The following is a 57,671-nucleotide window of genomic DNA, read 5'->3' as shown; positions in this document are numbered from 1 at the left end:
TCTTTTTAATTTTACTAGTAATTTCTTTTCTAGAGTATTCAAATTTTTTTCTATGTTTAATACTTTTTTGATTAACTCTTTTTCTCCACAATCTAAAAGAAACAGGCTTTATAGATCGTCTCATAATCTTGATTACCTCAGCTTCAGTCTTCCCAGTTTTTTGTTCTATTTCTTCAAAAGTAATTCGGTCAGCCCAAGCAGCCCAAATAATCCAATCAGGATCTGATATATGAGGTTCTGGGTTTTTAACTCTAGTTATGGGGGTGTGACCTTTTTTTTTCATAAATCCTCTATTTTCATTATATTTGAAAAAAATGATTAATGCATTTTATTTAGGCTCATGATAATATCATATTTAAGATAGTCCTATTTAGCCATCTTTAGCTCCCGGTTTTATTTAGGACTATCCAAACCTTTAAAATGCTTCCTTTAAATTATTTCCTTTTTTTACAGATTATTTTATTTATGTTTATCACTCCTGGTACTCCCAGAATTGTGATCATTTCTTACTCGATGAATTATGGAGTTCAAAAATGTATCTGGACTGCATTAGGGGATGTTACCGCAAATACAATTCAAGCAATTTTAGTGATTTTTTTTCTTGGATCTTTTTTTGTTGATAACCCAAATTTTCTAATTACCTTTAAATGGATAGGAATTGCATACTTACTCTATCTTGCTTATGATATTTATAACTCAAGACCTAAAGAGATAAATTCAAATAATAATTCTTCAAAAAGTATCTTTTCATTTTTTAAAGATGGATTTTTAGTTGCAGGATTAAGTCCTAAAGCTTGGATGTTTTTTCCTTTAATCTTTCCACAGTTTATAGATTTTAATTCAAATTATATTATCCAGTTTATAATTTTAACCACAACTTATGTTGTGTTAGATTTTTTATCTTTAATTGCTTACGCTGTGCTTGCTAAAAAATTAATTGTTTGGATAAAAGCAAACCCAAAAGTTATAAATACAATTTCAGCGTGTGTATTACTTATAATTGCAATAATTATAGTATTTATTCAAAAATATTAGGTCGCATCTTTCCACTTGAGGGTTGTATGAAGTTTAATTAAGAGGTTTAATAATTTTTTTAAATTTAAAACTAATAGAGGAAGAAATAAAATGAAAATCAGAAATATAATTATTACTTTAGTTTCTGCAATTGCTCTTTTAATTTCAGCTTCAACAATATCTTTCGCGAAGGTTGTTGGGGATAAAATTATTTTAGGTGCAGCTATTTCATTGACTGGAAAATACTCGTCAAATGGTGTTCATACTCAAAACGGCTATAACTTAGCAGTTGACAGAATAAATGACATGGGTGGTATTAAAGTTGGTGGAAAAACTTACAAGTTTGAAATCATTTATTACGATGATGAATCAAACTCTGGAAGAGCAGCACAACTTGCAGAAAGATTAATTCAACAAGATGGTGTTCAATATATGCTTGGACCTTATAGCTCAGGTTTGACTAAAGCTATGGCTCCTGTAACTGAAAAATATCAAGTTCCTATGGTTGAAGCAAACGGTGCGTCTAGATCGTTATTCACTAAGGGTTATAAATATTTATTTGCAGTACTAGCTCCAGCGAACTTATATCTTGATGTAGCAATTGATCTTGCAGTTGAAAAAAATGGTGGAAAACCAGTTAAGATTGCAATGGCATTTGAACAAGACGCTTTCTCTCAAGATGTGAGATTAGGTATTCTTGATGCTGCTAAAAGAACAGGTTCTAAAATCATTATAGATGACAAGTTACCAAAAGAGCTTAACGATATGGCTGCTACTTTATCTAAGGTAAAAGCTACTAATCCGGACGTTCTTGTAGTTTCAGGTCATACTAAAGGTGCTTTGACAGCTGTTAGACAAATCTCAGAGATGAAAGTTGATGTGAAAATGTTAGCAATGACTCACTGTGATGCTGCTAAATTATCTAAGCAACATGGTAAAGCTTCTGAGTACGCGCTTTGTGCTTCTCAATGGCATAAGTCTCTATCTTATACGGATAACTTCTTCAAAGATGGTATGACGTATGATGCAGACTTTACTAAAGCTTTTGGATATGCACCGCCATACCAAGCTGCTGAATCTTCTGCTGCTTTATTAGTTTTTAAAGATGCGTTCGAAAGAGCACAATCATTTGATACTAAAAAAGTTAGAGATGCTTTAGCTGCAACTGACATGCAAACTTTTTATGGAAACATAAAATTTGCTGAAGGTGGTCAAAACGTATCTAAGCCAATGGTACTTTTCCAAGTATCATGTAATGATGATGGTAGTAAGTGTGAAAACAAAGTTGTTGCTCCTACAAAATGGGCATCAGCTGAGTTGGTACACCCAATTCCATCTTGGTCAAAAAGATAATACCTAATATGTAAAATGCTCCCTAGAAATAGGGGGCATTTTTTTATAAATAATAGAAAATAAAATTTATGGATTTCTTAATTTTCCAAGCCCCAATACTAATGGTCCAAGCTTCAATGGATGGAATACTACTTGGTATTTTATTTGCATTAATTGCTTATGGAATGGCTTTGCAGTGGGGAGTAATGAATATAATAAACATTGCTCAAGGAGAATTAGTAATCATGGGTGGATACATCGCTTACTTTATGTATTTATCAGGAATTCACCCAGCCTTTGGAGTAATTGTATCACCAATCATTATGTATTGTGTTGGTTGGGGAATGTACAAGCTTGTTATTAATAAAGTAGTAGACAAAGATTTATTTACATCAATTCTTGCAACTTTTGGAATTAGTATTTTAGCACAACAATTAATGAACTTTGCATTTGGTGCCGATGTAGTTGTTGCTCAATCAAATTTTGGAACAACAATGTTGTTTGATAATTCAGTGACACTACCTAATGCTAAGATATTTTCAGGAGCAATTTGTGTGATATCAGCAATTATTCTTGTCATCTACATGAAAAAATCAAAATTAGGTAGAGCAATTAGAGCAACTGCTCAAAATGCAAGAGCTGCTAAAATTTTAGGTGTTGATACTGAAAAAGTTTATGCAGCAACTTTTGGAATAAATGCAGCGCTATGTGGAATAGCAGGAGCATGTATTGCAATCACATTTACACTTCACCCATATACGGGATTACCTTACACAGTTAGATCTTTCATGATTGTAATTATTGCAGGACTTGGAAATTTACCAGCTGTTGCAATATCTGGTATGGGCCTTGGAATATTTGAGGAATGGGCAGATTATCTACTTGGAACAGAATTTAGAATAGCAGCTGTATTCTCGTTACTCGTATTAATCCTTGTTTATAGAAGATTTAAACTATCAAGAAAAAGAGAATATCTGAAATAATGAGTAAAAATACATTTCTATATGCAGGTCTAATAATTCTTGGTTTGGCTGGAGCATTCATATTCCCAGCTTATAAACTTCAGATGTCGTTTCTTTATATTTTAATTGTACTTGCGATGACTTGGGATGTTCAAGGGGGACAAATGGGTTACAACACATTTGGAAACATTTTATTCTTTGGTGTTGGAATGTATGTTGCTTCAAGCACACAAATAGCAATGTTTTTTTCACTAGCTGAGTGGACAGATGCAGGGGGAGAAAAAACTTTTGTTCACACTATCCCACAATTTTTTCAAGGGTTCGGAGTTGGAATATTGTTAGCTGGAATTATTCCAACAATAATTGCTGGAGTAATTGGTTATGGAATTTTAGGTTTAAGAGGACACTACTTTGCAATTTGTACATTAGCTTTAGGAATAGCTGCTGGTGAAATTGCTGGTGGAATTGAAATTATTGGAGCAGGACAGGGTATGACAGTTCCAGTTTGGCCAAAAGGTTTTGGAACGAATGCATCATCATCACAGTTTATGTACTATTTAAGTTTTGGTTTAGCAGTTGTAACTTTTATTACTTTAAAGTGGGCTTACAGCACAAGATTTGGATTAGTTTTAAACGCAATTAGAGACAATGAAGATAAAGCTGAAGCAATGGGTATTCATACTATGAGATATAAAATTATAGGTTGGATGGTATCAGCTTTCTTTGTTGGAATTGCAGGAGGACTAATGGGTCACATCAATGGCTATATTGAACCTACAGAAATCGCATTTGCAGGACCTACATTTGGAGTGTTCATGGTGTTAATGGCAATTCTTGGTGGTAAAGGAACTTTATGGGGACCACTAGTTGGTGCTGTTTTATTTCATTTATTTAAAGAAGGTTTTTGGACTTACTTCTTAGGCTGGCAGTATGTAGCTCTTGGAGTTTTAATTATTGTAATCGTTGTTTATTTTCCTGAAGGATTAATGGGATGGTTAAGAGAAAAATATCCTGAAAGATTTGGAGAAGTAATTGATGAAGCTGACCGAAAGGCACAGGTAGAATTAAAATAATGGCCATATTAGATATATCAAATGTAAGTAAATCTTTTGGCGGTGTTAAAGCCAACGTAGATATCTCTATGTCAGTTGAGCAAGGTTCAATTGTAGGACTGATCGGTCCAAATGGTTCTGGAAAAACTACTTTATTTAACTCAATAGTTGGAACCTATCCAATTGATGGTGGATCAATTAAATTTAACGATAGAGAGGTATCTGAGTTACCAGTACCCGTTATTGCTAAACTTGGATTACTTAGAACTTTTCAGCAAACTCGAATTTATGGAAAATTAAACTGTATTCAAAATATGCTAATCAGCCACAAACCTGAAAACGATGGGATTTTAACAGTTTTCCAAAAAATACCTTCAGATTTAACTGATAAAGCAGAAACATTATTAAAGTTTGTAGGACTTCATCAAAAAAGAAAACTTAGAGCAGGAGATCTTTCTTTTGGTCAGCAAAAATTATTAGAACTAGCAATGGCCTTAATGAATGAGCCTAAAATGCTCTTGTTGGATGAGCCAACAGCTGGAATTAATCCAACATTAATTAATGGAATTATAGATCGTTTAATTAGTGTTAATAAAGATTACGGGATTACCCTGTTAGTTATAGAGCACAATATGAAAGTAATTATGAATTTAGCACAAAGAGTTTTTTGTTTAGCACATGGTCAAATGTTGGCAAACGGAACTCCAGATGAAATTAAAAATGATAAGCGTGTGCTAGACGCTTACTTGGGAGCACAATAATGTCAAATCAATATGATGTATTAGGAAAAGCACCAGGACCTGAAGAATTAAAAAAACTATCTCCAGACAATAACCACGTAACAATAAAAAAATTATCTGCTGGTTATGGTAAGATGGAAATTCTACATGATTTTGATTTGTGTGTAAGTAAAGCTCAATCACTATGTTTAATTGGTCCAAATGGAGCGGGTAAATCTACGATCCTTCATTCTATTTATGGATTTACAAACATTTTTTCAGGACAAATAGAAATTGATGGTAAAGAAATTACTCACTTAACCCCAGCTGAAAAACTTAGGTCATGTGGAATAGCATATATCCTACAAGATAACTCAGTCTTTCCAGATATGACGGTGGAAGAAAATTTACTAATGGGTGGTTATGCTAAAGAAAATACAGACGAGTCTTACCAAGAAGCAGAAAGAATTTTTGAAAAATATGAAAGATTAAGAAATAGAAGAAATCAACCAGCAAAAGTTTTATCTGGTGGTGAAAGAAGACTATTAGAAATTTCTAGAGCACTAGTTATGAAACCTTCCGTATTACTTGTTGATGAACCTTCAATTGGATTAGAGCCAAGATATATAGATATGGTTTTTGAAATATTAAGAGACCTTCAACAAACTGAAAAGAAAACTATTATCCTAGTGGAACAAAATGCAAAAAAAGGATTAGAGTTTGCAGATATTGGTTATGTTTTAGTATCAGGACAAACTGCTATTGCTGGCAAAGGGGATGATTTATTAAAAAATCCTGATGTTGGTAGATTATTCCTTGGCGGTTAATGATTAATAAAGAATTTTTCTTTAAAGGTTTCAAATCTATTTTAGCCCCAGACAGTCCAGCACTTGCGTTAGGATGTTGCTTCATCGCTATAGGTGCACTTCTTAAAAATTTAGGATTTAATATTCAAGAAAGTATTTTTTCAACGATGCTTACTTATGCTTTGCCTGGATCACTAGTCATGGCTGAGTCGTTATTAGTTGGAGCGTCATTATTAAATATTTTTTTAGCTGTTTGGTTTGTTAATGCTCGTCTTTATCCAATGGCTGTTTCTTTGTTTCCATTAATGATGCATAAAAGCCAACCAAAATGGAAATATTACTTTTCGTGTCATTTTATAGCAGTATCTGCATGGTTGATAATGAAGAGTAATTATAAAAGTATTGATAAAAAACATAGAATAGATTTTTGGATTGGAATTGGTTGTGCTACTTGGACTACTGCAGTAATAGGAACATTTATAGGTTTTTACGCATCTGATTATTTGGATAAAAATATGATGATGGGTTTAGCAATTTTAAATCCAATTTATTTTTTATGCATGATGGTAGGTGCAATGAAAACTATTCAAATTACAGCTGCAGTAATTTTAGGTCTGGTATTAGGACCAATTTTTTATTTTCTATCTCCAGAGTGGTCAATTTTACTGGGTGGGCTTGTTGGTGGAACAATTGCTTATTTTATAGGAGAACTAAATGTCAACTAGTGTATTTCTTGCAATCTTAGTCACGTCCCTTGCAACTTTCTCTTCAAGGTTTTTAGGTGCAATTTCTTCACAAGGAATAAAAGAAACTTCAAAATTATTTAAGTGGTTTAACTGTCTTGCCTACTCAACTCTAGGAGCATTAATAGCAAGAACAATTATATTTCCAGTAGGTGTTTTGTCTGATGCAAGTTATTTAAGTAGAGTAACTGTTGTTTTATTTTGTTTATTTATATTTTTTATATCTAAAAGAAATTTTGTTTATCCTACTGTTATTTCTGCTATCATGATGGCGCTACTAAGTAATTATCTCTAATGGAAAATATCTCTGGAATAACAATAACAGAACATCAAAATTCAAAAAGAATAATTGATATTAGAATTGAAGATGAAATTTTAGATAAATTAATATTTCCATTTAATAAATTTGATATTACTGCTTTAGAGTACAAACCATTTACTAGATTTACTATTGCCAAAAGTTTAGATGATTTAACTTCTAATAAATTAAGCAAATTACTTAATTCAATAATTAGAGACAGAAACACAGGTTGCTTTATAATAGGACCAAAAAATATAAGTCCAAAAATTAATGATACTTTTTTAGTTAAACTATCAACAGCAATTGCATATTTGATTGGCAATCCAAACCATGACGCAATGGCTGGAAAATATTATGCAAGATTTTTCGTAAAGCACGAAGATAAAAGCGACTCGTATTTGAGAAAAGCTTATACAAATATGGATCTCCATACAGACGGGACATATGTCAAAGAGATCACAGATTGGCTGCTTATGACCAAAATTGAAGAACAAAATGTGCAGGGTGGAGAAACGGCAATGTTGCATCTTGATGACTGGGAACATTGTGAGGATTTATTTAATGATCCCATTGGAAAGCAAAACTTTGTATGGGGATCTCCTAAAAGTAAAAATATAGAATATAAAGTTGAGCATCCAGTTTTCACGACTGATGATAAGGGCAAGCCAAATATCTCATATATCGATCAATTCCCTGAGCCAAAAAATATGGATCAAGGAATTTTCTTACAAAAATTATCAGATGGTTTAGAGGAGAGTAAGAATAAGGTAATCACTAAATTAGGACCTGGATCAACTATTGTAGCTAATAATTATTTTTGGCTACATGGAAGAAAACCTTTTAAAGAAAATAAAGATTTAAGCAGAGAACTGTTGAGAATTAGAGGTTCTTTTTTTATTAATTAATTCACTAATATCACTATAAAGTAACTATATTTATGAAATTAGGCTTTATAGGAACGGGTAAAATTACGTCTGCTGTCATCACTGGGATTTGTAGTTCTAGCATTTCATATAACAAAATAATCATCTCTCACAGAAATAAATCTACATCTAGTACTTTAAAAAAAAAATTTAAAAAGATAACTATTAGTAAAGATAACCAGGAAATTATTAATTCATGTGATTGGATATTTTTATCAATAACTCCAACGGTAGGTGAAAAAATTATTAAAAATTTAAAGTTCAGATCAAATCAAACTATAATCAGTTTCATATCAACAATTACTTTAGCTCAACTTAAAAAAGCAATTAAAGTTAAAGCAAAAATTATAAGAGCTATACCATTACCGCCAATATCTTTAAAAAAAGGACCCGTTCCTATTTGTCCACCCAATAAAAAAGTAAAAAATTTTTTTAATAAAATTGGCACTACAGTTGAAATAAAAAATGAAAAGTCTTCAATTAATTTTTGGTCAACCTCTGGCATGATGGCACCATTTTATGAATTATTAAGAGTGATGACTGACTGGTTAGTTAAAAGAGGAGTTAAACGAAATAATGCTCAAAAATATATAACATCTTTATTTTTAGCATTATCAGAAGATGCGGTTGCAAACTCTAAAAAAGATTTAAAATATTTAGTAAAAGAGTCTCAAACACCTAAAGGATTAAATGAACAAGGTGTTAAAGAACTTACCAAAGCAGGTTTTTATAAATCTTTAGAAAAGACACTCAACAGTATACATAAAAGATTAAATAAATAAATTTCATGGATCAAGAACAGAATATTTTACAAATTGAAAATCTATCTAAATATTTTGGAGGGTTGGCAGCAGTTTCAGATTGTTCTTTAAAGATTAAAAAAGGATCTATTACAGGTATCATAGGACCCAACGGCTCTGGTAAAACTACCTTATTTAATTTAATTGCTGGCAATTTAAAATCTTCACAAGGAAAAGTATTTTTTAATAATGAAGACGTGACAGATGTTCCTTCATATGAATTATTTTCTAAAGGAATTTTAAGAACTTTTCAAATAGCACATGAGTTTACTAATCTTTCAGTGCTTGAAAATTTAATGATGGTTCCTGCAAATCAGTCAGGTGAAAATTTAATGACAGCCTTACTGAAACCAAGTTTGGTTAGAACTGAAGAACTTAAAGTTAAACAAAAAGCTCAAGACGTAGTTGATTTTTTAAATCTGACGCATCTATCAAATGAATTAGCTGGCAACTTATCAGGTGGTCAAAAAAAATTATTAGAACTTGGAAGAACCATGATGGTTGATGCAAAACTAGTATTGCTTGATGAAGTAGGAGCGGGGGTTAATAGAACACTCCTTAAAGATCTAGGGACTGCAATTCTTAAGTTAAATAAGGAAGAAGGTTATACATTCTGTATGATCGAGCACGACATGGAGTTTATAAGCAGATTATGTGATCCAGTTATTGTTATGGCAGAAGGTTCAGTTTTATTTGAAGGAACTGCTGAAGAAGCTAAAAAAGATGAAAATGTTATAGAAAGCTATTTAGGTAGAGGATCAAAATTAAAGGATGAGAACTAATGGCTTTTTTTGAAGGTTTAAAAATGACGGGTGGCTATGGTACTGGACCCGATATCATCAACTCTTGTTCAGTTAATGTAAACAAAGGTGAAATAGTTTCAATTCTTGGACCTAATGGAGCTGGCAAATCAACGGCTATGAAAGCAATGCTAGGACTTTTAAATCTAAAATCAGGCTCAGTTATAATTGATGGTAAAGATATTTCACAACTTTCACCACAAGATAGAGTGAGAGAGGGTATTTCATTTGTACCACAAACAAAAAATGTATTTTCAGGAATGAGTGTTGAAGAAAATTTAGAGATGGGTGCTTATTTAAGAGATGACAATTATCAAAATATTATAGAAGAAATTTATGAACTATTTCCAATACTTAGAGAAAAAAGAAACCAATTAGTTGGTGAATTGTCTGGAGGTCAAAGACAACAAGTAGCTCTTGGAAGAGCATTAATGATAAAACCATCTGTATTAATGTTAGATGAACCTACTGCTGGAGTTTCTCCAATAGTAATGGATGAATTATTTGATCATATCATCAAAGTGAAAAGAACTAATGTGGCAATTTTAATGGTCGAACAAAATGCCAAACAAGCTCTTAATATTTCTGATCGTGGATATGTGTTAGTTACAGGTGAAAATAAATATTCAGGAACAGGTCAAGAATTATTAAACGACCCAAGAGTAAGAAGCTCTTTTTTAGGCGGATAGTATGGAATTTTTAAACGCAATTATATTATTATTGAATTACATTTTTATGCCAGCACTTACGTATGGCTCACAACTAGCATTAGGTGCAATATTTGTAACTTTAATTTATGGAATTTTAAGGTTTGCTAATTTTGCAACTGGGGACATGATGGCTTTTGGTACGATGGTCACCATATTATTTACTTGGTATTTTCAATCACTTGGAATTTCTTTAGGTGTTTTACCAACAGCATTACTTGCCATCCCTTTTGCAATTATTTTAACAATTGGATACATGCTCTTAGTTGATAAATTTGTTTTTAGATATTATAGAGTAAGCAAAAGCCCTCCTGTTCAACTTGCAATGGTTAGTATTGGTGTGATGTTTGTAACTCAAGCTGTAGTTAGAATAATAATTGGTCCATCAGACCAAAGATTTTTTGATGGGGAAAAATTTATTATCAAAGCAGGTGAGTTTAAAGAAATGACAGGACTTAATGAAGGTTTAGCAATTAAATCTAGTCAGGTATTAACTATATTTGTAACAATTGTATTGGTTTCTATTTTATTTTGGTTTTTAAACAAAACTAAGACAGGAAAAAGTATGCGTGCTTATTCTGATAATGAGGATTTAGCTTTATTGTCTGGAATTGATCCAAAAAGAGTAGTTATGATTACTTGGATTATTGCAGGTATTTTAGCGACAATTGGTGGAGCTTTATATGGATTAGACAAAAGTTTTAAGCCATTTACCTACTTTAATAACATGCTGCCAATTTTTGCTGCAGCAATTGTTGGAGGTATTGGAAACCCCTTTGGAGCATTTTTAGGAGGATATGTCATAGCATTTTCAGAAATATTTCTAACTTATGCCTATAAAAAATTCTTTATGTATGTTTTGCCAGCAAGCATGGAGCCAGAAACCTTAGTTCAGTTATTATCAACAGATTATAAATTTGCTGTCTCATTTTCTATACTGGTGATTGTCTTACTTTATAGACCTAATGGAATATTCAAAGGGAAGGTACTGTGAGAAAACACTTAAATGTAATTATAGCTTACGCAATCATGTTGGGGCTTATTATTTTAGTTGGAATATTTCAATCTTGGAATGTAGCTCTATCAATTTTTAACATGTGTTTAATTTCTGCAGTAATGACAATGGGTGCAAATATTCAATGGGGGTATGCAGGGTTAATCAATTTTGGTCTAATGGGTTATGCAGCATTAGGTGGATTAGCTGCAGTTTTAATTTCTGTTGAGCCTGTACAAGAAGCATGGGTTGCGGGAGGTTTTAGTATTCTAATGTCTTTATGGTTAATAGTTGCAATGGTCCTTGCAATACGTTTTGTATTAAAAAATTTTGAAAAATCTAAAATTAGAACTTATGGTATTGCTACAATTATTATTGCTGGAATTATCATTATAAGAGTTACATCAGAGACAAGTATTGAGGCTATTGAAAATGTTAATCCTGCAACAACAGGATTTCTTGGTGGATTAGGATTGCCAATTATGTTTTCTTGGATCGTAGGTGCATTTTTTGCAGCAGGTCTAGCATTTATAGTTGGTAAAGTTGCGTTAGGTTTACGTGCAGACTATTTAGCTATTGCCACACTATTAATATCAGAAATAGTTATAGCCATAATCAAGCATGAAGATTGGTTAACAAGAGGTGTTAAAAATGTAATTGGACTGGATCGACCAGTACCTTATGAAATTGAGCTACAAACTAAAGAATGGTTTATAAATTTAGTTGCAAAATTTAATTCTGGGAAATTAGATTTAATCTCTAGTATTACCGATAAACAAGCTGCTCTTAACCAATTAGTAATTGAGGGATCATCAGTTTTTGTAAAACTTTGTTATTCAGGTTTATTTTTAATTGTTGTTATAGCTTTATTAATAGTAACTCAAAAAGCTCTTTACTCGCCATGGGGAAGAATGATGCGTGCGATAAGAGATAATGAAGAAGCAGCTAATGCAATGGGAAAAAATGTCGTCAAGCAACATTTATTAATTTTTATTTTAGGCTCAGCTATAGTTGGAATTGCAGGTGCTATGTTAGTTACTCAAGACGGTTTATTTACCCCAGGTAGTTACCAGCCTATGAGGTATACTTTTTTAATCTGGGTTATGGTTATTGTTGGTGGTAGTGGAAATAATTTTGGAGCAATATTAGGTGGTTTTGCAGTCTGGTTTCTATGGATCGAGGCAGCGCCAATTGCATTATTCTTAATTAATCTATTTACGGCAGGTTTAGCAGATACACATTCATTAAAAATTCATTTAATTGAAAGTGTTCCATACTTTAGATATTTAATGATGGGGATGGGTCTTCTGTTGATCATGAGGTATAGACCTAAAGGTATACTTCCTGAAAAAATCGAAATAAAATAAAGATATTATGAAATATATTATACTCGGAGCTGCAATAGCTTGGGCTATGTACATTGGTGATAAATATTTTTTTTAATGAATAAAAATTTATGGTTGCTGATTTTAAGCCAAATTTTTGCTTTTACAGCAGCACCTGTAACAGTTTTCTTAAGTGGAATAATTGGCTCTCAATTTAGTCCAGTAAAATCTTTAGCAACTTTACCGATGGCTTTATCAATTGTGGGTATTGCAATTTTTGCAATCTTTGCAGCAAAGGTTATGAGCATAACTGGTCGAAGAGCAGGCTTCATGTTTGCTTCTGTAGTGAGTTCTTTATCATCTGTTCTAGCGGCTTACTCAATAATTATTGAAAGTTTTATTCTTTTTAATTTTTCATGTTTTTTACTTGGTGCAGGAGTAGCCTTTAGTCATCAATATCGTTTTGCAGCAGTTGAGACTGTTAAAAAAGATATGGCACCAAAAGCTATTTCAATAATATTATTAGCAGGAATAGGTTCAGCGTTTATAGGACCAAATGTTGCTAATATAACAAAAAGTTTTATAGCCGAACATTTATATGCTGGATCTTATATTGCACTTGCTGCTTTAACTCTTACTTCAACAATTTTTCTATTATTTTATGAAGACGGACATAAACCCAATCATGTTAACAAGAAAATCAAACGTAGTTATTTGGAATTAATTTCTCAACCAAGATTTTTACAAGCATTAGTCGCTTCGGCATTTGCTTATGCAGTGATGTCATTTTTAATGACAGCTACACCAATAAGTATGCATGTGATGGAAAAAATAAGTTTAACTAAAACAGGTTTTGTAATTCAATTTCATATTGCAGCTATGTTTTTACCTTCATTGATAACAGGTAATTTGATAAAAAAATTTGGACATAGTAAAATTATGTATGCTGGTGTTTTTTTATTTTTTATAACTATTTTGACAAGTTTATTTGAGCAAAATTTTATTAATTATTTAATTGCATTAATATTTTTAGGATTTGGTTGGAACTTTTTATTTATATCTGGAACAAGTTTGCTAGTTTTATCTTATAGAGAGGATGAAAAATTTAAAGCACAGGGCTTTAATGATTTAATTGTTTATTCTATTCAGGCAGTAGCAAGTTTATCAGCTGGAGTTTTTTTAACCTTAACAAGTTGGAAAACAATGAATTTAGTTTGTTTAATATTTTTAGTAATAATTGTTTTATCAACATTAAGAGCAGACTTTAAAGAAAGAAAATAGAGTGGATTTTTTATCTAATCTTCAACTGAGTTTAATCGAAATCTATTTTGTAGTATTTACCGTATTTATTGCATCTATTATAAGAGGCTTTAATGGCTTTGGCTTTTCTGCAACATGTATTTCTGGCTTTTCTTTTATTCTTCCAGCAATAGAGATAGTCCCAATTATTCTAATACTTGAGGTTATTATTAGTATTTTTATGGTTCCATATATATGGAACAAAATAGACTGGCATTTTGTTTTAAAATTATTGATAGGAATAATCATTGGGTCACCTATTGGGCTTTATTTATTAAAATATTTATCTCCAGATACAACGCACCTGTCAGTTTGTGCATTAGTTATTTTTTTTTCATTTTTATTAATGAAAGGATATGAGAATAAAAAAATTAATAATAATTATGGAAAACTTATTACTGGAATAGTTTCTGGAACATTAAATGGATTAACCACATTAGGTGGAATGCCTGTGGCACTTTTTTTATTAGTTACAAGTATTCAACCAGCAGTAATTAGAGGTTCATTAGCTGCCTTATTCTTTTTAACAGATATTTATGCATTTACTCTTAGTTTTTTTGCAGGAATTGTAGATCTGACAACTATTTATAGGACTATTCCACTGATTATTATTTTACCAATAGGTGTTTATATTGGCGATAAATTTTTCGTTAAAAGCAAAGAGGAAACTTATAGAAAAGTTGTTTTTTATTTTCTTATATTAATTTCGATATTTGGTCTTTTTAGGATTTTTAGTAATTTTTAAATAAAAAAAACCCCCAGCAATTTTCACTGCTGAGGGTTTTAAAACTAAGATTTTAATTATCTTTGTTTTTTATTTTTGAATTTTCCGCCTTTGATTTCTTTTTCTAAGAAAGAACCTTCAGCTTCACCTACGTTAGTAAAAGTAACACCAGTTGCACCTTCGTAGTCAACTTTTTTACCTTTAGCTAGCAAGTCTAAACCTTTTTTAAGTTCACCTGGATAAATCTTAGTACCAGGGGCATTAGCAACATCCATTACATTTTTTGCAATAGAAGCTCTATCTGCTGATCCACCTGCTTGCATCGCAAGAACGATTAAAGCTGCTGCATCATAAGATTCACCAGTGTATGGTCCAGAAGAATCAATTCCTGCTGCTTTAGCAACAGAGGCAAAAGTACCTGCTGTTTTTTTATTCATTGAACCAGGTATTGAACCAAAAGATTTATTTAAATCTTTTCCAAAAGCTTCAGTTAACGAGTCACCGATCATACCATCAGATAAAATAAATTTATCAAATGCGCCAGAGTCTAAAGAACCTTGAATAATTCCTTTTCCACCTTGGTCTAGGTAACCAATTACTGCTACGGCATCACCACCTGCTGAAGCTAAAGTTGCTACTTCAGATGAGTAATCTGCTTTACCATCTTCGTGTGCAGATACAGTTGTTACTTTAATACCATGAGCTTTTACAGCCGCTTCATAAACATCAGCCAAACCTTTTCCATAGTCATTGTTAGTGTAAGTAATTGCTACACTTTTGATTTTTCTGTCTTTAGTAATATCAGCTAAAATCTGACCACCTCTAGCATCAGATGGGGCTGTTCTAAAAAAGAAGCCTTTATCATCTAAAGCTGTAAGTCCTGGAGAAGTTGCTGAAGGTGAAATCATTACTACACCATTTGGTACAGCAACATTAGATGCGATAGCACCAGTTACACCTGAACAGTCAGCACCCATAATTGCTGCAACACCTTGTGCAATAACACCTTCTGCTGCTGCTGTTGCTGCTGCTGAATCAACACAAGTTGAATCTGCTCTTACTACTGAAATAGTTTCTCCACCTAATAGTGAACCTGAGTCAGAAGCTTCTTTAAATGCAAGCTCTGCAGATGCAGCCATAGCTGGTGTTAGAGATTCAATAGGTCCAGTAAATCCTAAAATGATCCCCATTTTAACTTCTGCGAATGTATTCGTTGTAAAAGTAGAAACGAATATAAAAGCAGCAATAAATAGTTTTTTCATTATTTTCCTCTTTGATTGTTAACAATTTATAAAAATCAAATTAAAGACTATTTAAATGAATTTTCAATAGAAGAATTATCTAATTTTTTGAAGCCTATATACGGAAAATATTATAATTAAACCGCCAATCGTACTAAGTAGAGTTGGAATTTCTCCAAATATAAAGAACGTTAGGATTAGGCCAAATACAGGAAATAAAGAATAAAAGGGCATAATTTTGTTTACTGAATAAAATTTATATAAATAAAATAATGAGGTGTGTGCAATTACAGAAACCATCACCCCATTATGGAGTAATAAAAGCCAAGTATAAAAATCAATATTTAGTAATTGATAAACTGTGTTTCCTTCAAAAAAAATAGAAAAAAGAAAAAGTAGTATAAAACCAGTAAAGCCCATAACTGTGTTTGTTAATTTCACGTCTATATCTTTAATATATCTAGAAAACACATTCGCCACACCATAGAAAAAAGCAGAAATTGCACAAAGAAAAATTGCAAAAATTTCACTTTTTAAATTTGGATCATAACCAATTAAAAAAATTCCAAAAAAAGAAATAAATATTAATCCCCACATTTTAGGAGTTACTTTTTCACCTAAAAAAAAAGAGCTTGCAAGAACTGCAAAAGGTATTGCCAGTTGAGCTCCAATAATTATAGGAGCAACCATAGTTGCTTTTTGTAGAGATAAATTTAAAAAGATAAAAACACCAAAGCCCATTGATAAGGAAAAACCTGCTAAAGGCAGATAGTATTTTTTGTTTGGGATTTTAAATTTACAAAAAGGAACAAGGCAAACAAAAAGTATAAACATTCTCAATGAGGCTGCCAATACAGGAGTGAGAGATGTATTTAATGCAAGTTTATTAATTGGATAAGAACTTCCAAAAAGAAACATGATAAATAAAACTAAAAAATAATGTCTGACAGTCAAAAAATTAACCCATTGTAAATGGATCAGTCATTGGTTTATCCGATGAATTTAACCATGTGGTTTTTATTCTTGTGTATTCTTTAATTGACTCAATTCCTGCTTCTTTTCCATATCCACTATCTTTAATTCCTCCAAACGGAGCCATGGGTGAAATTAGTCTATAAGTATTTACAAAAGTAATTCCAGCTCTAATTGCTTTTGATACTCTCAAGCCCCTCCCAAAGTTAGAGGTATAAACTCCAGAAGATAAGCCATATTTATTATCATTCATTAATTTAATCACATCCTCTTCTGTTTCAAATTTCATAACAGATAAAACTGGACCAAATAATTCATTTTCTGCTGTAGGCAAATTATGATTTTCACACTCAATAATTGTAGCTGGAAAATAATAAGCTTTACTAGATATATTAGACCTTTTTCCACCGCATCTAATTTTCCCACCTTGCTCAACTGTTGCTTTGATATTTTTTTCTATATTTTCTAGTTGTTTGTAACTATTTAAAGGTCCCATTTGAGTTTCTTTATCCATAGGAGCTCCTAATTTTATTTTTTCTGCTTTAGCTATTAGCTTATTTAAAAAGTCATCATAAATTTTAGATTGAATATAAAGTCGTGATCCTGCAATACAGCTTTGACCACTTGCACCAAAGATACCAGCAGTAATTCCATTTAGTGCGTTCTCTTGCTCGGCATCATCGAATACGACAACAGGACTTTTTCCCCCAAGTTCTAAGCTTACTTGCGATAAATTTTCTGCAGAATTTTTAACAATATGTTTTGCAGTTTCAGGACCACCTGTAAAAGCAATTCTTTCTACAAGGTCATGTGTGGTTAGAGCTTTACCACAAGGCTCACCTAGACCAGTAATTATATTTACAACACCTTTGGGTATACCTGATTTTTCAACTAGTTTTGCAAACTCTAATAATGTTACAGGAGCTAGTTCAGAAGCTTTTATTACAACTGTATTACCCATTGCTAATGCGGGTGCTAGTTTTACTGCAGTTAATAACATTTGGGAGTTCCAAGGAATTATTGCAGCAACAACACCAATAGGTATTCTAGTAGTTGTTACTTGCATGTCTGGTTTATCAATTGGGACAACTGTTCCTTCAACTTTATCGGCTAGTCCTGCAAAATAATCATAATATTCAGCAATATAGTTAGCTTGTGTTTTTGTTTCTCTAAAAATTTTTCCTGTATCAATTGTTTCTATTGTACCAAGATGCTCAGCATTTTGTCTTAATTGATCTGCAAGAGATCTTAAGTATTTAGCTCTTTCTCTTGGGTGTAAATTTGACCAAGATTTTTCAAAAGCATTTTGTGCGGCCTTAACTGCTTTATCTACATCTTTCTCGTTAGCTTCAGGGACAGTTGCCCAAACTTCGTTGTTTTCTGGGTTTACAGTTTCTATTGTTTTTCCAGAAACTGAATTAACCCACAGTCCATTTATATACATTTTAAAGTTTTGAATTTTTGTCATTTATCTATTAATAAAATTTTTAAGATTGATATTAACATCATCTGCGCACTCTATACTACAAAGATGTTTTCCATTATTTATCTCAATAAAACTTGAGTTTATTAAATCATTAGATAAGGATTTTGACATCTCGATAGTAGATCCTGAGTCATTTGAACCTGTCATCACAAGGGTCCTAGTTTTAATATTTTTAATTATATCTTTATTATCCTCATGATAAGCAAATAACTTGTAAGCTTTTAAAAAGTTTAAATGATCTTTTTTATTTTTTGTCAAAATTTTTATAAATTGATTATAAGTTTCTGGATGGTCATTTAAGTATTGATCAGTAAACCATCTTTTTAGGGCTTGTTTTGAAATAGGTTTGTTTAATTTAGCCTGTTCAAATCTTTCTATAACCAAAGACCTTTGTTCTGATGTTCTTTTATATGTTGTACCCATTACAACAAGGCTGTTTAATTTGTCTTGAAATTTAGAGGCAAAATTTAGCGCAATTAAAGAGCCTAAAGAAAAACCGACAAGATTAATCTTATCCACTTTTAAATATTCTAATATCGATTTTAGTTGGTTTGAAAAATCATCTAATGTTACATCTTCTTTATTAAGAATAGTTTTTCCATGCCCCAATAAATCATATGTAATTATTGAATGTTCTTTGAAAGCTTCAATTTGGGGTTCCCACATCCGCTGATCAAGTCCAACTCCATGAATAAAAACTACAGGAATTGTATCTTTATCATTAAATGAATAATAATTTTGATTTGGATCAAAATTTTGAAACATTAATTTATTTGGGATCTATTCCCATTTCTTTCATGTCTTGATAACGATCGCCCGTTCTAGCATGAGCTCTACCTGTGGAGGCTCCACCAATTGCTATAACAATTTCATCATCAAAAGGAGCATCATGAATTGTGAATTCATGAGTTAAATAATAAGGCCTTAGACCTGAATCTGTTTTATGCATCATTGGAATAGATATTTTTGATCCAGCTGGACCTCTGGTATTGGTAAAACTCAAATAAGATGTCCCCCCAACAGCATCTCTAAATTTATTACCAAATCTTAATGTATGAATAAATGCGGATGCATGCTCAATTTCACCATCAAGCCCGACCGTACCAGCTTTTCCGTATGCTAAAATTTTTTCAGGTGAGCCAATCTCTTTTATAAGCTCTGGAACTAAAATATCACCTAACTTAGGTGCTAAATCTAAAATGATTGGTTTAAGATCATCGACAAAACCTTTTCCACTCCATGGATTTTTAAATACGGCAGCAACAGAAACCATTAAAACTGGTTCTTTAGCTTCTTTACCGCCTTCAATAAAAGTCTTATCTACAAATTTTGTAAACTTTCTAAGCTCTAATTTCATTAACTTGCCTTTTCTATACTTGAATTGTCTAAATTAATCTTTGGTATAACCTCATCATTAAACAACTTTATACTTCTCATGCAAGCTTCATGATCTATTCCAGGAAAATTAGACCAAACTTGAAGGTTTTGTAAATTTAATTCAGACTTTAATTCATTTATTTTATTAACAACATACTCCGGTGTTCCAAATAATAAATTTCTTTTATGTAGAAAGTCATAATTTAGCAAATCTAATTTATGTTTTGTTTCTGGCAATTCTTCTCCTGGATCCATATGATTACCCAAACCTCTCCAATGACAAACCCACTTCATGTAATTAATAATATGTTCGCCAGCTAATTTTTCAGCTTCTTCCATAGTTTCTGCAACAAACATATCTCTAACTAAAGATATACCTTCTCCAAGCGGTACTTCTCTATTTTCAGTTTTTGATTTTGCATCTCTATAAATTTCAAATCTAGTTTTTAAAGCTTTTACAGTTGGTATCCACATTATGGTGTTCAATCCATTTTGCGCTGCCCATTCAATTGATCTTGCACCATCAACAACCTGCCATATAGGTGGATGAGGTAGTTGTTTTGGTTTTGGTACTATACTAATTTTTTTTATTTCATTAGTTTTTGTATCAAGAAATTCTTCACTAGGTGGACTCATGTCATGTTGCCAATTAAATCCAGGTGTAGGGTAGTTATAAAATTCACCTTGGTGACTAAAAAATTTTTCAGTCCATGCTTTTTTCATTATGGTTAATGACTCATCAAACAATCTAAAATTTTTTGCCTGATCTTTTAAATCAGCCTCTTTGTTCATGTTGATAGCTTCTCTTCCATATATTCCTCTACCAATACCAACATCAACTCTTCCACCTGACAACTGGTCTAGTAAAGCAATGTCTTCTGCAAGACGGATAGGGTTATGAAATGTAATTACATTGCAAGCTTGACCAATTCTAATTTGTTTAGTTCTTGCGGCTGCATCCACACCCATCATTAAAGGATTTGTACAAGATTCCATTCCTTCATGATTAAAGTGATGTTCGGTATACCAAATAGAGTCCCAATTATTTTCATCACAGTAAGTAGTGATTTCTTGGGTTTCATTTAATAATTGATCGTATGGTTTATGGTTCCAGTTAGTAGTGTTACAAAAATATCCAAATTTCATTCAAACCCCCTTAAATAGTTAAATTTAAAGACGACTGATCCCACTTTCGTATTCTTTAGTGTTTAAACTTTAGTAACGACGAGTTATGTACGCTTTTTTCGAAACTTTATTTTAACTAGACTCTTTATTCAATATATATTTAATCCAAATATTACAGATAATTTATGAAATTAAACAAGGTTGAGCCAAAATACATTTCAAAATCGAACCCAAGAATTGGTCTTATAACGCTGGGTAGTGATTTTAGAATTGAAAAGGATTTTAATAACGTGATCTATGGAAGAGATATAGATCTCTATGTTAACCGGATTCATTGTTATAACCCTCTAACCAATGAAACATTAGCTAAAATGGCTGATGACATTACCGATGTTACGAAAGATATTTTACCAGATCAAAAAATAGATTGTGTTGCATATGGTTGTACGTCAGGGACAGTTGCTGCTGGGTATGATGTGATAAAAGATAAAGTAAATTTAGCTAAGCCTGAAGCAAAAGTGACAACTCCTATAACTTCTGCAATTAAAGCTTTAAATGTAATGGGTATTAATAAAATCTCTATCTTTACACCTTATACAAAGACAATAAACGACTCTGTAGTTAGTTACTTTGAAAAAGAAAACGTATGTGTTAATTCTTTAACTTATTTTGATATTGCATCTGATTTAGATATTGGAAAAGTTGATGAAGACTATTTATTTGAAGTTTTATCCAAAATAGATCTAGAAGATAGTGATGCATTATTTGTGTCTTGCACTGCATTGCCAGTCTTATCAATAATAGATCAACTTGAAAAAAAATTGAACAAGATAGTTTTATCAAGTAATCAAACATTAATTTGGGATACTTTAAACTTAATTGGAAATAAAGATCCGGTTGTTGGGTTTGGAAAAATTTTTGAAGTTAATTAGAAATATTGTTTAAAAGTTTCATTAATCGATAAGACACCATAATCATTTAATCCACCAATAATTAACTGAAGTGCTACTATTAAAATAAAACCAAGCCCTACATAGGCTATCCATAAGTTTTTTTGAATATAATTAGCTAAATAAGTAGCTAATGCTCCAGTTAATACTACAGATAAAACAAGACCAAATATCATGAAGCCAAAATGACCTTTTGCAGCACCAACTACCCCAATAACGTTATCAAAACTTATTGTAATATCTGCAAATAAAACTTTATAAATACTTTTTACAAATGAAGGTTCTGTTGATTTTTTTACTGGTGATTTAATCTTATTCTTCATTTCAACTAAATCTTTTCTTAAATCATTAACAATCCAAATTAGAAGTAGTCCACCTAAAATTTTAATATAATAAAATTCAAATAAGTAAGTAGCAAAAAGAGCAAAAATAATTTTAAAAACTAAAGCTCCAGCAACACCCCAGAGAATTATTTGCTTTCTATTTTTTGGTACAAAGTTAGCAGCAATCAATCCAATAATAATAGCATTATCAGCTGCTAAGATGATATCTATAAATATGATTTGAGTTAAAATTATGAATTCTTCGATCAAGATTTTTTTATAATATTAAATAATTATTTTAATTCAATGTTTTAATATTTAGACTTCTTTGATCCGTCGATAATTTCTTTTAGTTCCTCATATTCTTCACAATTACAAGATTTTAAAACTTCTAACCTTTCTTTAGCCATATCTATTCGGTTTGTAACCACATAAAGCTCACCAAGGTACTCATTTATTCCATTATGATTAGGTTCAATTTCTAGGCCTTGTAAGTAAAATTTTTCACCTCCTTCAAAATCTCCAAGTTTTCTAGTAGTAAAACCTAAATAATTTAAAGTATCTGCCTGTAGTGGTTTTTCATCATTAGATTTTAAAAGAAGCTTTTGTGCTTTAGCATATCTTTCTTGTGCTTTGTCAGTTTTTCCTTTTTTTTCATATTTCTTAGCTGAGTTAATCAAATTTTTTGCTTTTGTGTAGTCTGAAGCTTTAGGAGTAGAATCGCTATCACTGCTACTTCCTGCTGCAAATAAATTATTAGTGAGTGCTATAATTATTAGTAAAGTATAAATAAGTTTTTTCATATTTTAATTAAATTTATCCATTTTATTTAAAGGTTTTAGTTCTAAGCCATTATCAACTAAATTATCTCTGATAGATTTTGCAGTTGCCAATGAGCTTTCATTATCACCATGTATACAAACCGAGTCAATCTCACAAGGTATCTGTTTACCACTGAGACAATTTATTGCCTGATTTTTAACCATGCGCAACACATGGTTTTTTGCTAATTCAGGGTCAGTGATTAAAGCGTTTGGTTTACTTCTAGAAATTAAATTTCCATTATCTTCATAATTTCTATCTGCAAAAATTTCACAAGCTATTTTCAAACCATTTTTCTTAGCAGCAACTTCCATTTGCGAACCCGTTGGTACCAGATAAATAATATCCTTATTAAGCTCTTTTATTGCCACTGCTAGAGTTGTAGCTAATTCCAGGTCTTCACAAGCCATGTTATTAAGAGCCCCATGGGGTTTAATATGAGTAACATTTTCATTATATTTTTGAGCAATTTTTTGTAATATTTCATATTGGTCAAAAATTAGTTTTTTTATTTCTAAGGAGCTTAAATTCATTCTTTTTCTTCCAAAGTTTTCAGGATCTTTAAATGATGGATGGGCACCCAAACTAACACCATTTTTTTTTGAAATTTGAATAACCATCTCCATTGTTTGTTCATCACCTGCATGGTAACCACATGCAATGTTGGCAGAATTTACAATATTGAGTAATTCTGGATCATTCTCGATAGAATGAAACTTAGATTTTTCTCCTAAATCACAATTGATATTAATTTCCATACTCTTTACTCTCTAGTATAACATGGCATGGTTAAAAATATATCAAATCTTGGTGATGCGGCAGTATATTGTGATTTTGGATCAGAGGTTAATGAAAAAATAAATGCAAATGTCATAGATTATTTTCACCATATATCAAAATTAATAAAAGATAAAAAAATTGAAGGAATAATTAATTTAACACCCTCTTATAATAAATTAATCATTAATTTTGATTTATCTATAACCAACTATAAAAAAATCAAAAATTTTATAGAAGGTTTAACTATTAGTAGAGATATTAAAGATAATAATCAAAAAATTAGAATACCAGTTTGTTGTGATGATGAGTATGGACTAGATTTTTTGAGGCTAACTAAAAAATTAAATATAGATAAAGATAAAATATTAGAACTATATTTTGGTAAAGAATATTTTTGCTACATGACAGGATTTATTGCTGGTATGCCTTTTCTAGGAGATATTAATAAAGGTATCAGATGCGATAGATTGGAAACGCCAAGAGTAAAAGTTCCAAAAGGCTCTGTTGCCATAACCGAACAATTTACAAATATTTACACTTTTGAAAGCCCTGGTGGCTGGAATATTATCGGCAACACACCAAAAAAGGTTTTTGATAAATCAAATTTATTAGATCCAACCTTAATTAAACCAGGCAATAAAGTGATCTTTTATCAAATTTCTAAGGAGGAGTATCTAGACTGGAATGAGTAGTTCATATTTTGAAATTATAAGATCAGGAGTTAACACAACGATTCAGGATAGAGGAAGAAATCACATGTATTATGTGGGTATTACTGTAAGTGGGGCAATTGATCAAAGAAATTATAAACTAAGCAATAAGTTAGTTGGTAATAATTTAGATGAAGCTGTTATTGAATTTGCTTATCAGGGTCCACTTCTAAAATTAAAAAATGGTAAAATTAATCTTAGTGTTACTGGGGATGTGCTTTTCAAGATAATTAGAAAAAATTCAAACATTGAAAATGGTGTTTGTTATAAAAACTATATTTTAGAAGACGAAGATCAAATTGATTTAATATCAACAAAAAATACTGCTTATGGATATTTATCAATTAGTGGGGGTTTAGAATTGAACAAAACTTGGAATAGTTATTCTATAAATACCAAGGCGAATGTTGGTCCAAATAATGGAAAAAAATATTCTATAAAAGATAAAATTTTTATAAAAAATTCTGATTTTAAAAAAATTGAAGAAACAGAAATTAATTATAAAGAAGTTCCAGATAATATAATTAGAGTTATTAAGGGTACTAATTTTGATTATTTTTCAACAGAGGCTCAAAATAATTTTTTTAACAAAGAATTTTCAGTTACAAAATTAGCAGATAGAATGGGTATTAGACTAAGTGGTCCTAAGTTAGAAAACATTGTTAGCTCTAATATAAAATCTGAAGGTCTTGTAAAAGGAGTAATACAAGTACCTGCTGATGGAAACCCTATTGTTATGTTGTCTGATCACGGAACTATAGGTGGATATCCCAAAATAGGTGTTATTATTTCAGCAGACTTAGATCGAGTAGGTCAATTAACACCAGGCACTATTATAAATTTTAAGGAAGTAAGTCTTGAAGAAGCTCAGAATATATTTAAAGCATACACAGAAGATACAAATAAATATTTAAATGAATGTAATTAATAAAATTCCAGGTCCTATATTAGTTTTTATGGGAGCTTGCTGCTTAAGTTTTGGAGGCTTGATTGTTAAATCATTTGAAGGATCAACCTTATGGCAAATATTATTTTGGAGATCTTTATTTTTTTCGCTTACAGTCTTACTTTTTTTAATAATTACTTATAAAAAAAAATTATTTAAAGCGTTTTACGATTCGGGTTTACCAGGACTTATTGGTGGAGTTATTTTATCATTTGGTTTTTGTGGGTACGTCTTTGCGATGTATAATACAACTGTTGCCAATACTAATTTTATTATTTCGACACAAATACTCTTTTTAGCAATATTTGGTTATTTATTTTTAAAAGAAACAATTTCATCTATTACCTTAGCTTCAATTATTTTAGCAATTACGGGTGTCCTATTAATGGTAGGTAATTCTTTATCACCGGGAGAGATGTCTGGAAACTTAGCGGCTTTTAGCATGCCAATTACATTTGCAGTCTTAATTATAATTGTTAGAAAATTTCCTACAGTTGACATGGTGCCAGCTCAATTTATAGCTGGTGTGAGTTCATGCTTAATTGGATTTTTATTATCTGAGAAGCTTATGATTTCTTCACATGATATATTTTTAGGTTTTACAGCAGGTTTTTTCCAAGTAGGATTTGGTTTTATATTTATAACTATGGGTGCACGTAGTACACCATCTGCAATGGTTGGTATAATCATGCTATCCGAATCTGTGTTGGGGCCAATGTGGGCCTTTTTATTTGCAGCTGAACGACCTTCTTTATTTACTTTAATTGGAGGAGGAGTAATTCTTTTTGCTGTATTATTGCAATTTTACTCACTACTTTTTTCAAATAAAAAAGAAAAAATTATTAATTGACTCTGTTACATATCTGGTAGATTATTCTTATATACGGGAGAGATTACAAACAATCGTAGCGCCGAAGGAGCAACCACCCAGGAATCTCTCAGGCAAAAGGACCGTAACATATTAACTCTGGAAAGAGATTAAGTTCTCGCCGACGGAATAAAACTCTCAGGCAAACATACAGATGGGTATAGTAAGTTAATATGGATATTTTAAAAACCGCACTTTACAGTTTACATCAAAAGCATGGAGCTAAGTTTGTTCCATTTGCTGGATATCAAATGCCAATTCAATATTCTAAAGGAATTATTGAGGAACACAAAAGTACAAGAGAAAATGCAGGTATTTTTGATGTGTCCCATATGGGCCAGTTATTCATTAAAGGAGATGATAAGTTGGCAAAAGATCTTGAAAAAATTTTTCCAGCTGAATTGAGTAAGGCTAAATTAAATCAATCCAAATATAGTTTTTTAATGAATGATGAAGCAGGAATTTATGATGATTTAATTATCACAAAAGTTGAAGGTGGTTTTAACATTGTATTAAATGCTGCTTGTAAGAATACAGATTTTAAACTTTTAACTAAATTGTTAGAAGATAAGTATGAAATGATTTTAAGTGAAGAGCTATCGCTTATAGCAATTCAAGGTCCTAAAGCAGTCCAAATACTAGAAAAGATAATCAATGGAGTATCAGATCTAAAATTTATGAATGGTGATACGTTTAATTATCTTAAAGAAGATGTTTATATCACAAGATCAGGGTATACCGGTGAAGATGGATTTGAGATATCGATCAAAAATGAGAACGCAGAAGTGTTTGTGCAAAAACTCATAGATGAAGGGGCTAATTTAATTGGATTAGGTGCCAGAGATACCTTGAGACTGGAGGCGGGACTTTGTTTGTATGGTCATGACATGGATATTAATAAAAGCCCAGTAGAAGCAAATTTAAAATGGGCGATATCAAAAAATAGAATTTTTGAGGGTGGGTTTATTGGATGTGAAAAAATTAAATCTCAAATCGAGAAAGGAGTAAGCAAAATCCGCGTAGGTATTAAGCCAGAAGGAAGAATTATAGCCCGTGAAAAAACTTCAATATTTAGTGAGGATGATAAAAATATTGGGGAAATTACAAGTGGAACTTTTGGTCCAAGCGTTCAGGCCCCAGTTGCAATGGGTTATGTAGAAAATTCATTTTCTAAAATTGATACTAAGGTTTTTTTAGAAGTGAGAGGAAAAAAATATCCGGCAATAATAAGTAATTTGCCATTTTATAAAAAAAGTTATGTGAAAGGAGCTAGTAAATGAGTGAAGTAAAATATTCTAAAGAACACGAGTGGATAAAGCTAGATGGAGACACTGCTGTTGTAGGAATTACACAACATGCAACCGAAATGCTAGGAGATATTGTTTTCGTAGAGTTACCAGAAATAGGATCTTCTGTAGTTAAAGATGGCAATGCTGGAGTTGTAGAATCTACAAAGGCTGCAAGTGATATTTATACTCCTGTATCTGGAGAAATTATCGAAAATAACCAAGCCATTGTTGACGATCCTGCAAAAGTTAATTCTGATCCAGAAAATGAAGCATGGTTTTTTAAATTAAAAATTACTGATAAGTCTGAAATGGATTCATTAATGAATAAAGAAGAATACGAAAAATTTTCAAAAGAAAGTGGTAGTTAAATGTTAAAGAATGCTCAAAAAGATTTTATACAAAGACATATAGGTCCATCTATTGATGAACAAAATGTTATGCTTAAAGAGTTGGGATACCAAAATCTTGATGATTTAATAAAAGATACTGTACCAGAAAAAATTCTTCTTAAAGATGATTTAGATATTGGTGATCCAAATTCTGAATATAAAGCACTTAGAAAATTAAAAGATATTTCTAAAAAAAATAAGATTTATTCTAGCTTTATAGGAATGGGTTATTATGGAACTTATACTCCCTATGTAATACTTAGAAATATTTTAGAAAATCCAGGATGGTATACTTCTTATACTCCTTATCAGCCAGAAGTAGCACAAGGAAGATTAGAAATGTTATTAAATTTTCAACAAATGATAATTGACTTTACTGGAATGGATATCGCTAATGCCTCTCTTTTAGATGAAGGAACAGCTGCAGCGGAAGCTATGGGATTGAGTTATAGAATATCCAAGTCTGAATCTAAAAAAGTTTTTGTTTCAAAAAATTGTCATCCTCAAACAATTGATGTTATTAAAACAAGAGCTGAACCTTTAGGCCTAGAAATAATAGTTGGTGACGAAGATAAAGATATTAAAGAAGATATTATATGTGGTATCATTCAATATCCAGGAACTCTTGGAGATATTAAAGACCCAAGTGAGGCTATTAGTAAAATACATAAATTTAATGGAAAAGCAGTTTTAGCATGTGATTTGTTAGCACTCGCTAAACTAAAAACACCTGCTGAGTTAGGTGCCGATATTGCCGTCGGTAGCTCACAACGTTTCGGAATTCCAATGGGTTATGGTGGTCCCCATGCAGCATTTTTTGCAACAAAAGATGAATATAAAAGATCAATGCCAGGCAGAATAGTAGGTGTGTCAGTAGATAGACATGGGAAAAAAGCATATAGACTTGCCCTTCAAACAAGAGAGCAACATATAAGAAGAGACAAAGCCACAAGTAATATTTGTACTGCACAAGCATTATTGGCAATAGTTTCTGCAGCTTATGCCGTCTATCATGGTCCACAAGGAATTAAAAAAATTGCAGAAAGTGTCTCTCAGTTAACTAAAAATTTTGCAGATAAATTAAAGCAATCTGGTTATGAACTTTATTCAAATGAATTTTTTGATACGGTTACAATAAAAACTCTAGATAAAACAGAGAAGATATACAAAAATGCTTTAGATCAAGGAGTAAACATCAGAAAAGTGAATTCTGAAATGTTAGCAGTATCTTTTGATGAGAGAAAAAATCTTTATAGAGCAAATCAGTTACTAAAAATCTTTAATTGTTCAGAAACAATTAAAGAGTCTATGAATGAAAGTTTATCTAATATTCCAAAAAACCTATTAAGAACTTCAACTTATTTAGATCATCCAGTTTTTAATAGTTATCATTCGGAAACAGAAATGCTTAGATATTTAAAAAAATTAGAAGATTCTGACATTGCTTTAAATAAATCTATGATTGCCTTAGGCTCGTGCACTATGAAACTTAATGCAGTTGCAGAAATGATACCAGTTACCTGGAAAGAATTTTCACAGCCACATCCTTTTTCTCCTGTAGAGCAAATGGATGGTTATAGAGAATTATTTACAGATTTAAAAAACTGGTTGAGATCAATTACTGGATTTTCTGGAGTTTCATTGCAACCAAATGCTGGTGCTCAAGGAGAGTTTGCTGGTCTAATGGTAATACGTAAATTTCATGAAAAAAATGGTGAAACAAATCGTAATGTTTGTTTAATTCCAAGTTCAGCGCATGGCACAAACCCAGCTAGTGCTCAAATGGTTGGTATGAAAGTAGTTGTTGTTAAATGTGATCAATATGGAAACGTAGACTATGAAGATTTAAAAAATAAAGCTGAAGAACATTCAGAAAATTTAGCTGCCCTTATGGTCACTTATCCATCAACACATGGTGTATTTGAAGAGAAAATAACTGACATATGTGAGTTAATTCATAATCATGGTGGGCAAGTTTACATGGATGGAGCTAACTTAAATGCATTAGTAGGTATTGCTAAACCAGGAAATTTTGGACCAGATGTTTGTCATATAAATTTGCATAAAACATTTTGTATACCTCATGGTGGTGGTGGACCTGGTATGGGACCAATAGCGTGTAAAAAACATTTAGAAATATTTTTGCCAAAACATTCTGTGATAAAAGATTGTGGTCCAGTGACTGGAATGGGAGCGGTATCTGCAGCTCCTTGGGGTAGCTCAAGTATCTTATCAATTTCATGGATGTATATAAAGATGATGGGTTCTGAAGGCCTAAGAAAAGCATCACAAGTTGCAATACTAAATGCAAATTATATTGCCCATAAATTAAAAGACTCTTTTCCAATTTTATATAAGGGTAAAAGTGGCAATGTAGCTCATGAATGTATCATTGATATTAGAACGATAAAAAGTGAAACAGGAATCACTGAAGAAGATATTGCAAAGCGATTGATTGATTTTGGCTATCATGCTCCAACAATGTCTTGGCCTGTTGCTGGTACAATGATGATTGAACCTACAGAAAGTGAAAGTTTGAGTGAAATTGATAAATTTTGTTCTACTCTTATAAAAATAAAACAAGAAATAGATAAAATTCAGTCTGGTGAATATGACAAGACTGACAACCCATTGAAGAATGCGCCACATACTCACGTTGAATTAACATCCAATAAGTGGGATCATAAGTATGAAAGAGAAGAGGCCGCTTATCCTTCAGAATTTTTAAGAACAAATAAATATTGGCCTCCAGTTGGTAGAGTAGATAATGTTTATGGAGATAAAAACTTGTTTTGCACATGTCCATCTATGGAAGAGTACGAAGACACAGCTGCTTAGATATTTACTAAGATGAAAATTGCTGTAGTAGGTGCTGGTATATCAGGATTAAGTGCTGCTTATTACCTATCTAAAAAACATAAAGTTGATTTATTTGAAAAAGAAAATCAATTTGGGGGTCACGCAAACACAATAAAGGTTGCTTACAACCCTAACAAAGAAATTCCAATAGATATTGGATTTATGGTTTTTAATAAGCAAACATATCCAAATTTAATTAATTTTTTTTTAGAAAATAAAATAGAGATTGAAAAAAGTGATATGTCATTTTCTGTTACTGTAGAAAATAGTGGATTAGAATATTGTGGAAAAGGATTAGGTGGAATTTTTTCTAATAAAAAAAATTTATTTAATCCAAAATTTTTAAAAATGTTTTTTGAAATTTTAAGCTTTTATAAAAACTGTGAAAAAATAGAAATTAAAAAAATTAGTTCAATAACATTAGGGGAGTATTTAACAGAAATAAAAATTTCAGAATATTTTATTAATTATCATATTATACCAATGGTATCTGCTATATGGTCGATGCCTCCATATGAAGCAAAACAAATGCCATTATCTTTTTTTCTAAGCTTTTTCAAGAATCATGGACTGTTTAAAATTAAAGATAGACCTCAATGGTTTACGGTTACAAATCGAAGCAAAACTTATGTCGATAAGATAATAGGCCAAGTTAGTGGAGAACATTTTAAGAATTACAATATAAATAAAATCACTAGAAATGATTCAGGTGCTAAAATTTTTTATGGGGAGGAAAATGAGTTCTTTGAATATGATAAAGTTGTAATAGCAACTCACGCAGACGAAGCATTAAAGATAATTGATAATCCAACACTAGACGAGAAGTCAATATTAAGAAAATTTAAATATAGAGCAAACACTGCTGTAATACATTTTGATGAAAGTGTTATGCCTAAAAATAAAAAAGCATGGTGTGCTTGGAATTCTTCAATGGACTCAAATAATAATGAAAAGACAGCTGTAACATATTGGATAAATCAGTTACAAAATTTAAAGATAGATAGAAATATTTTTTTAACAATTAATCCATTTAAAGAAATTCCAAATGATAAGATATTTAAAAAAGTAGCATTTACTCACCCTTATTACGATACAGAAGCATTAACCAATCAAAGTAACCTGCATAAAATTCAAAATAAAAAACATATTTTATTTTGTGGTAGTTATTTTGGTTATGGTTTTCACGAGGATGGAATAAAGTCCTCTATCGATATGCTAAAAACACTTAATGATTAAAAATTCTTATATTTATACAGGAAATGTAATTCATAAAAGATTTAAGCCCAAAATTCATAGTTTTAATTACAATGTATTTTCACTTCTTATAGATTTATCGGAAATAGATTTACTACACAAAACTTTAAAGATATTTTCATACAATAAACTAAATATTATTAGTTTCTTTGATAAAGACCATGGAGCAAGAGATGGGAGCTCTCTTAAGGAATGGGTTTTAGATAATCTTAGAAAAAATAATATTGATACTAACGATGTTCATATTAAACTTTTATGTTACCCAAGAATATTTGGATATGTATTTAATCCATTAAGTGTTTTTTATGTCTACGACAAAAATTTTGATCTAATATCTATATTATATGAAGTAAAAAACACATTTGGCGAGCAACATGTTTATGTTTTTAAAACTGAAAAAGACCAAAATCTGATTCAACATATGTGTAAGAAGAAATTTCATGTATCTCCATTTATAGAAATGAATTGTATTTATTTTTTTAGACTATTGAAACCTGGTAATAAAATATCTGTAATAATTGATCTGAATGATCCAGTTGGCAAAGTATTATATGCTTCACAAGATGGTATTAAAAGTGAATTGACCAATAGAAACCTACTTAAATCTTATTTAAAACATCCATTAATGACATTCAAAATCATTATAGCGATACATTATGAGGCATTTAAATTATGGACAAAAGGAATTAAATTTATAAAAAAAAAATTAAATATTAAGAATAATATTACTATCGAAAACTAATGTTAATTTACAAAATTTCAGATTTGATTGTGTTTAGTGCATTAAAAAATATTAAACATGGTTTTCTTGAAATTAAAAAAGTAAATGGTGAAGTTTTAAAGTTTGGCAACCCTGATGAAAATTTAAAAGTTTTTTTAGAAATTAAAGATGAAAGCCTAAATTATAATTTGATTAAAAGTGGAAGTATTGGTTTGGGAGAGTCTTATATGAAAGATCTTTTTATAACAAATAATCTTTCTGATTTGATTGAGTTAACAGCAAAGAATATAAAAACCATTTATAAATTTTCTGGAATCTTCGATTTGCCTTTTATCAATTTTATTAAAAATAAAATTATAAAAAATACTAAAAATAGAAGTAAAGAAAATATTGCCAAACATTATGATTTAGGAAATGACTTTTTTTCATTATGGCTTGATAAAACTTTAACTTATTCCAGTGCTATATTTGAAAGCCCCAAACAAGAACTTTTTGAAGCTCAGAACAATAAATATCAAAAACTAATTGATCTTATAAGACCCTCAAATGGTAATAAAATTTTAGAAATTGGTTGTGGTTGGGGTGGTTTTGCTGAGTATTTAGGTACTAATTATGATGTTAAATTAGATTGTATTACTATTTCCAAAAAACAATATGAATTTGCTAAAGAGAGAATTCATCGATGTGGACTTAATGAAAAAGTAAATATTCAAATTAAAGATTATAGAGATTTAAAGGATAAATATGATCATATTGCATCAATAGAAATGATTGAGGCTGTAGGTCAAAACTATTTAGATAGTTATTTTAATACAATTAAAAATAATCTAACACCCTCGGGTACGGTAGGTATTCAAGCCATAACTATCGATGATAGTTTATTTAATAGATATAAAAATAAAAAAGATTTCATACAACAATATATTTTCCCAGGTGGTTTTTTACCCTCAAAGAGTGAATTACAAAACTATGTTGATAAAAATGGATTAAAATTTGGTGAGTATAATTCATATGCCAATCATTACTCCGAGACTTTGATTATTTGGAGAGAAATATTTAATAAAAAATGGGACTTAATTAAAAAACAAGGCTTTGATTTAAAATTTAAAAAAATGTGGGAATTTTACCTTTCATATTGTGAAGCCGGTTTTAAATCAAAAAACATAGACTTAATTCAATTTTCACTACAAAATAAATAACTATAGGAGCTACATGATAAACTTTAAGATAATTAGATTAACAGTGTTAATATTTGCTTTATTCTTTACAGCAAGTTGTATAAACAATAACTCTATGAAACCGACAGATTTTAAAAATACTGAACCAACTATGACTATAGAGCAATATTTTAATGGTCCGGTTATAGCATGGGGTCTATTACAAGACCGTAGTGGTAAAGTTACTAGACAGTTTAAAGCTGATATGACAGGTAGTTTTGAGGGGGATATTTTAACTCTTAAAGAAGATTTTTATTGGACAGACGGAGAAAAACAAAATCGTATATGGAAAATCAAAAAGATTGATCAAAATTATTACGAAGGAACGGCACCCGATGTCGTGGGTACAGCTAAAGGTTATCAATATGGATCAGCTTTTAAATTTGAGTACGACTTAATGGTCCCATTTAAAGGAAAGAATATTAAAGTTTCTTTTGATGATTGGATTTTTAAACAGGATGAAGATGTTGCAATTAATCGAGCTACACTTACAAAGTTTGGATTTAAAGTTGGTGAATTGACAGTTTTCTTTAAAAAAAATTAATAATTAATCTTCTTCATACCTCTAGCAACTAGTTTAAAATATAAACTACTAGGTAGCATTTGAAGGAATTTTAAAAAATAGGTAAAGGCTTTTGGGAAATGTATTTCAAAACTTTTTTTGATTACTAATCCTTTATAAATTTCATCTGCAGCAAATTCTGGAGTTTTGATCATGGGCATTGGAAAATCATTTTGATCAGTCATAGGCGTTTTTATGAAACCGGGGCTGATTAACGAAACACGCACATTCTTCATTCTCATATCAAAGTTTAAGCTTTCAGCAAAGCTGGTAAGTGCTGATTTTGAAGCACAATATGCACCAGCTGCAGGTAATCCTCTATAGCCCGCAACTGAAGAAATTATAGATATTTGGCCATTTTTTTTCTCAGAAAAATAATCATAGATTGAATTAATTGAATTCATGGTTCCAAAATAATTAACTTCCATTATTTCTCTTATCTTGTCTAAATTAAATTTTTTCTCTGATTTTGGATCATGCATGCCAGTACCAAACACACAGATATCAATATTATCAAATTGTTTGATTATGTCTTTTGCGACTAATTTACATGCATCGACTTCAGTAACATCCAAGGGAAAAGGAAATATATTTTGATTAATTTTTTTAAGTTCATTTAATAAATTTTCACGTCTTGCAGATGCAGCAACCACCCACCCATTTTCTGCAAATTTGATTGCAAGAGCCTTACCAATTCCACTACTTGCACCCGTTATCCAAATAACTTTTTTATCTTCCATATTCTATTGTATAATAGAAATATGTTAAAAAACAAATTCTTATCTTTTTTATTGTTTGCTCTTGTAACTTTTTCTGCATCTGCAATAGGAGGTTTAGCTACTGTAGGTTTTAAAGATCCTTGGTATTCTTTAATCATCAAACCTTCATTTAATCCACCAGATTGGATTTTTGCACCAGTTTGGACAACACTCTATTTTTTTATGACAATTGCTATCTGGAAATTTTGGCATAGTAAAAATAGAGACATGAACACTATTTACCTTTATTTCATTCATTTAATTTTTAATACAACTTGGAGTATAGTTTTTTTTGTTTTTCATAAAATAGTTTTAGCTATGATTGTATTAGTAATTTTAATCTTATTGATAATTATTCTCATAATTAGATTTAAGCGTGTCAACTTGTATAGTTATTATTTAATGATTCCTTATTTACTTTGGTGTCTCTTTGCTTTACTTCTTAATATAAGTTTAATCATATTAAATTAAAATAAATTATGGATGATGTTGTAATAGTAGGTGGTGGAATAATTGGAACTGCTACAGCTTATTTTTTATCTAAAGAAGGTAGAAAAGTAAAAGTTATAGAAAGAGACCCAACTTATAAAACAGCTTCATTTCCATTGTCCCTTGGTGGATTTAGAAGACAGTTTTTTCAAAAAGAAAACATATTACTTGGAAAGTTTGCTAGAGAATTTATTTTTCAAATACCAGAATTACTTAAAACTGAAAAAAATCCAAATCCTACAGCAAGCATGGTTACAAATGGATACTTGTTAATGTTTGGTCCAGAGCATGCTGAGGAACAATATGAAGCCTTAAAAAATCATGAAGCTTGTGAAGCTGGAACTAAAAATATCAAAGGTTCTGAACTATCAAAAATATTTCCTTATATAAATAGTGAAGGTATTGAAACAGCAACTTATACTGACAACCAAAGTGAGGGATGGATTGATCCTTTCATGTTTCATAGCGCCTTAAAAAGTAAGGCAATTGAATTAGGTGCTGAATTTATTAAAGGCGAAGTAAAAAATATTTCTGATATCAAAGCTAAAACAATTATATCGGCAGCAGGATGTTGGACTAAAGAATTATTAAAAGATATTCCGGTAGTTCCACAAAAACACACAGTTTTTAGAGTTAAATGTCCTAAATATATTAAAGAAATGCCATTAACAGGAGATTTAACAACGGGTGTTTACTGGAGACCTGAGGGTGGAGAGTATTTAGCAGGTTCACCTAATTCAGTATTTGATGCTACTGATCTAGAACCAGCTTGGAATGATTTTGAAGAATTAGTATGGCCTGCATTAGCACAAAGAATTCCTGCTTTTGAAGAATTAAAATTAACTGGTGGATGGGCTGGTTATTATGATTGTAATAAATTAGACAACAATGCCGTAGTTGGCAAACACCCTAAATATGAAAATGTATATATGGCTTCAGGATTTACCGGTAGAGGATTAATGCAAGCCCCTGGAATAGGAAGAGCATTAACTGAATTAATTTCTACAGGATCTTATCAAACGATTGATATTAGCGATTTTTCTATTGAAAGAGTTCTTGATAATAATGCTAGACCAGAACCTTACGTTTTATAAATAATTTAAGTTCCACAGAAAGTTTGATACTTCACATGACTATGAGGAGCAGGGGACATTAATTCTAAATCATTTTCTTTAACCTGATATGGATTTTTCAAAATTTCAGTTAATTTATTAAACAAGGTTAAATCACCATTATTAGCTAACATTAAAGCTTCTTCCACTTTATGATTACGAGGTATTACCATTGGATTAGAAGAATTCATTAATTCCATAGATTTATCATGTGGATTATTAAACTTTGTTAACCTTTTCATCCATTTAGTTTTCCATAAATCAAAGTCTGCATTATCATAAACTTCAGATTTTTTAATTGCCTTATTCATCAAAAAAACAAAAGTATTTGTATAATCTGCTTTTTTTTCATACATCCAATTTAATAATTCCATAATTAAATTTTTATCTTCTTTATCTTCACCATACAACCCAAGTTTATCTCTCATCATGTTTAACCATTTTGTTTCATAATTTTGTTCAAATTTATCTAAAGCTTCTGTAGCTAATTTAATCGCTTCATCTTCATTGGTATTAATAAGAGGAATTAGACATTCAGCAAACCTTGTTAAATTCCATTTGGTAATTTTTGGTTGATTTTCATAGGCATACCTACCTAGTTGATCTATTGAACTAAAAACTGTTTTAGGATCATAAACATCCATAAAGGCGCAAGGACCATAATCTATTGTTTCACCAGATATAGACATATTGTCAGTATTCATAACCCCATGAATAAAACCAACACGCATCCAATCAATTACAAGTTGGGTTTGTTTTTCGATTAAAACATTTAGTAAGTCTAATGCTTTATTCTTTGATGATTTTATATTGGGGTAGTACTTTTCAATTGTGTAATTAATCAAGATTTCTAAATCACTAATATTTTGTTTTGCAGCAATGTATTGAAATGTTCCAACTCTTAGATGGCCTAAGGCCACCCTTGTAAGAATTGCACCTTGTGAAATTTGTTCCCTAACCACATCTTCACCAGTTTTAACTACCGCTAAACTTCTAGTAGTAGGTATTTTTAAAAAATGCATTGCTTCACTTATTATATATTCTCTCAACATTGGGCCTAAAACAGCCCTACCGTCACCACTTCGTGAGAATGGAGTTCTACCAGAACCTTTGAATTGTATATCAAATCGTTCATTATTTTTGGTCAGGTGTTCGCCGATTAAAACAGCTCTTCCATCACCAAGCATTGTAAAATGACCAAATTGGTGACCAGCATAAGCTTGTGCTATAGAGTTAGACCCTTCAGGCAATATATTTCCTGAAAAAATTTTTGATAAGTCGTCATCATTAATATTTGAAAAATCTAGATCTAATTTATTTGCCAGATCTTTATTTAGTATTAATATTTCTGGTGCATTTACTGCAACAGGATTGATATTTTCTTTGAATGTTTTTGGTAATCTTGAATAACTATTGTCGAAATGCCAACCAATTGTCATTTTATCAATTAGTTAACTTCTGCTTGATTTTCTTTTGGTTTGATTTCAGTTTTAAATTGGTTTGAGATTTTTTGAACTTCAACTGCTGACACTTTATATTCTGCACACATTGTTTCTTCATCTTTACCATGACCGGTTACCATATTGACCATATGTTCTGGAAAATGGAATGTTGTGAATACTATGCCTTCTTTAACTTTATCTGTAACCTCTACTTTTAGAGCAACTTCTCCTCGTCCAGAATAAAGTCTTGCTATGTCACCTGTATTTAACTCTCTTTTGTTAGCATCATTTGGGTGAACTAATAATAAGTCTTCAGAAACTATATTGATGTTACTTGTACGTCTTGTCATTGTCGCAGCATTGTAATGTTGTAGAACTCTACTAGTTGTTAAAATTAATGGATATTCTTTTTTATTAGTTTCAATTTCTGTAGACTCTTTCCAATCAAAGTTTTTAAGACGTCCTTTTCCAAGTTTGAAAGTTTCTTGGTGTAAAATTTGAGTGTCAGTTCCATCTTCTTGAACTGGCCACTGTAATCCCATTTTACCAAGTCTTTCTCTTGTTACACCTTTAAAGAATGGAACGACATCTGCTATTTCTGCTAGAACTTGATCAGCGTCATATTCAGGTTGGTCAAAGCCTAATTTTTGCATCATGTCTGTTACAATTGTTCCATCAGTTTTAGTACCAGGTAATGGAGGAACAGCTCGATTAACTCTTTGAATTCTTCTTTCGGTATTAGTGAAGGTTCCATTTTTTTCTAAGAAAGTTGTTCCAGGTAATACTACTGTTGCAAGTTTTGCTGTTTCACTCATAAAAATTTCTTGAACAACTAATAATTCTAACGAGTTCATTGCCTGAACTACATGTGCACTATTTGGATCTGTTTGAACGATATCTTCTCCAATAATCCAGACAGCTTTAACTTCTTTATTAATAGCACCATCAAACATTTCTGGAATTTTTAATCCTGCTTTGGTTGGGTGAACCACTCCATATTTTTCAGTGTAAAAATTTTGAACTTTTTCATCAGCTACTTCAAAATAACCTGCACCTTGATGAGGTTGACAACCCATATCAGCTGCACCTTGGACATTATTTTGTCCTCTTAATGGGTTAACTCCAACACCTTTTCTACCAATATTTCCAGTAATCATTGCAAGATCAGCAATTAACATAACCGTCTTAGATCCTTGTTCTTGTTCAGTAACTCCTAAACCGTGGAATTCCATAGAGTTTTTAGCTGTCGCATAAGCAATTGCTGCTTCTTTAACTAACTGTTTATCAACACCAGCGACTTTCGCTAGATGATCCATATCTTGTCTCTCAATTTCTTTAATGAAATTCGCAAAACCTTCAGTTCTATCTCTAACAAAATCTTTATCATAAAGATTTGCTTTTAATATAAAATGTAACATCATATTTAAAACAGCCACATTTGTTCCTGGTCTAAGTTTAATATGATAATCAGCAAGTTTAGCAAGCTCAGTAGTAATTGGATCTAAAACTATTAGTTTTTTTCCTTTCATTACTTGTTGTTTAATTTTTGCTCCGGTAACTGGGTGAGCATTTGTAGGATTTGCTCCTATAACCATAAATAAATCTGCGTGATAAATATCTTCTGTAGAATTAGTTGCAGCACCAGTTCCAAAAGTTTGTTGCATTCCCCAAGCTGTTGGTGAGTGACAAATTCTTGCACAACAATCAATATTATTAGTTCCAATTGCAGCTCTAATCATTTTTTGAAATACATAATTTTCTTCATTAGTACATCTTGCAGAAGAAATTCCAGCTACAGCATCAGGGCCACTTTCTTTTGTAATTCTATTTAATTCTTTTTTAATAAAGTCATATGCTTCATCCCATGATGCTTCTTCAAATTTTCCATTTCTTTTAATTAAAGGAGTTTTTAACCTATCTGGATGATCGTAAAATCCAAATGCATATCTTCCTTTAATACAAGTGTGACCTGCATTAACTTCAGATTCTTTAGGCGTAGATATTGCAACAACTTTATTATCTTTAATTGATGCTTCTAAATTACATCCAACACCACAGTAAGAGCAAGTCGTTCTAACTTTTTTATCTACTGCAACAGATTTTGATTGATAAACATCAGAGATAGCATCTGTCGGACATGTGTGTGCACAAGCACCACAAGATACACAAGACGAATCTCCAAACAATGCATCGTTGTCAGTTGTGATTTTAGATTCAAATCCTCTACCACTCATTGTTAAAACAAAAGATCCTTGAATTTCGTCACAAGCACGAACACATCTTCCACAGTTAATACAGTTATCTAAATTCATTCTCATATAATCGTGAGATGTATCTTTAGCAATGCCCTTGTGTTGCTTTGGACTGTTATATCTATGATCTGATATGCCTAAATCATTTGCAACATCTTGTAGTTCACAATTATTATTTACTTCACAAGTTCCACATTCCATTGGGTGGTCAGTTAAAACTAGTTCGACAATATTTTTTCTTAAAGCCGTTAAATTTTCATTATTTGTAAAGATGTATTGGTTTTCACCAACTGGTGTATGGCATGATGCTACAACTTTAGTTGGACCATCTTTTACAAGAGCCACCTCTACAGAACAAACTCTACAAGCACCATAAGGGGCTAAATTTGGATCATCACAAAGAGTTGGAACTTTTTTTTCACCCAAATAACTTTTTACAAAATTTAAAACAGATGTATGGTTTGGACCAATTTCATATGGCTTTCCATCTATGTAGGCGATTTTTCTTTTTTCTGAGCTCATTAATTATCTTTCACCATATCATCCTTCATTTCATCACCAAAATATTTTAATATATTCATGATGGGAGTAGGAATTGCTCCACACAAAGCACATAAACAGCCTTTTTGCATAGTTACAAGCAGCTCATTTAGTAATTTTAATGGAATCTTAGCAGTTTTATTCTTTGCTTGATCAAACATTTCCTTACCTCTGTAAGAACCAAGTCTTCCAGGAAAGCATTTTCCACATGATTCTTCGGCAGAAAACTCAAATAAATGATGGATATATTCAATCATAGGAAAGTCTTTTGGAATACTTACTATACTTGCGTGTCCTAACATAAAACCTGCAGCAGTAAATTCTTGAAAATCTAAATTTAATTTTTCAATCTCGGTAATAGGAATTACACCTCCTAATGGACCTCCAATTTGTAATGCTTTAATGGGCTCTTTAAAACCACCACCAATATCATTTAAAACTTTTTTCATTGGTGTTCCCATTTCAACTTCATAAACACCTGGATTATTGAAAAAACTATCAAAGCAAACTAATTTGGTTCCAGCAGATTTTTTATTTCCGATTGCAGAAAACTTATCAGCTCCATTAATAAGTATACCCGTAGCTGCAGCTAATGTTTCAACATTATTTACAACTGTTGGTTTCTTATAAAGACCTTCAGTGACAGGGAAGGGAGGTCTTACATCTACTTCAGCTCTTCTACCTTCAATTGATGCAATTAATGCTGTTTCTTCTCCACAAATATAAGCACCTTGTCCAATACAAATATTTAAATCAAAAGAAAATTTAGTTCCTAAAATATTTTCACCAAGTAAGCCTGCTTCTTTTAAAGAATTAATTGCCCCATTAATTGCTTCAATAGATTTTGGGTACTCTCCTCTTATATATAAAACACCTTCATCACTACCAATAACATAACCACAAATAACCATTCCAAATAAAACTTTTAATGGTTGATCTTCTAATAAATATCTATCAGAGAAAGCACCTGAGTCTCCTTCATCGGCATTACATATAACATATTTTTTTTCAGAAGAAGCTTTTCTACAAAAATCCCATTTCATACCAGTAGGAAAACCAGCACCACCTCTGCCAGTTAAATTAGAGTCTAGAAGGGATTTAGTTATCTCTTGTTTGTCAGTAGCAATAAATTTTTTTAACAGTTCCTTAAATTGATCTAAATTAGAAAGTTTGTCATCCATTAAAAAACTAGTTGAGGCGTAACTTTTAGAAAAGAATTTTTCTTGAGCTATGTCTTCACCTTTAATTATTTGATCAATCTTATTAATATCGTTTCCGGCATAATTCTCACCATCATAATGAAAAGCATTATTTTCATAGCAGTGACCAAGGCAAAACATTTCACCAACTTTATCGTCACCTAATTTTTCTTGTAATTTTTTTTTAAGCGGCTCTTGAGTACCGGCACACATGCAAGCGCTTCCATTGCAAACAAAAGCTTTTTTCTCTCTATGAGAGGGTCTTAAAAATTCATAAAAACTTTCTGCGCCATGAATAGTTGAGACACCCATGTTATATTCTTTTGCAATTTCCTTAATACCATCAGCATTATTTGATTTTAATGATCGTTCAGATATTTTTTCGAACAGATTATTCTTTAAACCTATTCTGCCGGATAAATTACTTATATTTTTTGACACTTATTAACCTTTAATTATCACTCTGTCTTTATTACTATAAATATTAAAACTATCTTCTTTTACAAAACCTATCAATGTAATGTCAAACTTATTAGCTAAATCTATGGCCAGACTTGTTGGCGCACCAACTCCAATTAGAATACCAATATTGGTCATTAAAACCTTTTGAACTAGCTCAAAATTTAGTCTTCCAGAGCACGTTATAAATTGGGAAGAGGGGGTTAATAATCCCTTATTTAATGAATAACCAATTAATTTATCAAGAGCATTATGTCGACCAACATCCTCTTTTATACACACTATTCCACCATCGCTTGTAAATAGGCCACTAGCATGAATGCCACCTGTCTTAGAAAACTCTGATTGATTATCCCTTAGCACAGAAGGAGATTTGATAATTATTTCTTTAGAGATCTTAGGTAAAGATTTTAAGACCTTATCTTTTTTGATAATCTCTAATGAATCTAAAGAGGTTTTACCACAAACACCGCAAGATGAATTTGTTAAAAAATTTCTTTTAATCTTATCAATATCTATGTTTTCAGAATTGTTTAATGTGACAACAATTTTATTTTGTAGTTTATACTCACCTACATAATCTCCAACACTCTCAATTTTCTCAATATATTCATTTTTTTCAATAATTTTTTCATTGAAAAGAAAACCTCTAACTAGGTCTTCATCATTACCTGGCGTTCTCATTGTTATAGAGATTATATTTTGTTTCCAAGTTTCTTTAGTTTTAAATTTAATTGAAATTTCTAAAGGCTCTTCAATAGAGATTAAGTCTTCTACATTATTTAAATTATTAGACTTATATTTTTGTATTTTATATTTTGAGTTCATTGGATTAACTTGAGGGGTAGTTCTTTTTTAAAATAAATTTATTTAAGATTATTCCGAAAATTAAAATTATTAGACAACCAAAAATTATAGGATTTATTAAGTATTCAAATGAAACACCTCCAATGATGACCATAATAGGGTTTCCACCTGCTGGTGGATGAACAACATCTAACACAATCATAAAAAAAATACCGAACCCAACTGCCATGGCAATATTTATAAATATTGGTAGATCAACATAGTTTACAAACAAAATTCCTATTAGTGCAGTTAAGAAATGACCAAAGAATATATTTTTAGGTTGAGCGAATGGGCTTTCAGGAAATCCGTATAGTAATACCATTGAAGAACCAAAAGAGGCTGCCAAAAATAACCCCATTGTAGTTTTATATGTGAGCAGCGTAAGAAACCCAATAGTAATAGTTGATAAAACTCCTGCGATAGATGCTTTTAAAAGTTTTTCTTTAGTAATGTTAATCATGGTTAAAATTTCAATGCCTTCGATATTGTTTTAAACGGTAATAAAAGACATTCTTTTCTTGAGATATTATCTTTATTCATAATTTCTTTGAAATCATTCCATTTTTTTTCAATTTTAATATCTGTTTCATTAAACAAACCTTCAATTGAAATAATAAGAGACTTAATATCACTTATATTTTGATCAATAATCTTTTGAGACAGCATACTAACTGATGCCTGACAATACACACATGAACGACACTGGTAACCCATATCCTTAATTTTATCATTTTTCACAATTAATCTGATTTCCATTTCATCACCACACAAGGGGTTTTTATTTTTTGAGTGATGGGTATGATTTTTAACTATTTTGTGATTTGCTGTGTTAGATGCAATTTTGAGAATTCTTAGGTCCATTATAATTCTTTAATTAAGAGATTAATGTTTTATATTTTGATTTATGAATGATAACAATATTTTAGCTGTTGTACTAGCAGGTGGAAAATCAAAAAGATTTGGGCAAGATAAAAATTGCGTAAAACTTGGATCCAAAACATTGCTAGAGCATGTTTTGTTCAAAATTAGCAATAAATTTGAAGAAATATTGATTGTCTCAAGTAATCCATTGAAGATAGAAGAAGCAAAAAATACCACAGTAATTCCAGATTGTTTTAATGATCTAGGACCTTTAGCAGGAGTGCTAAGTTCCATGAAGTGGGTAAAAGAAAATAAAAAATCATACAAATGGATTGCAACTTTTCCATCTGATACTCCATTTTTTGATCCAATTATTATTGAAGAATACAAAACAAGAATTGAACAAAGTAAAAGCAGTTTATATTTTGTGAAATCTAACGAAAAAAGACATAATATTTTTGGTTTATGGTCAATTGATTTAATGGAAAAATTAGAAGAAGATTTAATAATAAATAATTATCGAAAAGTTGAGGAATGGGCTAATAAAGTTGGTGTGAGTACAATTGATATTAAAATAAAAAATTATGATCCTTTTTTTAATATAAATACCAAAGAAGACCTTGAAGTTGCTCAAACTATTTTAAATCTTGATAAAAATGATTGATTACAAAAAAGCAAAAAATATTTTAATAAAATCAAAAATAAACATTAAAGATGAAGTTATAAACACATCAAAATCATTAAATAGAATTAATGTTCAAGACATTTACTGTCCTGTGAATTATCCTGCAGGAACTAATGCTGCATTTGACGGTTTTGCCATTAATTCTAAAGACACATCTACGATTAATAAAAAAAATCCTAAAGAATTTAAAATTTTAAAATCAATATCAGCAGGTGATAATCCTAAATTAAATAAGGTAAAAAAATTTCAAGCTGTTGAAGTGATGACGGGTGCTCTAATTCCTAAATATTTTGATACCATTATTCCCATAGAAAAAATTGTGTTTACTAACAATAAAAAGTCTATCGTAATAAATGAAAAGATTAAAACTAATCAACATATAAGACATGCGGGATCTGATTATAAAAAAAAGGAATTAGTTATTAATAAAGGAACTATTATCCAGCCATCACATATCTTAGCCTTTAAAACATTGGGTATTAAAAGTATTAAAGTTAAAAAGAAGCTTAATATTTTATTTTTTTCCACAGGAAATGAAATTTCAAATAATGTAGATATTGCTGATTGGAAGGTTAGAAATTCAAATAGTCATTATATAAAATCTTTATCTAATAATTTTTTGTTTAATTATATAGAAGGTGGAATTTTGAGAGATAAAGATGAACAGTTTTTTAAAAAACAAATTGATAAAAATCTTAGATCAAAAATAGATATCATAATTACCTCAGGTGCTGTTTCAGCAGGTAAACATGATTTTATCCCCTCTGTAGTAAAAAAATTTAATTTATCAAATTTTTTCAAAGGGGTGGCCATTAGACCGGGTAAACCAATTTTATTTGCTAAATTTAAAGGAAGTGAAAAGGCTTTCTTTGGGCTTCCAGGTAATCCTATTTCTTCTTCCGCCTGCTTTAGATTTTTTGTATATCCCTATATTTTAAATATCCTTGGAGTTAAGGAGGAAAAACCTTTTAAAGCTAAGTTAAAAAATTCTTTCTTTAAGAAAAAAAATTTTACTAGATTTATAAAAGCAAGGCTTACTACAACTCATAATGGAAATTTAGAAATCAAGGTACTCAAAGGTCAAGAATCTTTTAGAATAAAATCTTTTGTAGAGTCTAATATTTGGGGCCTATTTAAACATGGTCAGTCAAATTTTAAAAAGAGCGAACTTATTGATTGCTATTCTCCAATTGGTTCAAATATTAATATTTTTAAATAGATCTCATTTTTATTGTAGTGCCAATTAATAAGCATTAAGTATCGAATTATGATTGAGCAAAAAAATGAAAAAATTGCAATTCCAGTAGTTTTATTAGCAGGTCTTATATGGTCCTTTGGACCTTTGGTTGTAAGATACATGGATCAACCCAATTTAGTTCCATGGCAATATATTTTTGCACGTGGTCTTACAATTTTTTTGATTTTAAATCTTTATCTTTTTTTTGAAGAGGGAAAAGATTTTTATAAGAATTATTTAAAGATTGGAATTTCAGGTATCATTGGCGGAACGGGACTAGGTATTGCAATGATTACCTTTATTTATTCAATAACAAATACTAGTGCAGCCGTTACTTTACTCTGTTTAGCTGCAATGCCATTTTTTACAGCTTTATTAGGTTTCTTATTTTTAAAAGAAAAAATTTCACTTAATGTTTGGATAGCTATATTTATTGCAACCGTTGGAATAATAATCATAGCCATTGGTAATACTGAAAAAAATTCTTTATTAGGGCTTATTTTTGGGATGACTTCTTCAATTGGGTTTTCTGTTTTTTCAGTGACTTTGAGATGGAAAAAAGAAACACCAAAATTTACAACAGTAGCTTTTGCAGGTTTATTTTGCTTTGTAGTTGCTGCAATAGTTATTTTATCTAATGATATGGTTTTGTTGTCTTCAAGTTATAACGGAGCATTATTTTCTATACATGGAACGTTAGTTTGTATGGGTTTAATTTTATATTCTATTGGATCAAAAGCAATCCCCGCTGCAGAACTTACTTTATTGTCACTAACCGAAGTTATAGGAGGAATTTTTTGGGTATGGGTTCCAATTTTAGGAATTAATGAAATTCCGTCGACTAATACGATAATAGGTGGCTTCTTTCTTTTTATGTCTATCATTTATTATAGTCTTACAATTAAAACTAATAGACGGTTTATCGCTCTTAATTAATTATAATGGAAAGACCAAATTTTTTTACTCTAAAGAATGGTGAAAAGGCCAAACTACCTTTTACAGATCAAGAATATCAAAGTCGATTAACTAAATTAAGAACCACAATGAGTAAAAATAATCTTGATATGATTATTTTAACTTCAATGCACAACATTGCTTACTATACAGGATTTATTTATTGTTCTTTTGGTAGACCTTATGGCTGTGTAGTAACAGCTAATAAAATTTCAACAATTTCAGCAAACATTGATGCTAGTCAACCTTGGCGTAGATCTCATAGTGATAATGTTATTTATACTGATTGGAAAAGAGATAATTTTTTAAAAGCAATTGTTTCAATTATTGGAAGAGACGAACCTCCTAAGAATATTGGTATTGAAAATGATCATGTAACCTTAGATGTTAAAGAAAAGCTTACGTCTATTTTTACTTTTTCAGTTTTCAGCGATGTTTCAAAAGATTTAATGCAACTTAGAATGATTAAATCTGCTGAAGAAATAGAAATTATTAAAAATGGTGCAAGAATTGCTGATCTTGGGGGCGAAGAAATTGTCAAAAATATTAAAGTTGGAGAAAGCGAGCTTGAAATTGCAATAGCCGGTAGAGATAGAATGGAGCGTGAAATTGCAAAAACGTACCCTGATGCAGAATATATGGATACATGGGTTTGGTTTCAGTCGGGACTTAATACGGATGGTGCTCATAACCCAAAAACCAATAGAAAATTAAAATCAGGAGATATTCTTTCTTTAAATACTTTCCCTATGATTTCAGGGTACTACACAGCTTTAGAGAGAACTCTTTTTTTAGATAAAATTGATGATGCATCCTTAAAAGCTTGGGAAGCAAATGTTAAAGTTCATAAAAGAGGATTAGAGCTAATTAAACCAGGTGTAAAATGTTCTGATATTTGTCATGAGTTGAATGAACTATTTGCTGAGCTTGGTTATCTTCATTATAGAACATTTGGTTATGGTCATTCATTTGGTGTCCTATCTCATTTCTATGGAAGAGAAGCAGGATTAGAACTTCGTGAAGATATAGATACTGTTTTAGAGGAAAACATGGTGGTTTCTATGGAACCAATGATCATGATACCAGAGGGTAAACCAGGAGCTGGTGGATATAGAGAGCATGATATCTTGGTTATAGGAAAAGATAATGCAGAAAACATTACTAAGTTTCCTTTTGGTCCAGAACATAATATTATCAAATCATAAATTATGAGTGAAAAAACTGTAGTTAATAGTTGGAATGAATGGGATCCTTTAAAACATGTAATTGTTGGCAAAGCTGATGGTACTTGTATTCCAGCACCAGAACCTGCATTAGATGCAAAAGTTCCAGAGGACAGTGACATGCGAGGTCAGTTTGGACCAAGAACAAAAGATACAGTTGATAAGGCAAATGAACTTTTAGACAATTTTTCAAACATGCTTGAAAAAAGAGGTATCAAGGTCGATAGACCAGACCCAATAGATTTTAGCCAAAAAACATCTACACCAGACTGGGAGGCGGAAACAATGTTTGGCTGCATGCCACCACGAGATGTGTTGTTAACTGTGGGTAGTGAAATTTTAGAGGCGACAATGAGTTATAGATGTAGATGGTTCGAGTACCTTTGTTACCGACCATTATTACAGAAATATTATAATGATGACCCTAATATGAGACACGAGTCTGCGCCAAAACCAAGGTTAACTGATGCAGATTATAGGAAAGATTATTTATCTGATAAAATTGGTATTCAAAAAAGATTAGAGTGGACTGAAGATAAGTTTTTTGTAACAACTGAAGAAGAACCATTATTTGATGCAGCAGATGTTTTAAGATTTGGAAAAGATTTAGTAGTTCAGCATGGATTTACTACTAATCTTAAAGGAATTGATTGGCTTAAAAGACATTTTAAAGATCATAGAGTTCATGCTGTTAATTTTCCAGGTGATCCTTATCCAATTCATATCGATGCAACCTTTACTCCTATTAAAGAAGGATTAATCATTAATAATCCTCAAAGAAGATTGCCAAAAGAACAAAGAAAATTATTTGAAAATAATGGATGGGAAATTATTGATAGCGCACAACCCGCACATAATGAGCCACCACCATTATGTTATTCTTCAACTTGGTTATCAATGAACGTTCTAGTATTAGATCCAAAAACTGTTTGTGTTGAAAAAAGTGAGGTATATCAGGCAGAACAATTAGATAAATTAGGAATGGAAGTAATCCCTGTTGATTTAAGAGATGCTTATGCATTTGGTGGAGGCCTTCATTGTTGTACAGCAGATGTTTACCGTGAAGGTGAATTAAAAGATTATTTTCCAAAACAATAAATATGGCAACAGTTAAAACAAAAAGAGAGCGAATAAAATTTGCTTCTGATAATGTAGCGGGCGCATGTCCTGAGGTATTAGATGCGATATTGAAAGCTAATGATGGTGATAGCACTCCATACGGTAATGACCAAATATCAGCTGATTTACAAAAGAAGTTTTCAGAACTATTTGAAAAAGATGTAATTGTTTTTCCAACTGCATCAGGAACGGCTGCTAATGCATTAGCTTTAGCAACAATGACACCGTCATATGGTAATATTTATTGTCATAAACTTTCTCATATTAATACAGATGAATGTGGGGCACCTGAGTTTTATACAGGGGGTGGAAAATTAGTTACTTTAAATGGGATTAATGGAAAAATAACACCTGAAGAATTAGATAAAGCTATTACTGGTAAAGGCATTGTGCATCATACTCAACCTGCTTCAGTAAGCATTACTCAAGTTTGTGAAACAGGAGAAGTATACCAATTAGATGAGATTAAAAAGATTTCTGAAATTACGCATAAGCATAATTTAAATATGCATATGGATGGAGCAAGATTTGCAAATGCTTTAACTGCATTAAATTGTACTCCTGCTGAAATGACCTGGAAATCAGGCATTGATGTTTTATCATTTGGAGCAACCAAAAATGGTTGTCTTGCAGCTGAAGCAATTATTTTTTTTAATAAAGATCTAGTTGGCAATATTGCTTTTTTAATGAAAAGAGCAGGGCATTTATTGTCTAAGATGCGTTTTGTATCTGCTCAGCTTGATGCGTATATTTCAAATGATGTCTGGTTAAGGAATGCAAGACATGCAAATAAGATGGGAAAAAAATTAAGTGAAGGATTAGCAAAACATAATAGTATTAAACTAGCATACCCAACAGAAGCGAATGAAGTTTTTGCAAAATTTCCAAGAAATATGATTGAGCATTTAAATTCTGAAGGTTACAAGATGAATGAAGATGAGCTTGATGGACAAGCAGTTAGATTAGTTGCTGCCTGGAATACTCAAGAGAGTGATGTGGATCAATTATTGGAGATCTTAAAAAAATCTAACTAGGATTTTGTTTTAAAAATTCAATATATTTAACAACTTCATCAAATTGTTCGTCAGGTATATCTTTATAAGAGTTCTCAAACTTCTCTTTGACACATAGAGCAACATGAGCGTAGGGGTTTCTTCCTTTAGGATGATTTGGATGGCTTGGTAACTGACCTAGTAAATAATCGCCAGCTTCCTGTATCATTTTCCACAGTTTACTTGCGTTTTCTTTATCCAAGTTTAGTTTTGAGAGGTTTTGTCGATTTTAAAATTTTCTAAAGCTGAAGTAGTTACCTCTGAGTCTTGATTATTATCTATCTCTTTTTTTGCAAATTCTCTTTCTTTAAACTTTTGTTCTTTTATTAATTCTTCTTGTAATTTTAATTTTTGTTCTTGGTCAAATTTTTCTTCCCATTCTTTCAATTTAATATTTTCAATTTTTTTCTTTAATTCCTCTTGCTCTCTTATTTCTTTTAAAAATTTTTCTTTTTTTCTTCTTTCCTTTAAATCTTTGTTTTTTTGTTCTTCTTCCCTAACTCTTAAATCTAATTCTTTTCTATTTTGCTCTTCTTCTTTAAGTTTGAGCTCTTTTTCTTTTACTCTGAGATCTTTGTCAATTTGACCCAAATCTTCATCTTTTTTAATTAGTCTTTTATTTTCTATTTTAATAGACTCTTCTTTAGTTTTTAATTCTTTATCTTTTAAATTTAATTTATTATTTTCTTTTTGAAGTTTTTCTTTCAAAATTTTTAATTCTTTTTGTTCTTTTAAAATCTCATTTTTTTCTTCAAGTTTTTTTAACTTAATTTTTTTGATTTTTTTATTTTCTAAGTTTTTTCTATATTTTGAATATGCATTACTTAAAGTATTGGTGGTAATAGAAGCTAGCTTTGTTAAGCTAGACTTATTTTTTGAAGATTTAATTTTTTTTTTTTTTATTTCTTAAAGGCATTCTTTTAAAAAATTATTTGATCAAATAAATCATGAATACTCAATAAGATTTATATTATTTTTTTTAAATACCGTCTAAAATGAGTTCAACCTATGATTGTTATTTTATGATTTTTAATCTCTAAAGTTAACAAATTCTATTGGAAGACCAATATCAATAGCGCTTATTGCTGACATAGCCTCCTGAAGATCGTCTCTTTTTTTTCCTTCAGCTCGTAATTCTTCTCCTTGAATTTTAATCTGAATTTTAAGTTTTAATTTTTTTATTTCAGCAATAATTTTTTTTGCATTTTCTTGGCTAATACCTTCTTCTAGTTCACTAACTTGTCTGATTGATGAACCTGCAGCATTTTCTGAATTTTTAACTGATAATACTCTTGGATCTACTTTTCGTCGGATAAGATGAACCTGTAATAATTCATTAACTTGTTTTAATTTTAGCTCATCGGGAGCTAATGTGGTGATAATCTTATCTTTTCTTTCAATTGAGATATGAAGTCCTTTAAAGTCAAATCGATTACCAATTTCTCTAAGGCAGTTTGCAAGAGCGTTATCAAACTCTGGGTAGCTAACTTTACTGATTACATCAAATGAAGGCATAATTTTTTATTATATAATGAATTGACCTTAACAAAAATTTTCATAATTGACTATTTGATTTATTTTGAAACTCTTTTAAGTTGCAATTATATGGAAGATTTAGTCAAAAAATTAGAAGAACAGATCAGCTTTCTTCAAAATGAAATATCGCAAATGAGTGATGAAATGTATTCTCAACAAAAAGAAGTATCAGTTTTAAAAAAACAAGTTTCAAATCTTGAAAAAAGAGTCAACGAATTAGAGAGCAGTGATGAAGCGGGTATGGTTATGATTGATAAAAAACCCCCACATTATTAAACTTTATTATTAATCCATGACAGAACAATTTGATGTTATTGTAGTAGGTGCGGGTGCCGCTGGTATGATGAGTGCCATAGAAGCTGGTAAACGGGGACGAAAAGTACTTTTAGTCGATCATGCAAAAAAAATAGGAGAAAAAATTAGAATATCAGGTGGTGGACGATGTAATTTTACCAACATACATACTCATCCTAGTAAGTTTATTTCAAATAATCCTAAATTTGTAATATCAGCTTTAAAACAATACACGCCAAATAATTTCATAGATTTAATAAAGAAACATAATATTAAATTTCATGAAAAAAAATTAGGACAGCTCTTTTGTGATGAAAGTGCTCAACAAATTATAGATATGCTACTTTTAGAGTGCGAGATGGCAAAAGTAGTTTTAAAAAAAGATACAATTATTGACGACATTGATAAAAAAGATAATAAATATTTTATAGTTGTCGGAAGTGATAAATACTTCTGTCAGTCATTAATTGTTGCAACAGGTGGGTTGTCTATTCCAAAAATTGGAGCAAGTAAATTTGGCTATGATATTGCTCAAAAATTTGGTTTAAAAGTTATTGAAACATTACCAGCATTAGTTCCTTTAACATTTAGTGAAAAAATACTGGCAATTTGTAAGGAGCTTACCGGGTTATCTGTTGAAGCAGTTGTTTCTTTTAAAAAAACTTTTTTTGAGGAAGGAATGTTATTTACCCATAGAGGTTTGAGTGGACCTTCTATATTACAGATTTCTTCTTATTGGAAATTAGGAGATAATATCAAAGTTAACTTATCACCAAAGCTTGATGTAGATAAATTTCTACATGATAGAAAGATCTCTAATCCTAAACAAGATATAAGCATTATAGTTTCTGAAATTCTTCCTAAACGATTAGCTCATATAATCTGCAATGAAAATAATGTTAATGGAAATATATGTGAATTATCGAACAAAGTATTAACTAGTTTGAGTAATTCTATAAATGCGTGGGCGGTAAATCCTACAGGAACTGAAGGTTATAGAACAGCTGAAGTTACTTTGGGTGGTATTGATACTGAGGAAATTTCTTCTAAAACAATGATGTCCAATAAACATCCTGGATTATTTTTTATTGGAGAAGTGGTTGATGTTACTGGTCATTTAGGTGGTTATAATTTCCAATGGGCTTGGTCTTCTGGATATGTTGCTGGCCAGTATGCTTAAAGGCTAGTTGTTGTTTGAGTGTCTTCAGTTTTTTGAGGTTCATCAATAGGTTCTACTGTTGGACTTAACTCAATTCCAACAGGTGTGATAGAGGATGGCATTGCAACGAATTGCGAGTCAGGATTATCAACAACTTCTCTTATAGTATTTCTATAGATACCAAATGCTCCAATTAACATGTGAAAGAATATTAAAAAAACAAAAAACCCATTTAATCCAACTATATTCATAAAGATAGAACACAAAAAAGGTCCTCCCATTGCACCCATACCAAACGTAAATTGTAAACTAGCACCAGCTGCAACGAATTGTTCCTTAGGTATAAAGTCATTTGTGTGAGCAAGAATTAGAGAAAACATAGGAAGACTACATACTGAAAATAATATTAAGGATATATAAAACCAAGTTCTGTTAGTTGCTAAATCACCTGGTAAATACATTTGTCCAGATGAAATTATTGCACAAAAAGCAAAAAAAGCTGCTCCAAAAGTTGAATAGATAATTACTTTTCTTCTATCAAAAGAATCTGAAATTTTTCCTATAGGCCATTGTGATATAGCACCCGATATAGCTAATAAAAAAGTTACAAGTGAAATTTCAAAAATTGAAAAATTCATTGATGCAGCATAAACAGCAAGTAACGTAAATAAAGCAGACTGTATGGTTCCATAAAAAAATGAACTCACCATTCCAAAAGGAGAAGCTTTATAAACTTCCTTTAAAGACATAGCTTTAACTTTTTTAAAATTAGGTGGTTTTTTTTTAGTAAGTAAAATTGGCACCAAGGCCGCTGAGGTAAGTACTGAAATCAAAATAAATGGTTCAAATTTTATTGGGTCACTAAAGTTTAAAAAAAACATTCCAATACCCATGGCACCATATAAGATGACCATGTATATTGATAGAATACTTCCTCTATTTTTATTACTAGCTCTGTCGTTTAACCAACTTTCAGCTACCGTATAAATCGAGACCATACTTATTCCTGTAAGAACTCTTAATAAAAACCAAACAAATGGATGAATAAAAATGGAATGGAGCAAAACAATAAGCGATGCAATTGAAGCAAATGCAGCAAACACTCTAATATGTCCAACTCTAGAAATAATATGCGGAATAGATTTTGCACCAATAAAATACCCAGCAAAATAACCAGACATCATAAAACCTGTTGATATTAAACTAAAATCTTCTGCTACTGCTCTTACACCAAGCAATGAGCCTTGGAAACCATAAGCCATCATAATGAAACCCATTCCAGTAAATAGTGCCCAAGAGTTCTTTAAAACTTTATTCATAAAATTGACCGTACTTATTTGCGATCTAGATGTAAATCAAGTCTTTATTATGATTAAATTATGAATTCTTTAGCTTAATAAAAGAGTGAATGGCAATTGCTGTAATGATAACGGCACCACCTTGGATAGTCTCAAGGCTGGGCTGCTCCTTAATAATCAACCATACCCAAATAGGACCAATTATAGTCTCTAGTAAGAAGAATAGGTTCACTTCAGCTGCAGGTATGAACCTTGGAGCTATAGTCACTAGCACAAAAGGTATAGCAACACACATAACACACATTAGAGGAACAATAATTAGATCACTATCAACTAGTGCAAAACTTTCAATGAACAGAAGTGCAAACATCGCTACAATTAATTTTCCAACAACAGCAGCTGGGATTAAGTTTTTATCCTTTGCGGATCTAATAGTAACCGCTCCAACAGCTAAACCTAAAGCAGTTATTAAGCCTAATATATCTCCAAAAAAGTTACCTAATTGTATTGAATCGTAGAATATATAAATAGCAGCAGTAAAAGTTACAAATATTGTAATCCATGTTTTTCTATCAGGTAATTCTTTTAAAAATATTGCACCAAGCACTGCAGATAACATAGGAGCCATTGCAATCATAACTAATGTGTTTGCAACATTGGTATTTTGTATTGAAACAACAAAGGTAATATTGGTTATAGAGAAAGTACCAATATAAAGTAAGCCATGATAGCCACTTGAAAAAAGCATTTTAAAGAAATTTAATTTATAAATTAATAACATTCCTAAAAATACAGTAATGAAAGGAATAAGGCCTCGATAAAAAACAAGCCCCCAAGTATCAACATTAGAAAGTCTAATAAATAAACTATCAGGAGTAATAAACATTACTGCAACAAATGCGAGTAAAGATCCTTTTTGCTGGTCGGATAATTTGTTCAAGCTTTTAATCCTTTCCAAAATGTTTTTGCAAGATTAATGCTTGTAAGATCATAAAAAGATTTTAATCCTGTAGGAGAAGTTACATTAATATCTCCATTTAGTTTTTGGTCGATAAAATCAATACCAGAAAAATAGATGTTATTTTTTTTAAGATCTTTACCAATTATATTTGAAATTTTATTTTCTAATTTTGTTAATTTAACCGAGATAGGTATGGCTCCTTTACTCATGTTGCTTAAAAAAGATCCTTTTTTTGGAACTCTAGAGATCGCACCGCAAACTTTACCATTAATTATAAAAACTCTTTTATCTCCAAACTTAATTTTAGGTAAAAACTTTTGACACATAATATGCCCATGTTTTTTTATGAAATTTGTAATCAATTTTGTATTTATTTTATTTTGAAATAAGTGAATATCATTGCCACTAAAACTATGAATAGGTTTTATAATAATTTTTTTATTTTTAGAAAAAAACTTATTAATTTCGTTTATATCTTTTGTGAAAATTGTATCTGGCATATATTTTTGAAAAGATGTTGAATATAGTTTTTCAGAGATACTTCTAATAGAAGTTGGATTATTAATAATTTTAACTTTATTTTTTATCTTATCTAAAATGTAAGTTGTTGAAATATATTCTAAATTAAAAGGAGGATCTTGCCGTATCAAAATATACTTACATTGTGTAAGTTCTAGTTTTTGTTGGTTTAATATTTTAAAAAAACGTTTATTTGAATAATTAAACTCTACGTAAAATCCATTCGCTACGACCTTATCGTTAATAATTGAGAGCTCTTTAGGTTCATAATAAAAAATTTTGTATTTTAACCTTTGTGCTTCAATGGCAAGAAATATACTAGTATCCGTTAGAGGCTTTAGTTTTGAAGGATGATCACCTTGAATTGCAACTATCTTATTTGTCATATAAATCGTTTAAATTTTCATTCTTAGAAAATTTATCTATCATATGATCTGCGTTTGTTGTCTTATTATCAATCAGTTTATCTAAGTGATTTAAAAACTTAGCCTCATTATCATTAGATTTACTCAAAATGTCTCTGTTTAATAATCCTTTTCTAGAAATCCCAAGCAGCAATGACGCCCAATGTAATAGGTCTTTTCCCATTAACTCAGTGTTAAACCCTTTTTTAGGTGCTTCTAGGTAGGCATTAATTATTTTATTTTTATCCCACTTAGAAACCAATTCGTAAGCCTCATCTAAATTTCCATATAATATTCCAGTATTAAAAGCAGGTCCAGAACACAAACAGTCCCAACCACAAGTGTCCATTGATCTTAACTCTATATATTTCTTAAGTCTATTTTCTGTAAAAATTGTACTTAGGTGAGTGGTTAAATCGTCTTCAGTTGGAAGTCGGCTGTTAATTTCACTAATTTTTCCATTCATGAAATCTGAAAATGAATAATTGCTTCCTGATAAATATTCTTTTTCGTTTTGAATAAATAATAAAGGAAAGTTTATTGAAAAATCTGCATATTTTTCAAAATCCATATTATCAAAAAAAACTTCAGGTAAACCTCCTCTCGATGTTTCTTGCCAAACTTTAGAACGATAAGAACTGAAACCACTATTTTTTTTTTCAACTATTGAAGAATTTGCAAATAGTGCGATAGATATTGGCACTATAGAATTAATTATTTTAAACTTCTTAATAAAATCTTTTTCAGAATCGTAATCCAAGTTAAGTTGTGTACCACAAGTTCTATACATCATATCTAAGCTTAAAGAACCACCATTGGGCATATCCTTAGTCATTACTTGATATCTTTGTTTTGGATTATTAGGAACTTCATTAAG

General features: G+C 30.8%; 61 protein-coding genes and 1 riboswitch (2 of these 62 only partly in view). Of the genes, 37 read left to right on the top strand and 24 right to left on the bottom strand.

Annotated elements, in window-relative coordinates:
* Positions 1-283: the 5' portion of a TIGR03643 family protein gene (locus AC5SLT_RS04860; protein ID WP_271625945.1), read on the bottom strand. 14 nt of this gene lie to the left of the window's left edge; the window shows 283 of its 297 coding nt (coding positions 1-283); its start codon is at positions 281-283; its stop codon lies off the left edge, out of view.
* A 137-nt stretch (positions 284-420) separates the two neighbouring features.
* Between AC5SLT_RS04860 and AC5SLT_RS04855 the strand changes: the two genes are divergently transcribed.
* The 16 genes from AC5SLT_RS04855 (at position 421) to AC5SLT_RS04780 (ending at position 14,522) form a co-directional block, all read left to right on the top strand.
* Positions 421-1,035: a LysE family translocator gene (locus AC5SLT_RS04855; protein ID WP_494591416.1), complete on the top strand. Its 615-nt coding sequence runs from the start codon at positions 421-423 to the stop codon at positions 1,033-1,035.
* A gap of 90 nt (positions 1,036-1,125) precedes the next feature.
* Positions 1,126-2,367 carry an amino acid ABC transporter substrate-binding protein gene (locus tag AC5SLT_RS04850; protein WP_006997923.1) on the top strand — a complete coding sequence of 414 codons (1,242 nt, stop codon included), beginning with the start codon at positions 1,126-1,128 and terminating at the stop codon, positions 2,365-2,367.
* Positions 2,368-2,435: 68 nt separating this feature from the next.
* On the top strand, positions 2,436-3,329 hold the full coding sequence (locus tag AC5SLT_RS04845; RefSeq protein ID WP_006997924.1) for a branched-chain amino acid ABC transporter permease: 894 nt from the start codon (positions 2,436-2,438) through the stop codon (positions 3,327-3,329).
* The gene (locus AC5SLT_RS04840; protein ID WP_006997925.1) at positions 3,329-4,381 is read left to right on the top strand and encodes a branched-chain amino acid ABC transporter permease; all 1,053 of its coding nucleotides are present in this window, start codon (positions 3,329-3,331) and stop codon (positions 4,379-4,381) included. The genes AC5SLT_RS04845 and AC5SLT_RS04840 overlap by 1 nt, the downstream gene beginning before the upstream one ends.
* Positions 4,381-5,121, top strand: a complete 741-nt coding sequence (locus AC5SLT_RS04835; protein ID WP_006997926.1) for an ABC transporter ATP-binding protein — start codon at positions 4,381-4,383, stop codon at positions 5,119-5,121. The genes AC5SLT_RS04840 and AC5SLT_RS04835 overlap by 1 nt, the downstream gene beginning before the upstream one ends.
* The gene (locus tag AC5SLT_RS04830) at positions 5,121-5,906 is read left to right on the top strand and encodes an ABC transporter ATP-binding protein (protein WP_020169637.1); all 786 of its coding nucleotides are present in this window, start codon (positions 5,121-5,123) and stop codon (positions 5,904-5,906) included. Before AC5SLT_RS04835 ends, AC5SLT_RS04830 begins: the two co-directional genes overlap by 1 nt.
* Positions 5,906-6,610 carry an AzlC family ABC transporter permease gene (locus AC5SLT_RS04825; RefSeq protein WP_006997928.1) on the top strand — a complete coding sequence of 235 codons (705 nt, stop codon included), beginning with the start codon at positions 5,906-5,908 and terminating at the stop codon, positions 6,608-6,610. The genes AC5SLT_RS04830 and AC5SLT_RS04825 overlap by 1 nt, the downstream gene beginning before the upstream one ends.
* On the top strand, positions 6,600-6,923 hold the full coding sequence (locus AC5SLT_RS04820; RefSeq protein WP_494591414.1) for an AzlD domain-containing protein: 324 nt from the start codon (positions 6,600-6,602) through the stop codon (positions 6,921-6,923). The genes AC5SLT_RS04825 and AC5SLT_RS04820 overlap by 11 nt, the downstream gene beginning before the upstream one ends.
* The gene (glaH, locus tag AC5SLT_RS04815) at positions 6,923-7,834 is read left to right on the top strand and encodes a glutarate dioxygenase GlaH (RefSeq protein ID WP_494591412.1); all 912 of its coding nucleotides are present in this window, start codon (positions 6,923-6,925) and stop codon (positions 7,832-7,834) included. The genes AC5SLT_RS04820 and glaH overlap by 1 nt, the downstream gene beginning before the upstream one ends.
* 32 nt (positions 7,835-7,866) lie before the next feature.
* Positions 7,867-8,634 carry a pyrroline-5-carboxylate reductase gene (locus AC5SLT_RS04810; RefSeq protein WP_494591410.1) on the top strand — a complete coding sequence of 256 codons (768 nt, stop codon included), beginning with the start codon at positions 7,867-7,869 and terminating at the stop codon, positions 8,632-8,634.
* 5 nt (positions 8,635-8,639) lie between these two features.
* Positions 8,640-9,434 (top strand): ABC transporter ATP-binding protein, encoded by a 795-nt coding sequence (locus AC5SLT_RS04805; protein WP_494591408.1) that lies wholly within the window; start codon positions 8,640-8,642, stop codon positions 9,432-9,434.
* A complete protein-coding gene (locus AC5SLT_RS04800; protein ID WP_494591406.1) occupies positions 9,434-10,141 on the top strand; it encodes an ABC transporter ATP-binding protein in 708 nt (235 codons plus the stop codon). Before AC5SLT_RS04805 ends, AC5SLT_RS04800 begins: the two co-directional genes overlap by 1 nt.
* A gap of 1 nt (position 10,142) precedes the next feature.
* Positions 10,143-11,153: a branched-chain amino acid ABC transporter permease gene (locus AC5SLT_RS04795; protein WP_415314739.1), complete on the top strand. Its 1,011-nt coding sequence runs from the start codon at positions 10,143-10,145 to the stop codon at positions 11,151-11,153.
* A 35-nt stretch (positions 11,154-11,188) separates the two neighbouring features.
* A complete protein-coding gene (locus tag AC5SLT_RS04790) occupies positions 11,189-12,520 on the top strand; it encodes a branched-chain amino acid ABC transporter permease (protein ID WP_494592576.1) in 1,332 nt (443 codons plus the stop codon).
* A gap of 75 nt (positions 12,521-12,595) precedes the next feature.
* The gene (locus AC5SLT_RS04785; RefSeq protein ID WP_494591404.1) at positions 12,596-13,759 is read left to right on the top strand and encodes an MFS transporter; all 1,164 of its coding nucleotides are present in this window, start codon (positions 12,596-12,598) and stop codon (positions 13,757-13,759) included.
* 1 nt (position 13,760) lies between these two features.
* Positions 13,761-14,522: a sulfite exporter TauE/SafE family protein gene (locus AC5SLT_RS04780; protein WP_494591402.1), complete on the top strand. Its 762-nt coding sequence runs from the start codon at positions 13,761-13,763 to the stop codon at positions 14,520-14,522.
* 56 nt (positions 14,523-14,578) lie between these two features.
* Here AC5SLT_RS04780 and AC5SLT_RS04775 read toward each other — a convergent pair whose 3' ends face one another.
* The 6 genes from AC5SLT_RS04775 to AC5SLT_RS04750 form a co-directional block, all read right to left on the bottom strand.
* On the bottom strand, positions 14,579-15,763 hold the full coding sequence (locus tag AC5SLT_RS04775; protein ID WP_006997938.1) for an ABC transporter substrate-binding protein: 1,185 nt from the start codon (positions 15,761-15,763) through the stop codon (positions 14,579-14,581).
* A 75-nt stretch (positions 15,764-15,838) separates the two neighbouring features.
* Positions 15,839-16,696 (bottom strand): DMT family transporter, encoded by an 858-nt coding sequence (locus AC5SLT_RS04770; protein WP_494591400.1) that lies wholly within the window; start codon positions 16,694-16,696, stop codon positions 15,839-15,841.
* 4 nt (positions 16,697-16,700) lie between these two features.
* The gene (locus tag AC5SLT_RS04765) at positions 16,701-18,182 is read right to left on the bottom strand and encodes an aldehyde dehydrogenase (protein WP_494591398.1); all 1,482 of its coding nucleotides are present in this window, start codon (positions 18,180-18,182) and stop codon (positions 16,701-16,703) included.
* The gene (locus AC5SLT_RS04760) at positions 18,183-18,965 is read right to left on the bottom strand and encodes an alpha/beta fold hydrolase (protein WP_494591396.1); all 783 of its coding nucleotides are present in this window, start codon (positions 18,963-18,965) and stop codon (positions 18,183-18,185) included.
* A 4-nt stretch (positions 18,966-18,969) separates the two neighbouring features.
* A complete protein-coding gene (locus AC5SLT_RS04755) occupies positions 18,970-19,557 on the bottom strand; it encodes an amino acid synthesis family protein (protein ID WP_494591395.1) in 588 nt (195 codons plus the stop codon).
* A complete protein-coding gene (locus AC5SLT_RS04750) occupies positions 19,557-20,723 on the bottom strand; it encodes an LLM class flavin-dependent oxidoreductase (protein ID WP_494591393.1) in 1,167 nt (388 codons plus the stop codon). The genes AC5SLT_RS04755 and AC5SLT_RS04750 overlap by 1 nt, the downstream gene beginning before the upstream one ends.
* A gap of 164 nt (positions 20,724-20,887) precedes the next feature.
* Here AC5SLT_RS04750 and AC5SLT_RS04745 point away from each other — a divergent pair, with 164 nt between their 5' ends.
* A complete protein-coding gene (locus tag AC5SLT_RS04745; protein ID WP_494576443.1) occupies positions 20,888-21,634 on the top strand; it encodes a maleate cis-trans isomerase family protein in 747 nt (248 codons plus the stop codon).
* On the opposite strand, the gene AC5SLT_RS04740 is transcribed toward AC5SLT_RS04745, so the two are convergent.
* From AC5SLT_RS04740 to AC5SLT_RS04730, 3 genes are read right to left on the bottom strand one after another with little or no spacing between them, the layout of a single operon-like run.
* A complete protein-coding gene (locus AC5SLT_RS04740; protein WP_006997251.1) occupies positions 21,631-22,245 on the bottom strand; it encodes a YjbE family putative metal transport protein in 615 nt (204 codons plus the stop codon). The two genes, AC5SLT_RS04745 and AC5SLT_RS04740, sit on opposite strands and share 4 nt — an antisense overlap.
* Before the next feature lie 41 nt (positions 22,246-22,286).
* A complete protein-coding gene (locus AC5SLT_RS04735) occupies positions 22,287-22,778 on the bottom strand; it encodes a tetratricopeptide repeat protein (RefSeq protein ID WP_494591391.1) in 492 nt (163 codons plus the stop codon).
* Positions 22,779-22,781: 3 nt separating this feature from the next.
* Positions 22,782-23,555, bottom strand: coding sequence for a 5-oxoprolinase subunit PxpA (locus AC5SLT_RS04730; protein ID WP_494591389.1), 774 nt, complete (start codon positions 23,553-23,555; stop codon positions 22,782-22,784).
* Between the two features lie 27 nt (positions 23,556-23,582).
* Here AC5SLT_RS04730 and AC5SLT_RS04725 point away from each other — a divergent pair, with 27 nt between their 5' ends.
* From AC5SLT_RS04725 to AC5SLT_RS04680, 10 genes are all read left to right on the top strand, one after another.
* Complete coding sequence (locus tag AC5SLT_RS04725) at positions 23,583-24,269, top strand: 5-oxoprolinase subunit B family protein (RefSeq protein WP_006997248.1); 687 nt, start codon at positions 23,583-23,585, stop codon at positions 24,267-24,269.
* Complete coding sequence (locus tag AC5SLT_RS04720; RefSeq protein ID WP_494591387.1) at positions 24,262-25,215, top strand: 5-oxoprolinase subunit C family protein; 954 nt, start codon at positions 24,262-24,264, stop codon at positions 25,213-25,215. The genes AC5SLT_RS04725 and AC5SLT_RS04720 overlap by 8 nt, the downstream gene beginning before the upstream one ends.
* The gene (locus AC5SLT_RS04715; RefSeq protein WP_494591386.1) at positions 25,202-26,083 is read left to right on the top strand and encodes a DMT family transporter; all 882 of its coding nucleotides are present in this window, start codon (positions 25,202-25,204) and stop codon (positions 26,081-26,083) included. Before AC5SLT_RS04720 ends, AC5SLT_RS04715 begins: the two co-directional genes overlap by 14 nt.
* Positions 26,084-26,107: 24 nt before the next feature.
* Positions 26,108-26,197, top strand: a riboswitch (glycine riboswitch).
* Between the two features lie 77 nt (positions 26,198-26,274).
* A complete protein-coding gene (gene gcvT, locus AC5SLT_RS04710; RefSeq protein WP_494591384.1) occupies positions 26,275-27,381 on the top strand; it encodes a glycine cleavage system aminomethyltransferase GcvT in 1,107 nt (368 codons plus the stop codon).
* The gene (gene gcvH / locus AC5SLT_RS04705; protein WP_006997244.1) at positions 27,378-27,758 is read left to right on the top strand and encodes a glycine cleavage system protein GcvH; all 381 of its coding nucleotides are present in this window, start codon (positions 27,378-27,380) and stop codon (positions 27,756-27,758) included. The genes gcvT and gcvH overlap by 4 nt, the downstream gene beginning before the upstream one ends.
* Positions 27,759-30,617 carry an aminomethyl-transferring glycine dehydrogenase gene (gcvP, locus tag AC5SLT_RS04700; protein WP_006997243.1) on the top strand — a complete coding sequence of 953 codons (2,859 nt, stop codon included), beginning with the start codon at positions 27,759-27,761 and terminating at the stop codon, positions 30,615-30,617. It begins immediately after the preceding gene.
* Between the two features lie 12 nt (positions 30,618-30,629).
* Complete coding sequence (locus AC5SLT_RS04695) at positions 30,630-31,874, top strand: NAD(P)/FAD-dependent oxidoreductase (protein WP_494591382.1); 1,245 nt, start codon at positions 30,630-30,632, stop codon at positions 31,872-31,874.
* The gene (locus AC5SLT_RS04690) at positions 31,867-32,634 is read left to right on the top strand and encodes a DUF1365 domain-containing protein (RefSeq protein WP_018413931.1); all 768 of its coding nucleotides are present in this window, start codon (positions 31,867-31,869) and stop codon (positions 32,632-32,634) included. The genes AC5SLT_RS04695 and AC5SLT_RS04690 overlap by 8 nt, the downstream gene beginning before the upstream one ends.
* Positions 32,634-33,812 (top strand): class I SAM-dependent methyltransferase, encoded by a 1,179-nt coding sequence (locus tag AC5SLT_RS04685; RefSeq protein WP_494591380.1) that lies wholly within the window; start codon positions 32,634-32,636, stop codon positions 33,810-33,812. Before AC5SLT_RS04690 ends, AC5SLT_RS04685 begins: the two co-directional genes overlap by 1 nt.
* A 13-nt stretch (positions 33,813-33,825) precedes the next feature.
* A complete protein-coding gene (locus tag AC5SLT_RS04680; protein WP_494591378.1) occupies positions 33,826-34,374 on the top strand; it encodes a DUF3833 domain-containing protein in 549 nt (182 codons plus the stop codon).
* On the opposite strand, the gene AC5SLT_RS04675 is transcribed toward AC5SLT_RS04680, so the two are convergent.
* Positions 34,371-35,132, bottom strand: a complete 762-nt coding sequence (locus AC5SLT_RS04675) for an SDR family NAD(P)-dependent oxidoreductase (RefSeq protein ID WP_494591376.1) — start codon at positions 35,130-35,132, stop codon at positions 34,371-34,373. The genes AC5SLT_RS04680 and AC5SLT_RS04675 overlap by 4 nt on opposite strands.
* A gap of 21 nt (positions 35,133-35,153) precedes the next feature.
* Between AC5SLT_RS04675 and AC5SLT_RS04670 the strand changes: the two genes are divergently transcribed.
* The gene (locus tag AC5SLT_RS04670) at positions 35,154-35,621 is read left to right on the top strand and encodes a TspO/MBR family protein (RefSeq protein WP_271766732.1); all 468 of its coding nucleotides are present in this window, start codon (positions 35,154-35,156) and stop codon (positions 35,619-35,621) included.
* An 8-nt stretch (positions 35,622-35,629) separates the two neighbouring features.
* Complete coding sequence (locus tag AC5SLT_RS04665) at positions 35,630-36,733, top strand: NAD(P)/FAD-dependent oxidoreductase (protein ID WP_494591374.1); 1,104 nt, start codon at positions 35,630-35,632, stop codon at positions 36,731-36,733.
* Between the two features lie 5 nt (positions 36,734-36,738).
* Here AC5SLT_RS04665 and AC5SLT_RS04660 read toward each other — a convergent pair whose 3' ends face one another.
* From AC5SLT_RS04660 to AC5SLT_RS04635, 6 genes are read right to left on the bottom strand one after another with little or no spacing between them, the layout of a single operon-like run.
* On the bottom strand, positions 36,739-38,190 hold the full coding sequence (locus AC5SLT_RS04660; protein WP_494591372.1) for a protein adenylyltransferase SelO: 1,452 nt from the start codon (positions 38,188-38,190) through the stop codon (positions 36,739-36,741).
* 8 nt (positions 38,191-38,198) lie between these two features.
* Positions 38,199-40,967 carry a formate dehydrogenase subunit alpha gene (fdhF, locus tag AC5SLT_RS04655; RefSeq protein WP_271616769.1) on the bottom strand — a complete coding sequence of 923 codons (2,769 nt, stop codon included), beginning with the start codon at positions 40,965-40,967 and terminating at the stop codon, positions 38,199-38,201.
* Positions 40,967-42,625, bottom strand: coding sequence for an NADH-ubiquinone oxidoreductase-F iron-sulfur binding region domain-containing protein (locus AC5SLT_RS04650; protein WP_494591371.1), 1,659 nt, complete (start codon positions 42,623-42,625; stop codon positions 40,967-40,969). The genes fdhF and AC5SLT_RS04650 overlap by 1 nt, the downstream gene beginning before the upstream one ends.
* A gap of 3 nt (positions 42,626-42,628) precedes the next feature.
* Entirely contained in the window at positions 42,629-43,471 is an 843-nt protein-coding gene (gene fdhD, locus AC5SLT_RS04645; protein ID WP_494591369.1) for a formate dehydrogenase accessory sulfurtransferase FdhD, read from the bottom strand.
* Between the two features lie 4 nt (positions 43,472-43,475).
* The gene (locus tag AC5SLT_RS04640) at positions 43,476-43,952 is read right to left on the bottom strand and encodes an HPP family protein (protein WP_494591367.1); all 477 of its coding nucleotides are present in this window, start codon (positions 43,950-43,952) and stop codon (positions 43,476-43,478) included.
* A gap of 2 nt (positions 43,953-43,954) precedes the next feature.
* Complete coding sequence (locus AC5SLT_RS04635; RefSeq protein ID WP_494591365.1) at positions 43,955-44,353, bottom strand: iron-sulfur cluster assembly scaffold protein; 399 nt, start codon at positions 44,351-44,353, stop codon at positions 43,955-43,957.
* 43 nt (positions 44,354-44,396) lie between these two features.
* Between AC5SLT_RS04635 and AC5SLT_RS04630 the strand changes: the two genes are divergently transcribed.
* Genes AC5SLT_RS04630 through AC5SLT_RS04605 form a run of 6 tightly spaced genes read left to right on the top strand, consistent with a single transcriptional unit; the run spans position 44,397 to position 50,605 of the window.
* Positions 44,397-45,017 carry a molybdenum cofactor guanylyltransferase gene (locus AC5SLT_RS04630; protein WP_494591363.1) on the top strand — a complete coding sequence of 207 codons (621 nt, stop codon included), beginning with the start codon at positions 44,397-44,399 and terminating at the stop codon, positions 45,015-45,017.
* Complete coding sequence (locus tag AC5SLT_RS04625) at positions 45,010-46,257, top strand: molybdopterin molybdotransferase MoeA (protein ID WP_271627089.1); 1,248 nt, start codon at positions 45,010-45,012, stop codon at positions 46,255-46,257. Before AC5SLT_RS04630 ends, AC5SLT_RS04625 begins: the two co-directional genes overlap by 8 nt.
* Positions 46,258-46,305: 48 nt before the next feature.
* Entirely contained in the window at positions 46,306-47,211 is a 906-nt protein-coding gene (locus tag AC5SLT_RS04620) for a DMT family transporter (RefSeq protein WP_494591361.1), read from the top strand.
* A gap of 5 nt (positions 47,212-47,216) precedes the next feature.
* Complete coding sequence (locus AC5SLT_RS04615; protein ID WP_006997225.1) at positions 47,217-48,434, top strand: aminopeptidase P family protein; 1,218 nt, start codon at positions 47,217-47,219, stop codon at positions 48,432-48,434.
* Positions 48,435-48,437: 3 nt separating this feature from the next.
* On the top strand, positions 48,438-49,550 hold the full coding sequence (locus tag AC5SLT_RS04610; RefSeq protein ID WP_494591360.1) for a serine/threonine protein kinase: 1,113 nt from the start codon (positions 48,438-48,440) through the stop codon (positions 49,548-49,550).
* A gap of 2 nt (positions 49,551-49,552) precedes the next feature.
* Positions 49,553-50,605 (top strand): threonine aldolase family protein, encoded by a 1,053-nt coding sequence (locus AC5SLT_RS04605; RefSeq protein WP_494591358.1) that lies wholly within the window; start codon positions 49,553-49,555, stop codon positions 50,603-50,605.
* Here AC5SLT_RS04605 and AC5SLT_RS04600 read toward each other — a convergent pair.
* The 3 genes from AC5SLT_RS04600 to AC5SLT_RS04590 form a co-directional block, all read right to left on the bottom strand.
* Positions 50,598-50,825 carry a hypothetical protein gene (locus AC5SLT_RS04600; protein WP_484013872.1) on the bottom strand — a complete coding sequence of 76 codons (228 nt, stop codon included), beginning with the start codon at positions 50,823-50,825 and terminating at the stop codon, positions 50,598-50,600. The two genes, AC5SLT_RS04605 and AC5SLT_RS04600, sit on opposite strands and share 8 nt — an antisense overlap.
* A gap of 2 nt (positions 50,826-50,827) precedes the next feature.
* Positions 50,828-51,331: a hypothetical protein gene (locus tag AC5SLT_RS04595; protein ID WP_494591356.1), complete on the bottom strand. Its 504-nt coding sequence runs from the start codon at positions 51,329-51,331 to the stop codon at positions 50,828-50,830.
* Between the two features lie 321 nt (positions 51,332-51,652).
* Positions 51,653-52,138: a YajQ family cyclic di-GMP-binding protein gene (locus tag AC5SLT_RS04590; RefSeq protein WP_494591354.1), complete on the bottom strand. Its 486-nt coding sequence runs from the start codon at positions 52,136-52,138 to the stop codon at positions 51,653-51,655.
* Positions 52,139-52,228: 90 nt separating this feature from the next.
* Between AC5SLT_RS04590 and AC5SLT_RS04585 the strand changes: the two genes are divergently transcribed.
* Both AC5SLT_RS04585 and AC5SLT_RS04580 read left to right on the top strand, forming a co-directional pair.
* Positions 52,229-52,435: a SlyX family protein gene (locus tag AC5SLT_RS04585; protein ID WP_271486740.1), complete on the top strand. Its 207-nt coding sequence runs from the start codon at positions 52,229-52,231 to the stop codon at positions 52,433-52,435.
* A gap of 16 nt (positions 52,436-52,451) precedes the next feature.
* Positions 52,452-53,633 (top strand): BaiN/RdsA family NAD(P)/FAD-dependent oxidoreductase, encoded by a 1,182-nt coding sequence (locus AC5SLT_RS04580; protein ID WP_494591352.1) that lies wholly within the window; start codon positions 52,452-52,454, stop codon positions 53,631-53,633.
* Here AC5SLT_RS04580 and AC5SLT_RS04575 read toward each other — a convergent pair.
* The 4 genes in view from AC5SLT_RS04575 to AC5SLT_RS04560 are tightly spaced (at most 58 nt apart) and all read right to left on the bottom strand, a layout consistent with a single transcriptional unit that may run on beyond the window.
* A complete protein-coding gene (locus AC5SLT_RS04575; RefSeq protein ID WP_494591350.1) occupies positions 53,630-54,931 on the bottom strand; it encodes an MFS transporter in 1,302 nt (433 codons plus the stop codon). The genes AC5SLT_RS04580 and AC5SLT_RS04575 overlap by 4 nt on opposite strands.
* Before the next feature lie 58 nt (positions 54,932-54,989).
* A complete protein-coding gene (locus AC5SLT_RS04570) occupies positions 54,990-55,850 on the bottom strand; it encodes a DMT family transporter (protein ID WP_494576395.1) in 861 nt (286 codons plus the stop codon).
* A complete protein-coding gene (gene gshB, locus AC5SLT_RS04565) occupies positions 55,847-56,776 on the bottom strand; it encodes a glutathione synthase (RefSeq protein WP_494591348.1) in 930 nt (309 codons plus the stop codon). Before gshB ends, AC5SLT_RS04570 begins: the two co-directional genes overlap by 4 nt.
* Positions 56,766-57,671: the 3' portion of a glutamate--cysteine ligase gene (locus AC5SLT_RS04560; RefSeq protein WP_494591346.1), read on the bottom strand. 390 nt of this gene lie beyond the right edge of the window; only the last 906 of its 1,296 coding nucleotides appear in the window; its start codon lies beyond the right edge, outside the window; it ends in the stop codon at positions 56,766-56,768. The genes gshB and AC5SLT_RS04560 overlap by 11 nt, the downstream gene beginning before the upstream one ends.

The organism is Candidatus Pelagibacter sp. PS_11, from assembly GCF_059417975.1.
Note: the sequence above shows the minus strand (reverse complement) of the source record. Positions and strands in the feature narration are given on the sequence as shown.

Bases quoted from the DNA above. Each gene is read 5' to 3' on its own strand.
- AC5SLT_RS04855 (WP_494591416.1), top strand. From the start codon at position 421: ATGCTTCCTTTAAATTATTTCCTTTTTTTACAGATTATTTTATTTATG.
- AC5SLT_RS04850 (WP_006997923.1), top strand. From the start codon at position 1,126: ATGAAAATCAGAAATATAATTATTACTTTAGTTTCTGCAATTGCTCTT.
- AC5SLT_RS04845 (WP_006997924.1), top strand. From the start codon at position 2,436: ATGGATTTCTTAATTTTCCAAGCCCCAATACTAATGGTCCAAGCTTCA.
- AC5SLT_RS04840 (WP_006997925.1), top strand. From the start codon at position 3,329: ATGAGTAAAAATACATTTCTATATGCAGGTCTAATAATTCTTGGTTTG.
- AC5SLT_RS04835 (WP_006997926.1), top strand. From the start codon at position 4,381: ATGGCCATATTAGATATATCAAATGTAAGTAAATCTTTTGGCGGTGTT.
- AC5SLT_RS04830 (WP_020169637.1), top strand. From the start codon at position 5,121: ATGTCAAATCAATATGATGTATTAGGAAAAGCACCAGGACCTGAAGAA.
- AC5SLT_RS04825 (WP_006997928.1), top strand. From the start codon at position 5,906: ATGATTAATAAAGAATTTTTCTTTAAAGGTTTCAAATCTATTTTAGCC.
- AC5SLT_RS04820 (WP_494591414.1), top strand. From the start codon at position 6,600: ATGTCAACTAGTGTATTTCTTGCAATCTTAGTCACGTCCCTTGCAACT.
- glaH (WP_494591412.1), top strand. From the start codon at position 6,923: ATGGAAAATATCTCTGGAATAACAATAACAGAACATCAAAATTCAAAA.
- AC5SLT_RS04810 (WP_494591410.1), top strand. From the start codon at position 7,867: ATGAAATTAGGCTTTATAGGAACGGGTAAAATTACGTCTGCTGTCATC.
- AC5SLT_RS04805 (WP_494591408.1), top strand. From the start codon at position 8,640: ATGGATCAAGAACAGAATATTTTACAAATTGAAAATCTATCTAAATAT.
- AC5SLT_RS04800 (WP_494591406.1), top strand. From the start codon at position 9,434: ATGGCTTTTTTTGAAGGTTTAAAAATGACGGGTGGCTATGGTACTGGA.
- AC5SLT_RS04795 (WP_415314739.1), top strand. From the start codon at position 10,143: ATGGAATTTTTAAACGCAATTATATTATTATTGAATTACATTTTTATG.
- AC5SLT_RS04790 (WP_494592576.1), top strand. From the start codon at position 11,189: ATGTTGGGGCTTATTATTTTAGTTGGAATATTTCAATCTTGGAATGTA.
- AC5SLT_RS04785 (WP_494591404.1), top strand. From the start codon at position 12,596: ATGAATAAAAATTTATGGTTGCTGATTTTAAGCCAAATTTTTGCTTTT.
- AC5SLT_RS04775 (WP_006997938.1), bottom strand. From the start codon at position 15,763: ATGAAAAAACTATTTATTGCTGCTTTTATATTCGTTTCTACTTTTACA.
- AC5SLT_RS04765 (WP_494591398.1), bottom strand. From the start codon at position 18,182: ATGACAAAAATTCAAAACTTTAAAATGTATATAAATGGACTGTGGGTT.
- AC5SLT_RS04760 (WP_494591396.1), bottom strand. From the start codon at position 18,965: ATGTTTCAAAATTTTGATCCAAATCAAAATTATTATTCATTTAATGAT.
- AC5SLT_RS04755 (WP_494591395.1), bottom strand. From the start codon at position 19,557: ATGAAATTAGAGCTTAGAAAGTTTACAAAATTTGTAGATAAGACTTTT.
- AC5SLT_RS04750 (WP_494591393.1), bottom strand. From the start codon at position 20,723: ATGAAATTTGGATATTTTTGTAACACTACTAACTGGAACCATAAACCA.
- AC5SLT_RS04745 (WP_494576443.1), top strand. From the start codon at position 20,888: ATGAAATTAAACAAGGTTGAGCCAAAATACATTTCAAAATCGAACCCA.
- AC5SLT_RS04735 (WP_494591391.1), bottom strand. From the start codon at position 22,778: ATGAAAAAACTTATTTATACTTTACTAATAATTATAGCACTCACTAAT.
- AC5SLT_RS04730 (WP_494591389.1), bottom strand. From the start codon at position 23,555: ATGGAAATTAATATCAATTGTGATTTAGGAGAAAAATCTAAGTTTCAT.
- AC5SLT_RS04725 (WP_006997248.1), top strand. From the start codon at position 23,583: ATGGTTAAAAATATATCAAATCTTGGTGATGCGGCAGTATATTGTGAT.
- AC5SLT_RS04720 (WP_494591387.1), top strand. From the start codon at position 24,262: ATGAGTAGTTCATATTTTGAAATTATAAGATCAGGAGTTAACACAACG.
- AC5SLT_RS04715 (WP_494591386.1), top strand. From the start codon at position 25,202: ATGAATGTAATTAATAAAATTCCAGGTCCTATATTAGTTTTTATGGGA.
- gcvT (WP_494591384.1), top strand. From the start codon at position 26,275: ATGGATATTTTAAAAACCGCACTTTACAGTTTACATCAAAAGCATGGA.
- gcvH (WP_006997244.1), top strand. From the start codon at position 27,378: ATGAGTGAAGTAAAATATTCTAAAGAACACGAGTGGATAAAGCTAGAT.
- gcvP (WP_006997243.1), top strand. From the start codon at position 27,759: ATGTTAAAGAATGCTCAAAAAGATTTTATACAAAGACATATAGGTCCA.
- AC5SLT_RS04695 (WP_494591382.1), top strand. From the start codon at position 30,630: ATGAAAATTGCTGTAGTAGGTGCTGGTATATCAGGATTAAGTGCTGCT.
- AC5SLT_RS04690 (WP_018413931.1), top strand. From the start codon at position 31,867: ATGATTAAAAATTCTTATATTTATACAGGAAATGTAATTCATAAAAGA.
- AC5SLT_RS04685 (WP_494591380.1), top strand. From the start codon at position 32,634: ATGTTAATTTACAAAATTTCAGATTTGATTGTGTTTAGTGCATTAAAA.
- AC5SLT_RS04680 (WP_494591378.1), top strand. From the start codon at position 33,826: ATGATAAACTTTAAGATAATTAGATTAACAGTGTTAATATTTGCTTTA.
- AC5SLT_RS04675 (WP_494591376.1), bottom strand. From the start codon at position 35,132: ATGGAAGATAAAAAAGTTATTTGGATAACGGGTGCAAGTAGTGGAATT.
- AC5SLT_RS04670 (WP_271766732.1), top strand. From the start codon at position 35,154: ATGTTAAAAAACAAATTCTTATCTTTTTTATTGTTTGCTCTTGTAACT.
- AC5SLT_RS04665 (WP_494591374.1), top strand. From the start codon at position 35,630: ATGGATGATGTTGTAATAGTAGGTGGTGGAATAATTGGAACTGCTACA.
- AC5SLT_RS04660 (WP_494591372.1), bottom strand. From the start codon at position 38,190: ATGACAATTGGTTGGCATTTCGACAATAGTTATTCAAGATTACCAAAA.
- fdhF (WP_271616769.1), bottom strand. From the start codon at position 40,967: ATGAGCTCAGAAAAAAGAAAAATCGCCTACATAGATGGAAAGCCATAT.
- fdhD (WP_494591369.1), bottom strand. From the start codon at position 43,471: ATGAACTCAAAATATAAAATACAAAAATATAAGTCTAATAATTTAAAT.
- AC5SLT_RS04640 (WP_494591367.1), bottom strand. From the start codon at position 43,952: ATGATTAACATTACTAAAGAAAAACTTTTAAAAGCATCTATCGCAGGA.
- AC5SLT_RS04635 (WP_494591365.1), bottom strand. From the start codon at position 44,353: ATGGACCTAAGAATTCTCAAAATTGCATCTAACACAGCAAATCACAAA.
- AC5SLT_RS04630 (WP_494591363.1), top strand. From the start codon at position 44,397: ATGAATGATAACAATATTTTAGCTGTTGTACTAGCAGGTGGAAAATCA.
- AC5SLT_RS04625 (WP_271627089.1), top strand. From the start codon at position 45,010: ATGATTGATTACAAAAAAGCAAAAAATATTTTAATAAAATCAAAAATA.
- AC5SLT_RS04620 (WP_494591361.1), top strand. From the start codon at position 46,306: ATGATTGAGCAAAAAAATGAAAAAATTGCAATTCCAGTAGTTTTATTA.
- AC5SLT_RS04615 (WP_006997225.1), top strand. From the start codon at position 47,217: ATGGAAAGACCAAATTTTTTTACTCTAAAGAATGGTGAAAAGGCCAAA.
- AC5SLT_RS04610 (WP_494591360.1), top strand. From the start codon at position 48,438: ATGAGTGAAAAAACTGTAGTTAATAGTTGGAATGAATGGGATCCTTTA.
- AC5SLT_RS04605 (WP_494591358.1), top strand. From the start codon at position 49,553: ATGGCAACAGTTAAAACAAAAAGAGAGCGAATAAAATTTGCTTCTGAT.
- AC5SLT_RS04590 (WP_494591354.1), bottom strand. From the start codon at position 52,138: ATGCCTTCATTTGATGTAATCAGTAAAGTTAGCTACCCAGAGTTTGAT.
- AC5SLT_RS04585 (WP_271486740.1), top strand. From the start codon at position 52,229: ATGGAAGATTTAGTCAAAAAATTAGAAGAACAGATCAGCTTTCTTCAA.
- AC5SLT_RS04580 (WP_494591352.1), top strand. From the start codon at position 52,452: ATGACAGAACAATTTGATGTTATTGTAGTAGGTGCGGGTGCCGCTGGT.
- AC5SLT_RS04575 (WP_494591350.1), bottom strand. From the start codon at position 54,931: ATGAATAAAGTTTTAAAGAACTCTTGGGCACTATTTACTGGAATGGGT.
- gshB (WP_494591348.1), bottom strand. From the start codon at position 56,776: ATGACAAATAAGATAGTTGCAATTCAAGGTGATCATCCTTCAAAACTA.